Origin of the sequence: Streptomyces sp. NPDC053069 (assembly GCF_044546895.1) — a bacterium.
GTDB lineage: Bacteria > Actinomycetota > Actinomycetes > Streptomycetales > Streptomycetaceae > Streptomyces.
Map to the genome: position 1 here is coordinate 228,802 of NZ_JBITZN010000012.1, position 55,637 is coordinate 284,438.

At 71.6% G+C, this 55,637-nt stretch carries 53 protein-coding genes and 1 pseudogene (2 of these 54 only partly in view); 22 read left to right on the top strand and 32 right to left on the bottom strand.

Annotation, left to right across the window (positions count from 1 at the left end):
- On the top strand, positions 1-64 hold the final stretch of the coding sequence (locus tag ACIGXP_RS27075; RefSeq protein ID WP_399772463.1) for a TauD/TfdA family dioxygenase. It extends 977 nt beyond the left edge of the window; the window shows 64 of its 1,041 coding nt (coding positions 978-1,041); its start codon lies beyond the left edge, outside the window; its stop codon occupies positions 62-64.
- A 750-nt stretch (positions 65-814) separates the two neighbouring features.
- Here ACIGXP_RS27075 and ACIGXP_RS27080 read toward each other — a convergent pair.
- From ACIGXP_RS27080 to ACIGXP_RS27095, 4 genes are all read right to left on the bottom strand, one after another.
- Positions 815-1,837: an enolase C-terminal domain-like protein gene (locus tag ACIGXP_RS27080; protein WP_399772465.1), complete on the bottom strand. Its 1,023-nt coding sequence runs from the start codon at positions 1,835-1,837 to the stop codon at positions 815-817.
- Positions 1,838-2,006: 169 nt separating this feature from the next.
- Complete coding sequence (locus ACIGXP_RS27085; protein ID WP_363217026.1) at positions 2,007-3,002, bottom strand: LuxR C-terminal-related transcriptional regulator; 996 nt, start codon at positions 3,000-3,002, stop codon at positions 2,007-2,009.
- A 184-nt stretch (positions 3,003-3,186) separates the two neighbouring features.
- A complete protein-coding gene (locus ACIGXP_RS27090; RefSeq protein ID WP_399772469.1) occupies positions 3,187-4,437 on the bottom strand; it encodes an acyl-CoA dehydrogenase family protein in 1,251 nt (416 codons plus the stop codon).
- Positions 4,434-5,495 (bottom strand): ScbA/BarX family gamma-butyrolactone biosynthesis protein, encoded by a 1,062-nt coding sequence (locus ACIGXP_RS27095; protein ID WP_399772472.1) that lies wholly within the window; start codon positions 5,493-5,495, stop codon positions 4,434-4,436. The genes ACIGXP_RS27090 and ACIGXP_RS27095 overlap by 4 nt, the downstream gene beginning before the upstream one ends.
- A gap of 252 nt (positions 5,496-5,747) precedes the next feature.
- Here ACIGXP_RS27095 and ACIGXP_RS27100 point away from each other — a divergent pair, with 252 nt between their 5' ends.
- Positions 5,748-6,350: a TetR family transcriptional regulator gene (locus ACIGXP_RS27100; protein WP_399772474.1), complete on the top strand. Its 603-nt coding sequence runs from the start codon at positions 5,748-5,750 to the stop codon at positions 6,348-6,350.
- A gap of 156 nt (positions 6,351-6,506) precedes the next feature.
- Complete coding sequence (locus ACIGXP_RS27105) at positions 6,507-7,136, top strand: ScbR family autoregulator-binding transcription factor (protein WP_399772476.1); 630 nt, start codon at positions 6,507-6,509, stop codon at positions 7,134-7,136.
- A 24-nt stretch (positions 7,137-7,160) separates the two neighbouring features.
- Here the strand turns inward: ACIGXP_RS27105 and ACIGXP_RS27110 are convergent, their stop codons facing one another.
- The 3 genes from ACIGXP_RS27110 to ACIGXP_RS27120 all read right to left on the bottom strand — a co-directional run bounded on the left by ACIGXP_RS27110 (position 7,161) and on the right by ACIGXP_RS27120 (position 11,597).
- Positions 7,161-7,967 (bottom strand): GNAT family N-acetyltransferase, encoded by an 807-nt coding sequence (locus ACIGXP_RS27110; RefSeq protein WP_399772479.1) that lies wholly within the window; start codon positions 7,965-7,967, stop codon positions 7,161-7,163.
- A gap of 73 nt (positions 7,968-8,040) precedes the next feature.
- On the bottom strand, positions 8,041-9,996 hold the full coding sequence (locus ACIGXP_RS27115; RefSeq protein ID WP_399772482.1) for an IucA/IucC family protein: 1,956 nt from the start codon (positions 9,994-9,996) through the stop codon (positions 8,041-8,043).
- 209 nt (positions 9,997-10,205) lie between these two features.
- Positions 10,206-11,597 (bottom strand): diaminobutyrate--2-oxoglutarate transaminase family protein, encoded by a 1,392-nt coding sequence (locus ACIGXP_RS27120; RefSeq protein ID WP_399772484.1) that lies wholly within the window; start codon positions 11,595-11,597, stop codon positions 10,206-10,208.
- A 374-nt stretch (positions 11,598-11,971) separates the two neighbouring features.
- On the opposite strand from ACIGXP_RS27120, the gene ACIGXP_RS27125 reads away from it, so the two are divergent.
- Positions 11,972-13,198, top strand: coding sequence for a trypsin-like serine peptidase (locus ACIGXP_RS27125; protein WP_399772486.1), 1,227 nt, complete (start codon positions 11,972-11,974; stop codon positions 13,196-13,198).
- Between the two features lie 73 nt (positions 13,199-13,271).
- Here ACIGXP_RS27125 and hflX read toward each other — a convergent pair whose 3' ends face one another.
- The 6 genes from hflX to miaA all read right to left on the bottom strand — a co-directional run bounded on the left by hflX (position 13,272) and on the right by miaA (position 21,907).
- Positions 13,272-14,762 (bottom strand): GTPase HflX, encoded by a 1,491-nt coding sequence (gene hflX, locus ACIGXP_RS27130; RefSeq protein ID WP_399772489.1) that lies wholly within the window; start codon positions 14,760-14,762, stop codon positions 13,272-13,274.
- A gap of 155 nt (positions 14,763-14,917) precedes the next feature.
- Entirely contained in the window at positions 14,918-16,570 is a 1,653-nt protein-coding gene (locus ACIGXP_RS27135; RefSeq protein WP_399772492.1) for a M1 family metallopeptidase, read from the bottom strand.
- Positions 16,571-16,711: 141 nt separating this feature from the next.
- Positions 16,712-19,000, bottom strand: a complete 2,289-nt coding sequence (locus ACIGXP_RS27140; protein WP_399772494.1) for a RelA/SpoT family protein — start codon at positions 18,998-19,000, stop codon at positions 16,712-16,714.
- A 284-nt stretch (positions 19,001-19,284) separates the two neighbouring features.
- Positions 19,285-20,154 carry a diaminopimelate epimerase gene (gene dapF, locus ACIGXP_RS27145; protein ID WP_399772496.1) on the bottom strand — a complete coding sequence of 290 codons (870 nt, stop codon included), beginning with the start codon at positions 20,152-20,154 and terminating at the stop codon, positions 19,285-19,287.
- Between the two features lie 173 nt (positions 20,155-20,327).
- Positions 20,328-20,861, bottom strand: coding sequence for a hypothetical protein (locus tag ACIGXP_RS27150; RefSeq protein WP_399772583.1), 534 nt, complete (start codon positions 20,859-20,861; stop codon positions 20,328-20,330).
- 107 nt (positions 20,862-20,968) lie between these two features.
- Complete coding sequence (miaA, locus tag ACIGXP_RS27155; protein WP_399772499.1) at positions 20,969-21,907, bottom strand: tRNA (adenosine(37)-N6)-dimethylallyltransferase MiaA; 939 nt, start codon at positions 21,905-21,907, stop codon at positions 20,969-20,971.
- A gap of 182 nt (positions 21,908-22,089) precedes the next feature.
- On the opposite strand from miaA, the gene ACIGXP_RS27160 reads away from it, so the two are divergent.
- Together ACIGXP_RS27160 and ACIGXP_RS27165 are read left to right on the top strand one after the other, a co-directional pair.
- On the top strand, positions 22,090-22,383 hold the full coding sequence (locus ACIGXP_RS27160; protein ID WP_363218034.1) for a hypothetical protein: 294 nt from the start codon (positions 22,090-22,092) through the stop codon (positions 22,381-22,383).
- Between the two features lie 23 nt (positions 22,384-22,406).
- A complete protein-coding gene (locus ACIGXP_RS27165; RefSeq protein ID WP_363218033.1) occupies positions 22,407-22,691 on the top strand; it encodes an antitoxin in 285 nt (94 codons plus the stop codon).
- A gap of 174 nt (positions 22,692-22,865) precedes the next feature.
- On the opposite strand, the gene ACIGXP_RS27170 is transcribed toward ACIGXP_RS27165, so the two are convergent.
- The 6 genes from ACIGXP_RS27170 to ACIGXP_RS27195 form a co-directional block, all read right to left on the bottom strand.
- Positions 22,866-23,579 (bottom strand): class III extradiol dioxygenase subunit B-like domain-containing protein, encoded by a 714-nt coding sequence (locus ACIGXP_RS27170; RefSeq protein ID WP_399772504.1) that lies wholly within the window; start codon positions 23,577-23,579, stop codon positions 22,866-22,868.
- Between the two features lie 65 nt (positions 23,580-23,644).
- Positions 23,645-23,932 (bottom strand): hypothetical protein, encoded by a 288-nt coding sequence (locus ACIGXP_RS27175; protein ID WP_363218031.1) that lies wholly within the window; start codon positions 23,930-23,932, stop codon positions 23,645-23,647.
- 60 nt (positions 23,933-23,992) lie between these two features.
- On the bottom strand, positions 23,993-25,522 hold the full coding sequence (miaB, locus tag ACIGXP_RS27180) for a tRNA (N6-isopentenyl adenosine(37)-C2)-methylthiotransferase MiaB (protein WP_363218030.1): 1,530 nt from the start codon (positions 25,520-25,522) through the stop codon (positions 23,993-23,995).
- A gap of 514 nt (positions 25,523-26,036) precedes the next feature.
- Complete coding sequence (locus ACIGXP_RS27185) at positions 26,037-27,605, bottom strand: multicopper oxidase family protein (protein WP_399772509.1); 1,569 nt, start codon at positions 27,603-27,605, stop codon at positions 26,037-26,039.
- On the bottom strand, positions 27,602-28,063 hold the full coding sequence (locus tag ACIGXP_RS27190) for a hypothetical protein (protein ID WP_399772511.1): 462 nt from the start codon (positions 28,061-28,063) through the stop codon (positions 27,602-27,604). The genes ACIGXP_RS27185 and ACIGXP_RS27190 overlap by 4 nt, the downstream gene beginning before the upstream one ends.
- Entirely contained in the window at positions 28,056-28,412 is a 357-nt protein-coding gene (locus tag ACIGXP_RS27195; protein ID WP_363218027.1) for a darcynin family protein, read from the bottom strand. The genes ACIGXP_RS27190 and ACIGXP_RS27195 overlap by 8 nt, the downstream gene beginning before the upstream one ends.
- A gap of 138 nt (positions 28,413-28,550) precedes the next feature.
- Between ACIGXP_RS27195 and ACIGXP_RS27200 the strand changes: the two genes are divergently transcribed.
- The gene (locus ACIGXP_RS27200; protein ID WP_399772515.1) at positions 28,551-29,294 is read left to right on the top strand and encodes a TetR/AcrR family transcriptional regulator; all 744 of its coding nucleotides are present in this window, start codon (positions 28,551-28,553) and stop codon (positions 29,292-29,294) included.
- A gap of 21 nt (positions 29,295-29,315) precedes the next feature.
- On the opposite strand, the gene ACIGXP_RS27205 is transcribed toward ACIGXP_RS27200, so the two are convergent.
- Both ACIGXP_RS27205 and ACIGXP_RS27210 read right to left on the bottom strand, forming a co-directional pair.
- Positions 29,316-29,975: a hypothetical protein gene (locus tag ACIGXP_RS27205; RefSeq protein WP_399772517.1), complete on the bottom strand. Its 660-nt coding sequence runs from the start codon at positions 29,973-29,975 to the stop codon at positions 29,316-29,318.
- On the bottom strand, positions 29,972-30,859 hold the full coding sequence (locus tag ACIGXP_RS27210) for an ATP-binding cassette domain-containing protein (protein ID WP_399772520.1): 888 nt from the start codon (positions 30,857-30,859) through the stop codon (positions 29,972-29,974). The genes ACIGXP_RS27205 and ACIGXP_RS27210 overlap by 4 nt, the downstream gene beginning before the upstream one ends.
- Before the next feature lie 126 nt (positions 30,860-30,985).
- Here ACIGXP_RS27210 and ACIGXP_RS27215 point away from each other — a divergent pair, with 126 nt between their 5' ends.
- Positions 30,986-31,411: an SRPBCC family protein gene (locus ACIGXP_RS27215; RefSeq protein WP_363218022.1), complete on the top strand. Its 426-nt coding sequence runs from the start codon at positions 30,986-30,988 to the stop codon at positions 31,409-31,411.
- 48 nt (positions 31,412-31,459) lie between these two features.
- Here ACIGXP_RS27215 and ACIGXP_RS27220 read toward each other — a convergent pair whose 3' ends face one another.
- Together ACIGXP_RS27220 and ACIGXP_RS27225 are read right to left on the bottom strand one after the other, a co-directional pair.
- Entirely contained in the window at positions 31,460-31,738 is a 279-nt protein-coding gene (locus ACIGXP_RS27220; RefSeq protein ID WP_399772523.1) for a hypothetical protein, read from the bottom strand.
- Between the two features lie 64 nt (positions 31,739-31,802).
- Positions 31,803-32,552, bottom strand: a complete 750-nt coding sequence (locus ACIGXP_RS27225) for a PP2C family serine/threonine-protein phosphatase (protein ID WP_363218020.1) — start codon at positions 32,550-32,552, stop codon at positions 31,803-31,805.
- 126 nt (positions 32,553-32,678) lie between these two features.
- Between ACIGXP_RS27225 and ACIGXP_RS27230 the strand changes: the two genes are divergently transcribed.
- The 3 genes from ACIGXP_RS27230 (at position 32,679) to ACIGXP_RS27240 (ending at position 35,299) form a co-directional block, all read left to right on the top strand.
- On the top strand, positions 32,679-33,038 hold the full coding sequence (locus tag ACIGXP_RS27230; protein WP_399772526.1) for a DUF6204 family protein: 360 nt from the start codon (positions 32,679-32,681) through the stop codon (positions 33,036-33,038).
- 75 nt (positions 33,039-33,113) lie between these two features.
- Complete coding sequence (locus ACIGXP_RS27235) at positions 33,114-33,557, top strand: MarR family transcriptional regulator (RefSeq protein WP_363218018.1); 444 nt, start codon at positions 33,114-33,116, stop codon at positions 33,555-33,557.
- Between the two features lie 299 nt (positions 33,558-33,856).
- Positions 33,857-35,299 (top strand): hypothetical protein, encoded by a 1,443-nt coding sequence (locus ACIGXP_RS27240; RefSeq protein WP_399772528.1) that lies wholly within the window; start codon positions 33,857-33,859, stop codon positions 35,297-35,299.
- On the opposite strand, the gene ACIGXP_RS27245 is transcribed toward ACIGXP_RS27240, so the two are convergent.
- The gene (locus ACIGXP_RS27245; protein WP_399772531.1) at positions 35,296-35,769 is read right to left on the bottom strand and encodes a MazG nucleotide pyrophosphohydrolase domain-containing protein; all 474 of its coding nucleotides are present in this window, start codon (positions 35,767-35,769) and stop codon (positions 35,296-35,298) included. The genes ACIGXP_RS27240 and ACIGXP_RS27245 overlap by 4 nt on opposite strands.
- Positions 35,770-35,875: 106 nt before the next feature.
- On the opposite strand from ACIGXP_RS27245, the gene ACIGXP_RS27250 reads away from it, so the two are divergent.
- Positions 35,876-36,874 (top strand): TAXI family TRAP transporter solute-binding subunit, encoded by a 999-nt coding sequence (locus ACIGXP_RS27250; RefSeq protein WP_363218015.1) that lies wholly within the window; start codon positions 35,876-35,878, stop codon positions 36,872-36,874.
- A gap of 47 nt (positions 36,875-36,921) precedes the next feature.
- Here ACIGXP_RS27250 and ACIGXP_RS27255 read toward each other — a convergent pair whose 3' ends face one another.
- The gene (locus ACIGXP_RS27255) at positions 36,922-38,325 is read right to left on the bottom strand and encodes a sensor histidine kinase (RefSeq protein WP_399772535.1); all 1,404 of its coding nucleotides are present in this window, start codon (positions 38,323-38,325) and stop codon (positions 36,922-36,924) included.
- A 9-nt stretch (positions 38,326-38,334) separates the two neighbouring features.
- Positions 38,335-39,021 (bottom strand): response regulator transcription factor, encoded by a 687-nt coding sequence (locus ACIGXP_RS27260; RefSeq protein WP_363218013.1) that lies wholly within the window; start codon positions 39,019-39,021, stop codon positions 38,335-38,337.
- A gap of 290 nt (positions 39,022-39,311) precedes the next feature.
- Between ACIGXP_RS27260 and ACIGXP_RS27265 the strand changes: the two genes are divergently transcribed.
- The 8 genes from ACIGXP_RS27265 to ACIGXP_RS27300 all read left to right on the top strand — a co-directional run bounded on the left by ACIGXP_RS27265 (position 39,312) and on the right by ACIGXP_RS27300 (position 45,685).
- The gene (locus ACIGXP_RS27265) at positions 39,312-40,088 is read left to right on the top strand and encodes an amino acid ABC transporter ATP-binding protein (protein WP_399772537.1); all 777 of its coding nucleotides are present in this window, start codon (positions 39,312-39,314) and stop codon (positions 40,086-40,088) included.
- A gap of 75 nt (positions 40,089-40,163) precedes the next feature.
- A complete protein-coding gene (locus ACIGXP_RS27270) occupies positions 40,164-41,000 on the top strand; it encodes a glutamate ABC transporter substrate-binding protein (RefSeq protein ID WP_363217724.1) in 837 nt (278 codons plus the stop codon).
- 75 nt (positions 41,001-41,075) lie between these two features.
- The gene (locus ACIGXP_RS27275) at positions 41,076-41,741 is read left to right on the top strand and encodes an amino acid ABC transporter permease (RefSeq protein WP_363217723.1); all 666 of its coding nucleotides are present in this window, start codon (positions 41,076-41,078) and stop codon (positions 41,739-41,741) included.
- Complete coding sequence (locus ACIGXP_RS27280; protein WP_399772540.1) at positions 41,738-42,694, top strand: amino acid ABC transporter permease; 957 nt, start codon at positions 41,738-41,740, stop codon at positions 42,692-42,694. Before ACIGXP_RS27275 ends, ACIGXP_RS27280 begins: the two co-directional genes overlap by 4 nt.
- A 176-nt stretch (positions 42,695-42,870) precedes the next feature.
- A complete protein-coding gene (locus ACIGXP_RS27285) occupies positions 42,871-44,505 on the top strand; it encodes an FAD-dependent monooxygenase (RefSeq protein ID WP_399772543.1) in 1,635 nt (544 codons plus the stop codon).
- Between the two features lie 77 nt (positions 44,506-44,582).
- On the top strand, positions 44,583-44,669 hold the full coding sequence (locus tag ACIGXP_RS27290; protein WP_313960178.1) for a putative leader peptide: 87 nt from the start codon (positions 44,583-44,585) through the stop codon (positions 44,667-44,669).
- A gap of 72 nt (positions 44,670-44,741) precedes the next feature.
- Positions 44,742-45,275: a cysteine dioxygenase gene (locus ACIGXP_RS27295; RefSeq protein WP_399772546.1), complete on the top strand. Its 534-nt coding sequence runs from the start codon at positions 44,742-44,744 to the stop codon at positions 45,273-45,275.
- A complete protein-coding gene (locus tag ACIGXP_RS27300; RefSeq protein WP_363217720.1) occupies positions 45,272-45,685 on the top strand; it encodes a rhodanese-like domain-containing protein in 414 nt (137 codons plus the stop codon). The genes ACIGXP_RS27295 and ACIGXP_RS27300 overlap by 4 nt, the downstream gene beginning before the upstream one ends.
- Positions 45,686-45,753: 68 nt before the next feature.
- Here ACIGXP_RS27300 and ACIGXP_RS27305 read toward each other — a convergent pair whose 3' ends face one another.
- The 5 genes from ACIGXP_RS27305 to ACIGXP_RS27325 form a co-directional block, all read right to left on the bottom strand.
- Complete coding sequence (locus ACIGXP_RS27305) at positions 45,754-48,282, bottom strand: ABC transporter permease (protein WP_399772549.1); 2,529 nt, start codon at positions 48,280-48,282, stop codon at positions 45,754-45,756.
- 216 nt (positions 48,283-48,498) lie between these two features.
- On the bottom strand, positions 48,499-49,347 hold the full coding sequence (gene recX, locus ACIGXP_RS27310) for a recombination regulator RecX (protein WP_399772552.1): 849 nt from the start codon (positions 49,345-49,347) through the stop codon (positions 48,499-48,501).
- A 3-nt stretch (positions 49,348-49,350) separates the two neighbouring features.
- Positions 49,351-50,478 carry a recombinase RecA gene (gene recA / locus ACIGXP_RS27315; RefSeq protein WP_363217717.1) on the bottom strand — a complete coding sequence of 376 codons (1,128 nt, stop codon included), beginning with the start codon at positions 50,476-50,478 and terminating at the stop codon, positions 49,351-49,353.
- A gap of 230 nt (positions 50,479-50,708) precedes the next feature.
- Complete coding sequence (locus ACIGXP_RS27320) at positions 50,709-51,953, bottom strand: AI-2E family transporter (protein ID WP_399772555.1); 1,245 nt, start codon at positions 51,951-51,953, stop codon at positions 50,709-50,711.
- 114 nt (positions 51,954-52,067) lie between these two features.
- Positions 52,068-52,262 (bottom strand): DUF3046 domain-containing protein, encoded by a 195-nt coding sequence (locus ACIGXP_RS27325; RefSeq protein ID WP_399772557.1) that lies wholly within the window; start codon positions 52,260-52,262, stop codon positions 52,068-52,070.
- A gap of 80 nt (positions 52,263-52,342) precedes the next feature.
- Here ACIGXP_RS27325 and ACIGXP_RS27330 point away from each other — a divergent pair, with 80 nt between their 5' ends.
- Positions 52,343-53,287, top strand: coding sequence for a hypothetical protein (locus tag ACIGXP_RS27330; protein ID WP_399772560.1), 945 nt, complete (start codon positions 52,343-52,345; stop codon positions 53,285-53,287).
- 30 nt (positions 53,288-53,317) lie between these two features.
- On the opposite strand, the pseudogene ACIGXP_RS27335 reads toward ACIGXP_RS27330, so the two are convergent.
- Positions 53,318-53,605, bottom strand: a pseudogene (locus tag ACIGXP_RS27335) (AraC family transcriptional regulator); the annotation flags it as partial.
- Positions 53,606-53,941: 336 nt separating this feature from the next.
- Between ACIGXP_RS27335 and ACIGXP_RS27340 the strand changes: the two are divergent.
- Positions 53,942-55,637, top strand: the 5' portion of a protein-coding gene (locus ACIGXP_RS27340) for an ATP-dependent helicase (RefSeq protein ID WP_399772563.1). The gene runs 3,302 nt beyond the window's last position; only the first 1,696 of its 4,998 coding nucleotides appear in the window; it begins with the start codon at positions 53,942-53,944; its stop codon lies off the right edge, out of view.

The window sequence follows — 55,637 nt, forward strand, 5'->3', positions numbered from 1 at the left end:
GCGCCGGAGCCTGTGGAACGTGCGGTATCGCGTGACGGAGCAGAACCGCCGCGTGCACTACTGAGCCGTCGGCCGGCTCCGGACCGGGCGTGCCGCTCACCGCAGAGCGGCACCTGCCCGCCGCGCCCCGCAGGCCGCCCGGGCACCCCCGGCGACCGGCGGGGCTCGCCGCTTCCCCCAGCCCTCATCCCCGCGGCTTCCGTCCCCCGGGCGACCGGCGGAGCCTCGCCGCCTCCCGACCTGCAACTGCCCAAACCACGGCTTCCCGACCGGCGGCTTCCCAACTCGCAGCCTTCCGACTGACGGCCTTCCGCCGCAGGGCCTTCCGACCGGCGGCCTTCCGCCCCAGAGCCTTCCAACCGGCGGCCTCCGCCCCAGAGCCTTCCAACCAGCGGCCTTCCGCCCCGCGGCTTTACGGCCCGTCGTTTTCCGGCCCGGCGATCGGCGGGCTCGCCGCCCCCAGACCGCGGCATTCCGACCCGCGGCCTTCCAACTCGCGGCCCTGCAGCCGCCGTTCCCGGTCCGTGGTAGCTCCCGGCCGGTATGGCATCGAGCGGTCATTCCCGTCACGGCCAGGTGTGGGCGGCTGTATCCCGCTCGGGTACGTCGGATGATCGGTGTGTCGAGCCCCATCGCCTGCTGCCGGTCCGGCCAGCGCCCCGCACGGAGGAAGATCAAGATGAGCAACGCGCGAGAGTTCCGTCATGGCAACACCGGCTCCGCCGTACCGCCGGCCCCGACCTCGGCGGCAGAGGACGACCTGATCTGGGGCTGACGCCTCGCCGCCCGGCCTGAAGGGGGACTCGGGGTGCGGTCAGCCCCAGAGGTCCGTCGCGGAGGGGGCCTGGGGGCCGCTCGGCCGCTGTGGTTCGTGCGGCTCCCCCGGCACGCACAGCGTCTGCGGCACGTTCACCAGGTCCGCCGCGGTGGCCGCGTGCAGGGTCGCCGCCCAGGAGCGGGCGGTCGCCGGCGGTGAGCCGAGCAGCACGAGCAGACCCCGCTGCTCCGCCTGTTCCATCATGGCAAGGGCCATGGTGAGACCACCCACCGCGTCCAGTTTGAGGTTGATCCCGTCGTACCGGGCCACGAGCCGCCCCATGTCGCCGACCTCGCCCCGAGGCAGATCGGCGATGATCGGGAACGGCCGGCGCAGGGTGACGAGCGCCCCGGACTCCGCCTCGGGCAGCGGCTGTTCGAGCACCCGCACCCCATGGTCCGCGAGCTTGGGCAGCATCGCGTGCAGCCGGTCCACGTCCCACCCGCCCTCGGCGTCGGCCATCAGCCAGGCGTCGGGCCGGTGGCGGCGCACCGCGTCGAGCCGGGCGAGGTCGTCCTCGACGGCACCGGCCCCGAGTTTCAGCTTGAGCGAGGAGAAGCCGTCGCTGTGGCGCAGTTCGTTCTCCAGCCGGGTGTGCTCCAGCAGCGGGAGGGTGCGGACGACCGGTACCGGGCGCGGCCGGGGAACCCCGAGCAGTTCCCAGGCCCGTTGCCCGCTGCGCTTGGCCAGCAGGTCCCACAGCGCGGTGTCGAGCGCGCTGCGCAGGGGGCCCGGCGGCAGCAGGTCCAGCAGTTCGACCGGGCTGATCAGATGCGCCAGCTCGGCCTCGACCGAGGCCAGTTGCTCGCTGACGGCTTCACGGCTGTCCGCCTCCCGGTAGGGCAGGAGCGTGGCCTCGCCCCGCCCGGTGCTGCCCGCTCCCCGCAGCCGGACGCGCAGTACGGCCCACTCGCGCGGCACGTCGACGGTTCCGCCGTCGGGTGCGGGCACGGGCAGTACGGCGCACTGGACCCGCAGCGGTGTCCCCGTCAGGGATCTGAGGAGTACCGGGTCGAACACGAGGAGGGCTCCTGACTCAACTGGCACGTTGCCGGAGCACCATCCTGTCCACCGGCCACGGCAAGGGCCAGCACGAAAGCCCTGCCCATGGCGGCCTGGCCCCAACCGGACAGCCGAAGGCCGACAGGACACCCGGACCGGCCGGGAGCTGCCTCTCCCTAGTCCAGCCCTAGTCCAGCAGGCCCAGCTTCGCCGCCGTGATGCCTGCCTGGAACCGGCTGTCCACACCCAGCCGCGCCATCAGGTCCGCCATCATCCTGCGCAACGTCCGCACGGACACGCCGAGTTCGCGGGCGATCGCCTCGTCCTTGCGGCCGGTGGCCATCAGCCGCAGCATCCACAGCTGCTGGGAGGTGAACCCGGACTGCCGGCCGGACTCGGCCGCCTCCAGGGGCGCGGCGGACGCCCAGCACATCTCGAAGACCTTCACCAGCAGTGCCGTGACGGCCTCACCGCGCAGCACCATCATCGCGCCGCTCGACCGGACGTGCAGGGCGGGCACCAGCGCCTGCACCCGGTCGACCAGGATGAACCGGAACGGCACGATGCTGGCGATCCTCAGGTCCGCGCCCGCCGCCCGCAACTCCTGCAGATGGGTCATCGCATGGGTGATCCGGGTCATGGGCCGCAGATGGATGCTGCGCATCGACACGCCCCGCTCCAGCACCCGCCGGTCGCGCCGGAGGCCTTGGGCGAGCACGTCCGGCGGCATCACGGGGCCGGGGTGCATGCTCAGGATCTCCGACGTGGCCATGTCGGCGGCATCACCGAGGACGCGTGCGATCTTCTCCGGGCAGGTGACCACCTCCAGGCCACTCGACCGTGCCGTGTGCAGGGGCAGAAACGCCTCGCGCATCGCGCCGACACGCTCCCGGGTCCGCCGGATCTGCTCGGTCAGTTCCATGACCGCCTGCTCCTCGGCCGTGAGCAGCCTGAGCAGTGCGGCCTCCGGGGCGGTCGCCCTGACGGTCCGCTCCCCCGTCGCCGAGGCGCCCTCGGGCACCTCGATGAGCAGGCCGAGTCCGAGGAGTTCCTGGCGGGCCTGCTCGATCTCGTCGACGCTGCTGTCGAGTTGCTCGCATGCGGTGCGCACGGTCCAGTCGCTGCGGGCCGATGCGTACTCGAACAGTCTCAGGGCCTGGGGCCCGATGGTCGGTGCGCTCATACCGTGCACTGCCTCCGTCCCCCTGATCCTGCGCGTACCGAATAACATACCCTCTCGAAGGTATTTTTTCCAGAGAGGAGCCGGCCGTGCCCGCGAGCGGCAGTCGGCCGCCGCCGCGGGCGCGCTGTGCGCGCCGCGCGGCGGCGGCCACAAGTGGATCGGGCGACTCCTCGGAGTCGGGCGGTCAGGCTCCGAAGACGGCCTGCGCGTACGACTGCGCCGAAGCGTCGAAGCGGAGCATCGCATGCGTCGACGCGGACTGGATGTCGCGCCAGCGGCGCAGGACCGGGTCCTGCTGGGACTGTCCCCGGCTGCCGGTCGTACGGAACAGCCGGTCCACGGCGGCCGCACACATCTCGACCGCGGCCACCACGTCCCGTGCCGTCTCCGCCACCGCCAAAGGCTCGATCCGTGCCGCGTCGGCGCGCCGGGCGGCACTGTCCAGCAGCAGCTCGGCGGCCCGCAGCCCGGCAGAGGAGCGGGCAAGTGCCGTGGACAGCGCGGGCGTCGAGCCGGCCCGGCCGCCGTCCGGGCCCGTGCGGTCCACGGCGGCGCGGGTCCACTCCGTCAGCGCGCCACGGGCGGCGCCGAGCACCGGTGCCGCGAACATCAGCGCCGCCACGAGCGGGTAGGGAACGCTGTGGCAGCGCGCCGCGCCCTGCTCGCGCGGGACGAGCAGCCGGGCTCGGGGAACCGCTCGGTGGCCGGGCACGAAGACACCGTCGAGCCGCACCGTGTTGCTGCCGGTGCCACGCATGCCCAGCGGGTTCCAGGTGTCGAGGACCTGGCAGTCCTCGATCGGGACGAGGAAGAGCGTGGGCACCTCGCCACCGGACCCCGCACCATCGGCTCCCGCGGCACCGGACCCCACCCCATCGGACCCCTCGCCGGCGAATCCCGCACCCCCGGACCCCACGCCCCCGGCACCCTCGGCGAGTGCCGCGAGCAGCACCCAGTCGGCGAAGTCCACGCCGCTGACGCTCGGCCACTCGCCGCTGAGCAGCCAGCCGCCGGGCACGGTGACGGCGTGCGGCCCCGGCGGTGCGACGCCCGCCGCGATGCGGGTGTCGGGGGACGTGCCCCACAGGTCCCGCCGGGCGCGCTCGGGCAGGTAGGAGGCGATCCGGCCATGGGCGGCGAAGAGCGTCGCCACCCAGGCCGCCGAGGTGCAGCCCTCACCGACGTGCGCGGCGGCCTGCACCAGGTCGGTGAACGAGCCCTCCGTGCCCCCGTGCTCAGCGGGAACGAAGTGCCGGTTGAAGCCGGCCCGGGCCAATTCCACGACCACGTCGAGATCGAGCCGGCACCGTACGTCGGCCTCGTCGGCGTGCCATGCCGCGACCCGGGCCGCACGGCGCACCGACAGTCCGGCGGCCGGCGAGACCTCCTGTTCCCGCTCGGAGTCGCCGGGGGTGGAAGCGGAGGGCCGTATCACGCGAAGACCTCCTCCACGCCGGCGCGGACCGCGGCCGGGGCGGCAGCCGGAGCCGCCTGCCAGCGCGCACTGCCGGACGCCACGGTCCTGCCGTTCTGCACGGCTTCCACGGCCAGGGTGACCTCGTCCGGCGTCCGGGGCGTGCCGGACTGCCGTACGACGAGCCGGGTGGGTGCGGTCAGTTCGCAGTAGGCGGCGAACTGCACCCCGCCACCGGACATCGTCCATTCGTACAGCGGAGCCGGAGCCGGTCCCAGGGCCGCCCGCGAGGCCTGCCGGACGGCTTCCAGCAGCAGCATCCCCGGCACATGGTCGCTGGGGTGGTCGAAGAACACCGGGTGGGACTGATCGACGTGCAGCAGCCACGTACCACCCGGCTCCTCAGCCGCCGCCCGCTCGTCCGGCAGGCCGGACTCGGCGACGACCACGTCCATGGACCGCTCGCGGCCCACGAGTTCGGGCGCCATCACGCGTGCGCCGGGATGCACCGCGGTGACCGCGGTGCCGGGGGCGGGCGGCAGGGCCCCGGCGGCGCCGCGACGGCGCACCGCCGCGTAGCTCGCGCGGTCGACCGCCTGCCAGGAGACGCTGCCCGTGGCGCGCACCCCGCCCGAGGAGACGAGCTGCGCCTCCAGGCTCATCACCGCGCGCTTCGCAGTGCGCTCCCTGGTCTCCCGGCAGCGGACCTCCAGGACCACGGACTCGTCCTCGGCGTCGTCCGCGCCGGGCACCGGGAGGTCGAAGTCGAGTCCGCAGAAGACGAAGGGATGCTCCAGCGGCACCCCGTAGAAGCGGTGCGAGAGGTAGATCGCCGTCTGCCGCAGCATCTCGACGAAGAGCGTCGGATCGGTCCCCCCGGCGGCGTCCGGGCGGTACAGCCCGTGTCCGGCCGGCTGCCGCACGGCCAGATAGAAGAGTCCGGGACGCACGCGTACGGCGTCGGTCAGCAGCACCTCGTGTGCCGCCTCCTTGTGGACCAGTCGCTGCGGAACGGTCCGCTGGAAGTCCTCCCCCCACGCGTCCTGCGGCATGTCGGTCGCCAACACGTCGCCACTCATCACTGACCCCCATACAGATAGACGAATCAGACGCAGAGCACACACAGACGGCCGGGGTGACCTCCCCCGGCAACCGGCGAGAAATATACCTCCGGGAAGGTATATTGCAATGGACTTCTCTGAGATCGTTGGATCCATGACCGCTTCCAGAACCCCCTTCCCGCCGGTCCGGCGAACCGGCGGGCGGAAACATACCTTGGGGATGGTATTTTCTTTCGGAGGTCGCAGTGCCGGGTGAAGGGGGGTCCCAGGATGGTCAAGCAGGAACGCGCGCGGCGCACGTACGAGGCGATACTGGACGCCGCCGCGGAAGAGTTCGTCTCCCTCGGCTACACGCGCACGACGCTCGGCGGAGTGGTCGCCCGCACCGATCTCACCAAGGGCGCGCTCTACGGCCACTTCTCCTCCAAGGAGGACCTGGCCAGGACACTGGTGCGCCATGGCGCCGCGGTGTGGGCCGGGCTCCTGGCGGACATCGAGTCCGCGCGGCTCGCGCCGCTGAAGGCGCTGCGCTCCCTCACCGTGTCGCTGGCCGGCCGGCTCTGGTCCGACGTGCGGGTACGGGCAGCCTTCCGCCTCGCCTCGGAGATGCCGGGGGACGCACTGGAGAGCGGCCCCCTGCTCACCGAGGTCTGGGACTTCCTGGTGGGCCACGCGAAACAGGCACAGGCCGACGGCGAGATCCGGATGCGCTGCTCACCCGAGTCCGTGGCGCAGCTCCTGCTCTCCCTGGTCCTCGGCTTCCAGCACCTGCCCGTCCCACGGGGCGACCTGCCCGCCAAGGACCGCATCGAGGAGCTGTGGGTCATCGTCGCGACCGCACTCCGCTCGCCCGGACCCGCCCTCGACGCCTGACCCGCGCCGACCGCTCATATACCTTCGTGACGGTATATTCAGCCCGGAGCGGTGAGGCACGGGAGCCCGGCCTCAGGGCGCCCGAGCCTTTGGCGGAAGAAACCTGAAACACTGCGTCCGCTTCATGCGCCACGCCCGCCGGAAAGCCGGAGATCCATGACCAGCACATCGTCCGCCCGCACCACGACCGGCCGGGAGCCCAAGCAGGAACGCGCCGTACGCACCCGCGCCCAGGTCCTCGACACCGCCGCCGCACTCTTCGCCGAACGCGGCTACGAAGCCACCTCGATCGTCGACATCGCCGAGCGCGTCGGCATGACGAAGGGTGCCGTGTACTTCCACTTCAAGAACAAGGAAGCCATGGCCATCGCGATCGTCGAGAAGAACTACGAGCGATGGCCCGCACTGCTGGAGGAGGTCCGCACCCTGGACCTCGACCCCCGCAGCACCATCCTCACCCTCCTGGACCGAACCGCCGAGGCCTTCCACACCGACCGCACCATCCAGGCCGCCACCCGCCTGCAGTCCGAACGCTCACTCATCCACACCCCGCTGCCCGAGCCCTACGTCGGCTGGATCAAGCTCCTCACGGGCCTCTTCGAAGAGGCCGAACGGGCCGGACAGCTCAAGGCAGGACTCCCCCCGCGCGCCGCCGCCCAGGTCGTCGTCGCCTCCTTCTACGGCATGCAGCACATCTCCGACGTCCTGCACCAGCGCACCGACCTGCTCGACCGCTGGCAGGAACTGCGCACCGTCACACTGCAGGCCCTCCTCCCCCAGGGCTGACCGGCCGGGCCGAAACGCCCGGCGCTACAGCACCTCGCGCAGGACCCGGTCCCGGATCATGAGGGCGGCCCGCTTGGCGGGCAGCTCGACCTCGTCCGCGAACCGGAAGCCGGCGTTGAGGAACGCTGCGACGGAGGGGATGTTGTGAAGATCGGGTTCCGCCACGACGCGTGCGCAAGCGGGGCGCCGGTCGAGGATCAGGTCGGCCACGGCTCGCAGCAGGGCGGATCCCAGCCCCCGCCCTCGATCCGCGGCCCCACCGACGAGCACGTGGACCCCGGTGTCATGGGGGCGGGCCGGGTAGTGGCGGGCCAGGGGATCCAGGTCCGCCCGGTAGATCTCCCAGTAGCTCATCGGTGTGCCGTCCAGCACGCCGAGACACGGCACGCTGCGGCCGTCGCCGTCGAGTTGGGAGCGCAGGTGGTCCTCCGTCCGGTTCCGGGGGCCGGCCAGGTCCCAGAACTCCGAGACGGCGGGGTCGTTCATCCAGCGGTGGATGAGCGGCAGGTCTGCGTCGATGCGCACGGGCGCGAGCCGGAAGGAACCGACCCGCGTGACCACTGTGCCCCAGGTGGGGAGGTGGTCCAGGAGATGGGCCGTCCCGCCGGCGAAGAGGGCGAGGAAGTCCGCGGGCAGATGCAGGTCGAGCGTGTCCTCGCAGTCGGCGTCGTCGTCCTCGACGGCGAATCCGGCGTAGGGGGTGCGCCGGGTGACCGCGCCGTCGGCTCGTGGGCCGGCGGAGCCCCGTCGGGCAGCGGCCCCCGGGGCGACGGGAGCACCCGGCCGGGCGGGACCGGGGCCGGAGTCGGCGTTCGCGTCGGTGGGAGGCATGGTGCGCTCCTCTCAGGAGACGAGGTGGGTCATGTTCCTCGGGACGTGCGGGGCGAGGCGGGGTGGGGTTCGCTCAGGAGTGCAGGGGGTTGGCGACGGTGACGTAGACGGACTGGGTGTCGACCGGGCCGACGAGTTCGTCTAGGCCGTGCAGCCGGGTCAGCAGGTTGGCCTTGCAGCGCAGGACGGGTGAGTCGAGCAGATGGCAGGGCAGGGAGGTGCGCAGTGCGGCGGGCCCTGCCGCGACGTCGGTGAGGAAACGGCGGAAGGCCGCGAGGAGCAGCCGTTCGTCGGCGAGGCGCTGGGAACCGAACGCGCCGATCAGGCCCAGCACATTGTTCACGGCGAGGTAGTAGGCGAAGCGTTCGTCGGTCACTTCGTCGGAGACGAAGGTGTCACTGCGCTCGCCGATACCGGGCAGCCGGGCTTCCAGTTCGGCTCGCCGGGACTCGCGGAAGTAGTAGCCCTGGTTGTCGCGGTAGCGGCCGCCGGCGGGCCAGCCGGCGCCGTCGAGCAGCAGCAGGGTGTTCTGCTGGTGGGCCTCCAGGGCGATGCCGGCCTCGCCGTCCAGCCAGAGCACGGGACGGACGACGTGTTCCAGGTACCGGAGGAACCACTCCGCGGCCACGGCTGCGACGGGCCGTCCGGTGCGTACGGCGAGCCGTTCGACGAGCTGGGCCAGCCGGGAGCGCATGGGCCAGGTGGTCCGGTGGAGCGAGGAGTCGCCGTCCGGGTCGGGCACGGGCCGCAGCGCGAGGAGTCCCGCCACGCAGCCGACGTCGTCGGTCGGAGCGAACGGGTTGTGCCTGATCACCACGTCGAGTCCGGGTACGGGAAGCCCGTCCGGGGCGTCCACGCCGAGCCAGGCCGGGTCGCGGACGATGTCGAAGGACGGGTGTGCGGCCTGCCATCGCTGGGACAGGCCGGTGCGCAGCAGCCGGTGCACCTCGACTCCACGGTGGAGTTCCTTGCGCAGGTTCTCGCGGCGGGAGTTGGTGATGCGCAGGCCGAGAGACAACTTCAGCATCGCGGGGGCGCCCGACCGGTGGACCGTGCGGACGGAGGAGGTGGGGTGCCAGCCGGTGCCGAGAGGGCCGAGGTCGTGCAGGAGTCCGGAGTCGAGCAGTTCGGCGACGGGTTCACGGTGGCACAGCTCACGGGCCTGCCACGGGTGCAGCGGCAGGGCGGCGTGACCGGGGGGCACCGGGAGGTCCGTCTCCGCCAGGCGCCGGATGAGGTGCACGGCCGGGACGGGACGGCCGCGCTCGGTCCAGGCCGAGTCGGTGGCGAGAAGGGCGGGGGCGACAGCCATCCAGTGCAGGGGGAAGGAGCCGCGCAGCTCTGGTGAGTACCGGCGGGTTTCGCCCTCGGTCAGGCCTTCGCGGCTCTTGGGGGTCGGGTGCAGTGGGTGTCCGAGGAGAAGGGCCTGCTCGGCGGAGAGAAAGAGGTCGGGGACGTCGGCGGGGTGCTCCCGCCGGTCGCGGATGAAGGTCGCGGTGCGGCGCTGGGAGTCCGCCACCCTGGCCACGAGATCACCGTCGTCCACGTGCCCTGCGGTTTTGAGGTCCGGGGCGGAATCTGCGCTGTCCGTGTCGCCGGCCGTCTCCCGGGCGAGCAGAGCCGCCAGGGTCACGGCGTCGACCGCAGGGGCGGCCACGGGGGCGCCGACCAGGCGTGGCGGACCGAAGCGGTGCAAGCCCGTCGGTGACCAGTAGCGGACCGGCACGAGCAGGGAGGTGCCGCTGGCCGGAAGCGGAAGGCAGAGCGTGCCGCTGTGGGGGGCTGCGAGGTTGCTCTCCCGTACCCGGCACCGCAGCAGGTTGTCCACGGCGGCGGCCTGGGCCACGGTGCGCGGGTCGGGATCCTCCAGCAGGTCGGCGCCGGGCTCGGTCACTCGGGTGAGGTCCACGGTGCGCCTCTTCTGCTGGGGAACCGACTCGGCGAGCGGCACATGAGAGGCCGGGATGCCGGGGTCTCCCGGTTCGTCGGGAGCACCGGAGCTGCCGTCGGGGGTGGGGGTGGCGTTCATGACGGCTCCTCGTGGGCTGACCGGGCGGTGCGGGGCTTGAGTTGGCGGTGTCGGCACTGAGAGCGGGGTGACCGAGGGGGCTGTGGATGTGTCAGGGAAGGCCGCTTTCGACCTGAACCTCTTTGGCTGCGGAGGGAGTCGGAGGGAGGAAGGGAACGGTTTCCGAGGCTGCGGCCGGCTCGGCGACGGAGGCGGTGCCGGTGCGGCTCTCAGCCTGCGCGGTGAGTGCGGGCCACCGCTGCCACCGCGTCCGTGAGGCGGTCCAGTACGGCTGCCGCCTGTTCGTCGCTGATCGTGAGCGGCGGAAGCAGCCGGACCACGGCCGAGTGACGGCCGCCCAGTTCGACGATCAGTCCTCGCTGGAGGCACTCCCGCTGGACGGCCGCGGCGAGTTCGGGCGCGGCCCGAGGCGGGGTGCGGGTGGGCTCCGGACCGGTGGGCAGGGGACGGTGGTCGTCGGGCTCGGCGCCGATGCCTTCCGGGTCGACCATTTCGACCCCGATCATCAGTCCACGCCCCCGCACCTCCCCCACGCACGCGAACGTGCCGGCGAGTTCTGCGAGTTGCGCCAGCATGCGGGAGCCGAGGGTGGCGGCTCGTTCGGCGAGGCCGTTCTCCCGGACATGGGTGAGCGTCGCGGTGCCCGCGGCCATGGCGAGTTGGTTGCCCCGGAAGGTTCCCGCGTGGGCGCCGGGCGGCCAGACGTCCAGATCGTCGCGGTAGACGATCACGGCCAGCGGGAGGCTGCCGCCGATGGCCTTGGACAGGACCATGACGTCGGGGCTGATGCCGCTGTGGTCGACGGCCCAGAAGGCGCCGGTCCTGCCGACGCCGGTCTGGATCTCGTCGGCGATCAGCGGGATGGACCGGTCGGCCGTGAGCTGCCGCATGCGGCGCAGCCAGTCGTCCGGCCCGGGAATCACCCCGCCTTCGCCCTGGACGGGTTCGAGGATCATCCCGGCCGGCAGGGGCACGCCTGACTTGGGGTCGTCGAGGAGGGACTCGGTCCAGCGGGCGGCGAGTTCGGCGCCGCGCGGTCCGCCGACACCGAAGGGGCAGCGGTAGTCCTGCGGATAGGGCAGACGGGCGACCTGGATGTCACGGGCCCCGCCGGAGGCGGCCAGGGCACCGGCGGTCATGCCGTGGTAGGCGCCGGTGAAGGCGAGGATGCCGGCGCGGCCGGTCGCGGCCCGGACCAGTTTGAGGGCGGCCTCCACGGCATCGGTACCGGCCGGTCCGCAGAACTGGACACGGGCACGGTCGGCGAGGCCGGACGGGAGGGTGCGGAACAGTTCGGTGATGAAGGCGTCCTTGACGGGGGTCGCCAGATCGAGGACGGAGAGCGGGGCGCCGGAGTCGAGGACCCTGCGGATGGCTTCCAGCACGACCGGATGGTTGTGGCCGAGGGCGAGCGTGCCGGCGCCGGAGAGGCAGTCCAGATAGCGGCGGCCGTCGGCGCCCTCGATGGTGAGCCCGCGCGCCCGGACCGGCACGATGGGCAGGGCCCGGGCGTAGGTGCGGGCCGAGGACTCGCGCGCCGACTGGCGTCTGAGGATCCCCTCGTGCACGGCACGCGCTTCCCCGTGCAAGCCTCCAGCCATCGACTCCGTTACGGCCACGGCGCGCTGTCCTCCCCGCTGTTCACAGGCGTGTTGATCCGCGGGGACCGGGTGCAGGCAGCTGGCCCCCCACCGCTACAACCCCGGACCGTTCGACGGGTTACGGGTTCTCTCAAGATCGTCCATGGGGCGTTGCGGGCGAGTGGACGTCAAATCGGTAGATCTCCGGATGATTGGCCAGGTCAGACGGCTTGTAGCCGAACCGTTGCCGTTCCGTCGGAACTCCCCCACAGCGAGCGCATAGTGTGTGATGCCGTTCCCAGACGGTCGTGAGACCGGCGTGAACTCCCCACGAGTTCGCGGCGGGTGTCGCGTCCGCAGCGCCATATACCTTCATCACAGGGGGAGTCACAAGCATGCGATCCATACGGCCGTCGTTCACCGTTCGGCGAGGGAGGGGCCCCCGCCGTACCTCCCCCGCAGTGGCGGCGGTCGCCCTCGCCTCGGCGCTGGCCCTGACCGCCACCGCCTGCAACGGCGACGACGACAACGCCGGCGGCAGTCCGACCCCCTCCGTGACCGCGGCCGGCACCGGCGACGGAAAGATCAGGATCCCGGACGACCTCAGGAAGAGGCTCAAGGAGCACGGGATCGACATCGACAAGTGGAAGAACGGCGACTGGAAGAACTGGAACAAGCAGGACTGGCTGCGCGAGGCCAACGATTTCATCAACCCGATCATCAAGGGCCTGTGGGACCCGGACCGGATGCGCCACGCCAACGACCCCAACAAGGGGGTCGACGACAACGACATCTCCGGTGACCAGGGCGTGACGGACCCGACCCCGCAGCCCGTGAAGGCCAAGGCGGTGGCGCCGCCGTACCACACCAACGCGGCCACCTCCGGCAAGGTGTTCTTCGACTCCCCCGAGGGTCACATGGTGTGCTCGGGAACGGTCGTGGAGGACCCCGCACACCCGGGCAAGTCGAATCTCGTCTGGACGGCGGGTCACTGTGTGCACGCCGGCAAGAGCGGCGGCTGGTACCGCAACATGGCCTTCGTGCCGTCGTACAACAACTCCGGCAAGTCGGCCGCTCAGCTGCAGCACGCCAGCAGGTCGGAGGTCGCCCCGTACGGCGTCTGGTGGGCCGACGCGGCGAAGACCTCGCAGCAGTGGATCGACCAGGGCGGCGCGACCGGCGGCAACGGTGCCTCCTACGACTACGCGGTGATCCACGTGACGCCGGAGCAGGGCAACAGCGGCAGGTCGCTGGAGGAGACGGTCGGCGGGGCTCTGCCGGTCAACTTCAACGCTCCGGCGGTGCCGAAGGTGAAGAGCATCACCGCGTCGGGCTACCCGGAGGCGGCTCCGTTCGACGGTCAGCTGCTCTACCAGTGCACGGACAAGCCGGGCCGGCTGTCCCTCGCCCAGGCGGACCCGACGATGTACCGGATCGGCTGCACGATGACCGCGGGCTCCTCCGGAGGCGGCTGGGTGGAGACCGGCTCCGACGGCAAGCCGGCGCTGGTGTCCAACACCTCGATCGGCCCGGTGACTTCGGGCTGGCTGGCCGGGCCGCGGCTGGGGCCCGTGGCCAAGGGTGTGTATGAGTCGGTGAGCAAGAAGTTCGCCGGGCAGTAAGGACCCGCGCCCCTTCCGGCACGCACGAAGGCCCGCCCCCTCGAAAGGGGGCGGGCCTTCCGCATGAGCGTGGTCAGGCCGCCGAGACCGCAGCGTACGGCGCCAGGTCCGCCGCCAGCTCCTCGTGGACCCGGACCTTGAGCAGGGTGCCCTCCGCGGTGTGCTCCTCGGAGATCACCTCGCCCTCGGTGTGGGCGCGGGCGACGAGCTTGCCGTGCGTGTAGGGCACGAGCGCCTCGATCTCGACCGACGGGCGGGGCAGGTCGTTGTCGATCAGGGCGAGCAGCTCGTCGAGGCCCTGGCCGGTGCGGGCCGAGACGGCGATCGAGCGCTTCTCGACCCGGAGCAGCCGCTGCAGGACCAGCGGGTCGGCCGCGTCCGCCTTGTTGATCACGACGATCTCGGGCACGTCGGTGGCGCCGACGTCCCGGATGACCTCGCGCACGGCGGCGAGCTGCTCCTCCGGGGCCGGGTGCGAGCCGTCCACCACGTGCAGGATCAGGTCGGAGTCACCGACCTCCTCCATGGTGGAGCGGAACGCCTCGACCAGGTGGTGCGGCAGGTGCCGGACGAAGCCGACGGTGTCCGCCAGCGTGTACAGCCGGCCGCTCGGGGTCTCGGCCCGGCGGACGGTCGGGTCCAGGGTCGCGAACAGGGCGTTCTCGACCAGGACGCCGGCGCCCGTGAGGCGGTTGAGCAGGGAGGACTTGCCGGCGTTGGTGTAGCCCGCGATGGCGACCGACGGCACCTTGTTGCGCCGGCGCTCCTGGCGCTTGATCTCACGGCCGGTCTTCATCTCCGCGATCTCCCGGCGCATCTTCGCCATCTTCTCGCGGATCCGTCGCCGGTCCGTCTCGATCTTGGTCTCACCGGGACCACGCGTGGCCAGGCCGCCGCGACCGCCACCCATCTGCCGGGACAGCGACTGACCCCAGCCTCGCAGCCTCGGCAGCATGTACTGCATCTGCGCGAGCGCGACCTGCGCCTTGCCCTCTCGGGACTTGGCGTGCTGGGCGAAGATGTCCAGGATCAGGGCCGTACGGTCGATGACCTTGACCTTGACGACGTCCTCCAGCTGGATCAGCTGGCCCGGGCTCAGCTCACCGTCGCAGATGACAGTGTCCGCGCCCGTTTCGAGGACGATGTCCCGCAGCTCCTGAGCCTTGCCGGAGCCGATGTACGTGGCCGCGTCGGGCTTGTCACGGCGCTGGATGACGCCGTCGAGCACGAGCGCGCCCGCGGTCTCCGCGAGGGCCGCCAGCTCCGCGAGGGAGTTGTCGGCGTCCTGCGCGGTGCCCGTGGTCCACACCCCGACGAGCACGACCCGCTCCAGGCGGAGCTGTCGGTACTCGACCTCGGTGACGTCCTCCAGCTCGGTGGACAGGCCCGCCACACGGCGCAGCGCCGCGCGCTCCGAGCGGTCGAACTGTTCTCCGTCCCGCTCGCCGTCGATCTCGTAGCTCCAGGCGACGTCCTCTTCCATCAGGGCATCGGCCCGAAGCCCCTCGGGATAGGCGTGCGCGAGGCGCTTGGTCTCCTGGGAAGGGGAAGAAGAGGAGGTCATTGGATCCTTACGTCGATGGGATGCCGTTACGGCGTCGGTACACGGTCCTGCCGGGCCGCTGATGGGTCAACGCTCGAGTACCCCGGGAGATTCCCGTGTCCCGTCTCGCGCCGACCCGAAGATGGTCGCACGCGGCGGCACGTCCCGTCACCGTGTTATCGCCCGGCCATCGGCTTGGCCGGCCTCTGCGTCCCGACCGGCCCCGACGGCTTCCGGTGCGACTGCGGCGCCCTGGCCTGCCCCGATGCCTTCCCGTGCGCCTTCGGCGCCTTGCCCGCGCCCGACGCCTTCCGGTCCGGCTTGCCCGACTTGGCGGGGTCCGAGGCCTTCCAGTCCGCGTGGCCGGGCATCGGCGGTGTCTTCTCGCCGTACAGCCAGGCCTGGAAGAAACCGCCCAGGTCACGGCCGGAGACCGTCGACGCGAGCCGGACGAAGTCGGCGCTGGTGGCCGTGGAGTCCCGGTGCGTGCGGGCCCATTCCCGCTCCAGTCGCTCGAAGGCCGGCCGGCCGATCTCCTGCCGCAGGGCGTAGAGGACGAGCGCTGCGCCGTCGTAGATGTTGGGCCGGAAGATGCCGATCTTCTGGCCGGGGGAGGGCGGCTTGGGCAGGCCGGGCGGCCCGCCGGCCTCGCGCCAGCTGTCGGAGGCGGCGTACGCGGCCTTCATGCGGTTCGCCAGCGACCGGTGGGCGGTCTCCTCGGCGTACAACGCCTCGTACCAGGTGGCGTGCCCCTCGTTCAGCCAGACGTCGGACCAGGTGCGCGGACTGACGCTGTCCCCGAACCACTGGTGGGACAGCTCGTGCACCATGATCGACTCCTTGTACCACCGGGGCAGGGAGGACTCGGTGAAGAGGTTCTTCTCGAAGAGCGACAGGGTCTGTGTCTCCAGTTCGAAGCCGGTGGACGCCTGCGCCAGGAGCACGCCGTAGGTCTCGAACGGGTACGGGCCGACCTTGCTCTCCATCCAGGCGATCTGGCCGGGCGTCCTGGCGAGCCACGGTTCGAGGGCCTTGGCGTCGGCGCTGGGCACGACGTCACGGACCGGCAGCCCGTGCGGTCCCTCGCGGTGCAGTACGGCGGACCGGCCGATGGACACCTGGGCGAGTTCGGTGGCCATGGGATGACGGGTGCGGTAGATCCAGGTGGTGGTGCGCCCGGCCCGGTGCCCCCCGGCGGGCAGACCGTTGGCGACGGCGGTGTAGCCGTTCGGGGCGGTGATGCGGAAGGTGAACATCGCCTTGTCGGACGGGTGGTCGTTGCACGGGAAGACCAGGTGGGCGGCGTCGGCCTGGTTGGCCATGGCGAGGCCGTCGGAGGTACGCACCCACCCTCCGTCCTGCTCCTTGACCGCGGCCGGATCGCTGGTGTGCTTCACCGTGATCCGGGTCCAGCTGCCCTCCGCGAGCGGGTGGTCCGGGGTGACGACCAGGTCCTCGCCCGCGCTCGTGAAACTCGCCGGATGCCCGTCGACCTCGACGGACCGCACGGTGCCGTGCGCGAAGTCCAGGTTGATCCGGTCCAGGTCGGCGGTGGTCCAGGCGTCGATGGTGGTGACGGCCTGGAGCGGCTTGTCGTTGGTGCCGGGATAGGTGAACGACAGGTCGTACGACGTCACGTCGTAGCCCGGGTTGCCCAGGTACGGGTAGAGCCGGTCGCCGACGCCGAGGGGCTTGGCCGGGGCCCCGGCGGCGAGGAGACAGACGGAAACGGCGGAGGCGAGCAGGGCCGCCTTGCGGTACCGCGAGACACGCGGCTGGGTCCGGGACTGCGAGCGGGCACGGCGGCTGAAGCGGGCGGTGAGCGGCATGCACCACCGCTACCAGGGCGCTTGGGCGCTACGACGGCGACGCGCGCCCGACCCACCCGAACGGGTCCCGACCGGCGGCCTTCTGCGCACAGCACGGCGGCGCTCCGACGCGCGGTGAGCCCAGCGTCTCCGGGTGGGTCCTCAGGGTGCCGGGGCCTGGTGCTGGGCGCGGGTCACGTCGTAGACGCCAGGGACGTCCCGCATGGCGCGCATCAGGGACGGCAGGTGGGCCGCGTCGGGGAGCTGGAGGGTGTAGGTGTGCCGTACCCGCTGCTGGCTGGGCGGTTCGACGGTGGCGGAGACGATGTCGACGCCCGCCGAAGCGATCGCCTCGGTGAGGTCGGCGAGCAGATGGGGGCGGCCGAACGATTCAGCGACCAGCGTGACCCGGCACTCGGTGGTGTCTCCCCAGCGCACGCCGATCTCCGTGCGCCCCCGGCCCTTCATGTCCGTGACCGCCGCGCACTCCGTCCGGTGCACGGTCACCACTCCCCCGCGTACCGCGAAGCCGGTGATCTCGTCCGGCGGCACGGGCGTACAGCACCCGGCGAGCCGCACGGCGGCCCCCGGGCGGTCCGCGAGCACGTCGGCGCGCCGGGGGCGGGACGGAGCTCCCGTGACGGGGCCGGCGGCGGGGCGGTGCGGGGCGGCGCCGGCGGGGGCAGGGCGCGGCGGGGCGGTGACGCCGGCGGGGGCCGCCGTATGCGCGGGGCGGGGTGCGGCGGTGTCCTCGGCGGGTTCGGCGCGTTCGCCGGTCGTCCCGTCCTCTCCGGTGCCGCCCCCGGGATGCGTGGCCAGCCAGCGCTGGATGGCGATGCGGGCGGCCGGGGTGTGGGCGTGCTCCAGCCATTCGCGGGAGGGCTCGGAGGCCGGGTCCTGGCCCATGAGGAGCTGGACCGTGTCGCCGTCCCGCAGAACCGTGCTGAGGGTGGCCAGGCGACCGTTGACTCGGGCGCCGATGCAGGCGTGCGCGTCCTCGCCGTACTGGGCGTAGGCGGCATCCACGCAGGTGGCGCCCTCGGGCAGGCCGAGCGTGCCGCCGTCGGGGCGGAAGACGGTGATCTCGCGGTCCTGGGCGAGGTCCTCGCGCAGGGTGGACCAGAAGGTGTCGGGGTCGGGCGCGGCCCGCTGCCATTCGAGCAGCCGGGAGAGCCAGCCGGGGCGGGTGGGGTCGACGCGCTCGCCGTCGGCGGGGCCCTCGGATGCGGAGGCGTCGGCTGTGGGGGCGTCGGCTGCCGGGGCGTAGGGGTTGCCGAGGGCGACGACGCCGGCCTCGGCGACCTTGTGCATCTGGTGGGTGCGGATGAGGACTTCGACGACCTGGCCGTCCTGACGGGCGACGGCGGTGTGCAGCGACTGGTACAGGTTGAACTTCGGTACGGCGATGAAGTCCTTGAACTCCGAGACGACCGGCGTCATACAGGTGTGCAGTTCGCCGAGCACGCCGTAGCAGTCCGCGTCCTCTCCCACCAGCACCAGCAGACGGCCGAAGTCGCTGCCGCGCAGCTGTCCGCGCTTGCGGGCCACGCGGTGCACGGAGACGAAGTGCCGGGGGCGGATGAGGACTTCGGCCTGGAGGCCGGCCTCACGCAGCACGCCTCGCATCTCGTCGGCGACCTCGGCGAGCGGGTCGTCCGGGCGGGCGGCGTTCTCGGCGATCAGTTCCCGTGTGTGCTCGTACTCCTCGGGGTGCAGGATGGCGAAGACCAGGTCCTCCATCTCCGTCTTCAGGGCCTGCACGCCGAGGCGTTCGGCGAGCGGGATGAGGACGTCGCGGGTGACCTTGGCGATCCGCGCCTGCTTCTCGGGGCGCATCACGCCGAGGGTGCGCATGTTGTGCAGACGGTCGGCGAGTTTGATCGACATCACGCGCACGTCGCTGCCGGTGGCGACGAGCATCTTGCGGAAGGTCTCGGGCTCGGCGGCGGCCCCGTAGTCGACCTTCTCCAGTTTCGTGACGCCGTCGACGAGATAACGGACCTCCTCGCCGAACTGTTCCCGCACCTGGTCCAGCGTCACATCGGTGTCCTCGACGGTGTCGTGGAGCAGAGAGGCCGTCAAGGTCGTGGTCTCGGCGCCGAGTTCCGCAAGGATCAGGGTCACGGCGAGCGGGTGGGTGATGTACGGTTCACCGCTCTTGCGCATCTGGCCGCGGTGCGAGGACTCCGCGAGGACGTAGGCGCGGCGCAGCGGGTCGAGGTCCGCGTCGGGGTGATGGGCGCGGTGCGCCTCCACCACGTGGCCGATCGCGTCGGGCAGCTTGCCGCGGACGGCGGGGCCGAGCAGGGCGGCCCGGCCCAGTCTGCGCAGATCGAGCCGTGGCCGGGACTTCCTGCGGTCCGCCCGGGGCACCACGGGCGCGGTGGCCGCCGCGGATGCTGTGGGCGCTACCGGGCCAGGGGTCGCAGGGTTCGTGGCCTCCGCACTCATGGGCACCTCCGGCTCGTGGACCGGCGGACGGGGCCCCAGGGCGTACGCGGCTCAGGGATGGCGACGTTCCCCCGTCCGTGCCGGTGCTTGATGCTACCGAGCCCACCACGTGCGACCGACCGCCTCTCGGCGAGCGTGAAACGGATCACCCATTCGAGCGACGGAAAGGAGGTTTAGTAATTGCGCCAACCGCCCTTGGGCCGCCAGCGGTTGGGAACGTCCTCGCTCGCGGGAAACCGCTGATCCGGGAGCCGGAGGGCGTCCTGCTCGTCAATTCCGCCGGGTCAGCGAAGCGCGTTTTCCAGCCATTCGCCGTCGATCTCGCCCTCCGCGACGATCACGGCGGGTCCGGTCATCTCGACCTGGCCGTCGGGCCGCTCGGTGATGACCAGGCGGCCGCCGGGCAGATCGACGGTGTACGTGGCCGGGGTGCCGGTGACGGCCGGGTCGGCTCCGTCGCGCCGGGCGGCGGCCACGGCGACGGCGCACGCGCCCGTGCCGCACGAGCGGGTCTCGCCGGAACCGCGCTCGTGCACCCGCATGGCGACGTGGCGGGGGCCACGATCGACGACGAACTCGACGTTCACCCCGTCCGGGTAGGCGCCCGCGGGGCCGACCGGCGGCGCGTCGTACAGGGTGCCGGCGTGTGCGAGGTCCTCGACGAAGGCGACCGCGTGCGGATTGCCCATGTTCACGTTGCGCGCGGGCCAGCTGCGTTCGCCGACGCTCACGGTGACGTCACCCTCCGGCAGGCGGGCGCTGCCCATGCCGACGGTGATGTCACCGTCCTTGGCGATGTGGACGGTCTTGACGCCCGCGCGCGTGGCGATCGCGAGGTCACCCTCGCCCACATGTCCTGCGTGCTGGAGGTAGCGCGCGAATACACGGACTCCATTGCCGCACATCTCGGCGACCGAACCGTCGCCGTTGCGGTAGTCCATGAACCACTCGGCCTCGGCCGCCATCGACGTGGCCTCCGGGTGCGCGGCCGAGCGCACCACGTGCAGCACACCGTCGCCGCCGATTCCGGCCCGGCGGTCGCACAGGGCGGCGACGGCGGCCGGGCTCAGGTCGAGGGCGTTCTCCGGGTCCGGGACGATCACGAAGTCGTTCTCGGTGCCGTGACCCTTGAGGAAGGCGATCCGCGTGCTCATTCCTCGATCCTACGGGAGCGCTCCGCTCGGGTCGGCCGACGGAGGCAGGGGGCGGTGCCGGGTCGGCCGACGGAGACGAGGGGTGGTGCGGGACTGCGCACGACTGCGGGCCGCCGGGGGTTGCTCGCGCAGTTCCCCCACGCCCCTACGGGGCGTGTCGGCTCGCGGTGTGTTCAGCGCAACCGTGCCACGCGCCACATGGCGAGGATCACGACTACGGCCACCAGCAGGACATATCCGAGTACGACCCGCCAGTCGGGGCGGCGGCCCGAGCCGCGTGCCGGCAGCCCCGGCCAGGTGTAGCCCACGCGGCGGGCGGCCATCATGCCCCAGCCGGCGGCGCAGGAGCAGATCAGCAGGCCGAGCATGGCGATGACGGCGCCGCTGTCGCCGAAGTCGAAGGCGAGCGGGAAGGCGAACATCAGGGAGCCGACCGCGGACAGACCCACGATGGGGGCGAGCTGCCAGAGGCGCAGCCGGCGCTGCGGGCGCAGCTCGACCTCGACCTCCGGACCGCCCGGGTACATCTCCTCGGGCTCCGGCCCGTCGTCGGTCACCCCGTCCGGCGTCTCGTCGGGGCCGTCGTCCGTCAGCCGGGCTTCGGCAAGGGCGTCCTCGGCGAGCCGGCCCTCGGCCGGGCCCGGTTCGTCACCCTTGGTGGTGACGTGCTCGGTACTTTGTGCGGTGTCGCGAGGGCCGGCCTCCATCGCCACGCGCCCTCCCAACTAGGCTCCACTTGGTCGATCGAAGCTCGATGATGGCACGGCCTCGAAGGCCGCGATGACCGGCGACGCATCCCGATGCCATGACGTGATCAGGCTGTAACCGGTCGTTCGACCAACGCCAGGGCCTGCTGCGGAAGTTCCCCGCGATCCGCCACGGCCCCACTCAACCAGTGCACCCGCGGATCGCGCCTGAACCACGAATCCTGACGGCGCGCGAAGCGCTTGGTCGCACGGACGGTCTCGGCCCGCGCTTCCGCTTCGGTGCACTCCCCCGCGAGCGCCGCGAGCACCTGCTGGTAACCCAGCGCGCGCGACGCCGTGCGCCCCTCGCGCAGCCCCTGCGCCTCCAGTGCACGCACCTCGTCCACGAGGCCCGCCTCCCACATCCGGTCGACGCGGCGCGCAATGCGCTCGTCCAGTTCCGGACGAGTCACGTCGACCCCGATCTGGACGGTGTCGTAGACGGAGTCATGACCCGGCAGGTTCGCGGTGAAGGGCCGGCCGGTGATCTCGATCACCTCCAGCGCCCGGACGATACGACGGCCGTTGCTCGGCAGGATCGCGCGCGCGGCCTCCGGATCGGCGGCGGCCAGGCGGGCGTGCAGCGCGCCCGAGCCGCGCAGGGCCAGCTCCTCCTCCAGGCGCGCCCTGACTTCGGGGTCGGTGCCGGGGAACTCCAGATTGTCCACGGCCCCACGGACGTACAGGCCGGAGCCGCCGACCAGGATCGGCCAGCGGCCGTCGGCGAGCAGTGCGTCGATCCGGGCGCGGGCCAGCTTCTGGTACTCGGCGACGGAGGCGGTGACCGTCACGTCCCAGATGTCCAGCAGGTGGTGCGGGATGCCGCCGCGCTCCTGCGGCGTCAGCTTGGCGGTGCCGATGTCCATCCCTCGGTACAGCTGCATGGAGTCGGCGTTGACGACCTCCCCACCGAGCTGTTGTGCCAGGAAGACGCCGAGATCGGACTTTCCGGCCGCGGTGGGTCCGACGACGGCGATGACGCGGGGGCTGGGGGGTGCACTGCTCACCGCACCAGTCTCGCAAACCTCCTGGCGGTGCCTCGAACGAGTTACGTGACGGGTGGGGTCGCTGGTCGTTGCCCGTGGCGAGATACCGCCCTCGGTCCGCCGGAGGCGGTGACCCGGGCGGCGCAACCGTACGCACCGGGTAACGCGGGAATTCGCCCGCACGAGTACCGTATGGAGTGGATATGGGCGTTTTTGCACGACTCCTCGGCAGGTCGAAGGCGACTCCGGAGGCGTCGGTCGCCGAGGCGGAGGCCGGCGCGGAGTCGGCAGGGGCCGAGGCGACGGAAGCGGAGTCGGCGGAGGCGAAGGCGGCCGGTTCGGCAGAGGCGAAGGGTTCGTCCGGGGACGGGAGCGAGGACGTGGCGGCCGGATCGGACGCCGGTGCGGACGACACGTCCGACGGCTCGGGCATCCCCAAGCAGCAGTCCGCCGAGGAAGCCGCCGACAACGAGGCCGGCGAGAACGCCCGCAGGTAACCGCCCGTGAGGGAAGGTGGACCATGGGTCTGATGGACAACATGAAGGCCAAGCTCGGCCCGGCCAGGGACAAGGTGTCGGACCTCGCCCGGCAGCACGGGGACAAGGTTCAGCACGGCATCGACAAGGCCGCCAAGGTCGTGGACGAGCGGACCAAGCACAAGTACAGCGACAGGATCCAGGCGGGCACCGGCAAGGCCAAGGAGGCGATGGACCGCCTCGCGCACAAGGAGGGTCCTGGCCCGCAGACGGTCACCGGCGATCCGACCACCCCCACCCGGCCGGAGGGCCCGCCACCGGCTTCCTGAGTCTCCTGAAGGGCATGTGGGATCGGCGGACGGTCGTGGAGCACAACACCGCTCCCGGCCGTCCGCCGTTTCGCGCATGCGGCGAGGTCCCCCGCCATGTGCCGCCGCCGCGGAACCGGTGGCCACCAGGCCGGTCGGATGCCTACGACCAGCCCGCCAAGTCAGCTACCAGCGCTAGGACCAGGTCGCCACCACATAGCCCACGCCGTAGGGCGCGTCCTCGTACAGCAGGGCGCCGGTGAGGTCGGCGGCCTCGGCGGCGCCGGCCAGGATCTGCCAGGGGGCCCGGCCGGCGGCCTTCAGTTCGTGCGCCAGCTCGGCATCCAGCGCCTGGACCGCCGCCACGTCCGCCGCACCCAGCGCCCGCGCGACCTCCGCGTCGAAGGGTGCCGCCCGCTCGTCCAGGTAACCCGGCGCCTTGAGCGTGCGGCACGCGCTGGCGTCTCCCATCACCAGCAGCGCCACCCGCCCGGCCCGGGCGCCGATCTCCCTACCGGCTTCGACACACCGCTCAGGCGCGAGCGTTTCCCCCACACCGAGTCCCTCGATCGGGGCATCCGCCCACCCGGTCCGCTGCAGCAGCCACGCGGCGACGGCCAGTGACGGCGGCAGCTCGCGCTCGCCGACGGTGTCCGTCACGGGCCCGAGGCGTACGTCCAGGTCCACCCCGAATCCGCGGAAGGATCCGCGGGTGCCCTGCGGATACGATCCGCGCCCGCTCTGCTCGGCGGTCCCGACCACCACCAGGAGGTCCGGCCGGGCGGCCGCGAGCACACCGAGCGCGTCGGCGCAGGCCGAACGCGCGGCGTCCATCTCGGGTGCGGCACCCGCGGCGACCTCGGGCACGAGCAGCGGAGGGCAGGGACAGACTGCGGCGGCGACAAGCATGATCGGCAGGGTACGCGGTCACGTACCCCGACACCTTGACAGCCCGACGGCCCGACGGCCGGCGGTCAGTAGGTGATCGGGCCCGAGTCCCACTCCAGCTCGGTGAACAGGAAGTGGTAGGTGAACACACCGCCGGACGAGCCGTCCCCGGCCAGCATCCAGCCGTCACCGGTGCGATACCGGCGCATCCGCACCGGATACCGCGGATGCCTGGGCTGATACAGGCGTACCAGCTCCCCGAACCGCGCCTCGGCCTCCTCGCGCGTGCCGTCGATGGTGGCCATCAGCTCGTACTGCCTGCGGTACGGCCCCTCGCCAGGCGGTTTGTCCAGCAGCAGCGCCCATCGAGGCATCAGCTCGTCCCCGTCCCCCGTGTGCAAATTGTCGACAAGTATCCAGGCCGGCCGGGCCGGTCAGTCGCAGCCGCAGCCGGAGCCCGTGGCGACCGGCAGCGGCTCCGGTACGCCGATCTTCGGCAGGCCCAGCATGACCCCCGCCGGCTTGGCGGCCTCGGCGGCGTTGCGCTTCTCCCAGGCGTCTCCCGCGCGCGTACGGCGCACGTCGAGGACGGCGCCCTCGGCGAGGAGGTGGTGGGGGGCGGCGTACGTCACCTCGACGGTGACCACGTCACCGGGGCGGACCTCCTGCTCCGGCTTGGTGAAGTGGACGAGCCGGTTGTCGGGAGCACGGCCGGACAGCCGGTGCGTGGCGCCGTCCTTGCGGCCCTCGCCCTCGGCGACCATCAGCTCCAGTGTGCGGCCGACCTGCTTCTTGTTCTCCTCCCAGGAGATCTCCTCCTGGAGGGCGACCAGCCGCTCGTACCGCGCCTGGACGACCTCCTTGGGGATCTGGTTCTCCATGGTCGCGGCAGGGGTGCCGGGCCGCTTGGAGTACTGGAAGGTGAAGGCCTGCGCGAACCTCGCCTCGCGGACCACGTGCAGCGTCTGCTCGAAGTCCTCCTCGGTCTCGCCGGGGAAGCCCACGATGATGTCGGTGGTGATCGCGGCGTGCGGGATTGCGGCGCGCACCTTCTCGATGATCCCGAGATAACGCTCCTGCCGGTACGAGCGGCGCATCGCCTTCAGGACCGTGTCCGAACCGGACTGCAGCGGCATGTGCAGCTGCGGCATGACGTTCGGCGTCTCGGCCATCGCGGCGATGACGTCGTCGGTGAAGTCGCGGGGATGCGGGGACGTGAACCGCACCCGCTCCAGCCCCTCGATGCTCCCGCAGGCCCGCAGCAGCTTGCTGAAGGCCTCGCGGTCGCCGATGTCGGAGCCGTAGGCGTTGACGTTCTGGCCGAGCAGCGTGATCTCGGAGACACCCTCGGCGACCAGCGCCTCGACCTCGGCGAGGATGTCGCCGGGGCGGCGGTCCTTCTCCTTGCCGCGCAGGGCCGGGACGATACAGAAGGTGCAGGTGTTGTTGCAGCCGACGGAGATCGACACCCAGGCCGCGTACGCGCTCTCGCGCCGGGTCGGCAGGGTGGACGGGAAGGCCTCCAGCGACTCGGCGATCTCGACCTGCGCCTCCTCCTGTACGCGGGCGCGCTCCAGCAGGACGGGCAGCTTGCCGATGTTGTGCGTGCCGAAGACGACGTCCACCCAGGGCGCCTTCTTCACGATGGTGTCGCGGTCCTTCTGCGCGAGGCAGCCGCCGACCGCGATCTGCATGCCGGGCCGCGAGGCCTTCTTCGGCGCGAGCCGGCCGAGATTGCCGTACAGCCGGTTGTCGGCGTTCTCACGGACGGCGCATGTGTTGAACACGACCACATCCGCGTCCCCGTCCGAGCCCTCGGCGGCCCGCACGTACCCGGCCTCTTCGAGCAGCCCGGCCAACCGCTCGGAGTCGTGGACGTTCATCTGGCACCCGTAGGTTCGGATTTCATAACTCTTAGATCCTTGAACGTCCACTGTCAGGCTCCGGTCGGTGCTGCTCGTCATGGGTCAAGGGTAGGCGCTGCCCGGAGATCCCTGCCCCGTGCTCCCCGGGGGCCCATGGTGACCGCGTCGACGATCCGCTTGAGGAAGTCGTGCACCACGATCCACTGGTAGTGCCACCGCACGAGCCGCCGGGCACGGTCGAAGACCTCCTCGTCGACCCCTGGCAGTGGCTTGAGTAGGCTTGATCGCGAACCATCGGGCAGCGCGCGACGCCCAGCCCCGGTGGGTGCTGGGGGGAACAGGCGAGGTCACCCTCACCCTCCAGAAGCTGCACTTCGCGATCACCGCGTTTCCCGCACACCCGCGCCTGCTCAGCCGTGGCTGGCTGCCGCCGGACTTCGAGCAACGCTGTGCCCGAGCAGGCCGCCCATGTCGTCCAGCCGCACAGCTCGCCCTGCGGGGAGGCAGCTCATGAGGGAGCAGCTCACAAGGAGCGGACCTTGACGGCGATCACCGCCCGGTGCGAGCTGTTTCCTGAGGACCGGTGCCCCGAGCCCGGCGCTCGGCGTACGGCCTACACCACCTCGTAGTTGGCCATCATCGCCATGTCCTCGTGCTCCAGGTTGTGGCAGTGCAGCATGTACCGGCCGCGGTAGCCGCGGAAGCGGACCAGCACGTCCACGACCTCGTACGGCCGTACGTCCACCGTGTCCTTCCAGCCGGCATCGGTGGGCCCGGGCGCCCGGCCGCCCCGTGCAAGGACCTGGAAGTGGGCCAGGTGCAGATGCACGGGGTGGTGGAAGTCGCTGGTGAACCGCCAGCGTTCGACGGTGCCGAGGCGCGGGCGGGCCAGGATCTCAGAAGTGCTGAAGGGGCGGCCGTTGATGGTCCACGCGTCGTCGGAGCGGCGGAAGTCGAAGTGCCGGACGGCGACGGCCGACGCCGGGTGCAGGGCCGCGTACCGGGACAGGCGCGCGGGGACGTGGCTCGCGTCCTTCTCCTTGCGGGCGACGCGGAAGCGCATGATCTGGCGCATGCGGCCGTCCGCCAGGGCGTTGACCAGGGTGACGTGGCTGCCCACCGGGCAGTCGGTGAAGTCCACGACCGTGTCGAAGCGTTCGCCGGGCGCCATGGCGATGCCGTTGAGCCGCTGGGGGGCGGCCAGCAGGCCGCCGTCGCCGCCGATGTGCGTGAAGGGCAGCGTGCCGCCGTCCTCCCGGCGCAGGAGCAGGTGGTAGCGACGGGCGTTGGAGGCGTTCAGCAGACGCAGGCGGTGCCGGGTCGCGGAGATCTCCGCCTCGGGCCAGGGCGCGCCGTTGACCAGCTGTACGTCGCCGAGGACGCCGTCCATGTACGCGTCCTGGACGCCGGGCGCGCCGGTACAGGTGAGCGAGTGGCCGGGGTAGCGGAAGGAGCCGTCCTCCTCGAAGGAGCGGTCGCAGATCATGAGCGGGATGTCCCGCTCGCCGCCGGGCAGCGGCAGGGCGTCCTCCTCCTGGTCATGGACGAGGAACATGCCGGCCAGACCGCGCCAGACCTGCGGTGCGCTGAAGTCCATCCGGTGGTCGTGGTACCAGAGCGTCGCGGCCCGCTGGTCCATCGGGTACGTGTACGTCTTGTAGCCCTCCGAGACCGTCCAGTCGGACGCGGGGGCGTGCATGCCTCCCGTTCCGTGGCCCTCGGTTTTGAACTCGGCGCCGCACCGGGCGGGTACGACCACATCGGTCGGATAGCCGTCGGAGTGCGGCGGGGTGACGCCCCCGTGCAGGTGCAGGGAGGTCGGCACGGACAGCTTGTTGAGGACCCGCACCTCCATCCGGCGCCCCGAGCGGGCGGTGAAGGTGGGGCCGGGGAAGACGCCGTCGTAGCCCCAGACGGTCGTCCTCAGACCGGGGATGATCTCCACGGCCGACGCGCGCTGCGTGATGTCGTAGTACTCCGCGCCGCTCTCGGTGCGGGACGGACGGGCGCGCGGCGGCACGGGCAGCGGCACCGCGAACTGCCGGGGCAGCCGGATCCTGCTGGTCAGGACGGCTCCTGTGCGCTCGCCCGACCACTTCTCGTACGCCGCTGCTCCGGCCGGTACGGCCAGGCCGGCCATGGCACCGGCGCTCAGGCCCAGGATTCTCCGACGGGACGTCATCCGGCCTCCCGGCCCTGGTACGTACACGCCCAGCAGGCCAGCGCCACGCCGGTGCCGAACACGCCGAGCGCCAGCGGGACATGGCCGCCCAGCAGCCGGGCCGCGCCCAGCCACATCTGCGCCCCGACCAGCACGACCAGGCCGGCCGCGAGCGCGAAGGGCCAGGCCGGTCCCCGCGTCGCGCGCCACACCAGCAGAGCGGCCACGGCCTCGACGAGCGCGATGACGGCGACCAGCTGGGCGTTGGCCGCGTGCAGGTCGAGGAAGCGCACATCACCGGTGATGAACAAGCCGGCCAGGGCCGCCTGGAACAGGGTGTCGAAGAGAAACAGCAGCGAGGTGACCCGCAGCAGGGTGAGTGGCCAGGTGCGGGACCGCTCCGCGGCTCTGCCGGATTGCGGCTCCTCCTCCGTCGGGCGCGGACGGGGAACTGCAGCCTCTGTGGACGTGTCAGTCACGCGCCACCTCGCCGCCCCCGACGCGGGCCTGGGCCTCGAACGCCCGGAACCCGGCCTCGATGCCCATGAAGATGTCGTTCATGACGAGGTAGCCCTGCGCGATCAGCGGCGAGTCGCGCAGCTCCTCGATGAGGAAGTAGTACGCCTTGAGGTCTTCCGTCTCCAGCACGGCGAAGTCGGAGAAGGCGGTGGTGAACGCCTCCGCGTCGAAGAAGCGGGCCGAGACGCGGTCGGCGTACCTGGCGAACACCGGTTGGATGTGGGCCGCCGCCATCGCGTTCCGCTCATCGCGGGAGAGCGCCAGCCAGGCCGGGGTGAAGGTGTAGGTCAGGATGATCGTCGTCTTCACGACAGAGGTCCCCCGTTTTCACAAAGCAGCGTAAGCAGTGTAAACGCCGTTAGCTTACCCCGTTTACTGCGGTGACAGGCGTTAACCTGACCAGGCGCGGGCCGGTCGGCGGAGCCGCGTCGGGTCAGGAGGCACAGCGTGGGCAGCGAGACCGCTTCGGCGTCGGCGCGACGGGCTCGGCAACGCGAAGAAGTGCGCGAGCGCCGGCGCGCCGAGACGAAGTCCGAGATCCTGCGGCATGCCCGCCGGCTGCTGGTGGACGAGGGCCCGGCCGCCGTCTCCCTGCGTGCCATCGCGCGCGAGATGGGGATGACCGCTCCGGGGCTGTACCGCTACTTCGCCGACCACCGTGAGCTGGTCCAAGCCCTCACGGCCGCCCTGTACGACGAGCTGGCCACCGCCCTGGAACACGCCCGCGACCAGGCACCCGAGCAGTCCCCGCGGGGCCGCTTCACCGCCGCCGCCCGGACACTCCGGGCCTGGGCACTGGGCCACCGGCCGGAGTTCACCCTCGTCTTCAGCAAGCCGATGCCCGACGCCGACTGCGCACCGGGCGACCCGTGCCATACCGCCGGCTGGCGCTTCGGCGGCGTCTTCCTCGACCTGATGCTGGAGTTCTGGCGGGCCGGCACGCTCCCGCTTCCGCAGGCCGGCACCCTCGACCCGGACTGGCTCCGCCAGCTGGCGGAGATGAGGGAGCACATCGAGCCCGAGCAGCCGCCCCTGGAAGCGCTGTACGTCTTCGTCCTCGCCTGGTCCCGCCTGTACGGCATGGTGTCCATGGAAGTGTTCGGACACCTGGACTTCGCCCTGACCGACCCCGAGCCCCTGTTCGAGCACAGTCTCCGCGACATCGTGGAGCTGCTCGAAGCCAGGCACTGACAACCGCCTCAGGCTCCGCTTTCACTCTCTTCGCGCGGCGACGAACTGGGTGACGGCCGTGCACGCGACCAGGATCACGGTCGCGATCGCCAGCATGCCGCCCGCGGGAGCCAGGAGCTTCGCCGCGTGGGGGGTCGTCGACATCAGGGTGAAGAGTCGATTGACCGGTGGCATTCCCTTGGGGAAGAGGGCTCCCATCATCAGGGCGACGGCGGACACCACCGCGTATCCCTGTCGCCCGAAGACCGGCCGCGAGCACAACACGCCGATGCCGATGCCCACGAACGCACACGTCAGCTGGGCCTCGACGCCCAGCAGAAGATCACCCGCGGTGACGTCGTAGCGCCCCATCCACAGCGGGAGGAGCAGGCCGAAGACCATCAGCACCAGACAGCTCAGCAGAGCCGTGCCGATCGCCGCGAGCAGGACCTTGAGCGACCGGCCGCCGGACGCCACGACGACGATCGCCCGCTGTGCCGGTTCGTCCAGGCTCATCAGGGCAACGGTCAACCATGTCGAGCAGACGAACAGCGCACCGGCGGACGACGCGTAGGCGGGAGGCAAGGGGCCGCTGCCGTTCACCGTCAGCACGCCCATCAGGCCCATGAACAGGAGCAACGGGGCGACGTAGCGCTGTGTGTGCAGCACGGTGGCGAACGTGTAGCGGATGAGGGCGATCACTGCACGCCTCCGTTCGCGGCAGCGTCCCGCGCCAACCGGTCCACCGCCGTCCCTTCCACCCGTTCCACGGACCAGCCGTGCTGAAGGGCGGTGAGCAGCAGGGCGTCGGTGGTCTCGCGGGCCACTGTCAACCGGACGCCCGAGGCCGTGCGGCTCACCGTCAGCACGCCGTCCAGCTCCGCCCAGGCGAGGTCCTCAGGCGCGCGGCCGCCCGGGTCCCCGGTCAGGACGACGTCGGACGAAGGCCGGTGTCCGTTCGGCCGGGAGTCCGGTCCGCGCAACGAGATCCGGCCCTTGCTGACGCTGTAGATCCGTGTGGCACGGGCCCGCGTCACCGACTCGCGGTGGTCGGTGAAGACCACCGTCCCCCCGGCGTCGGCGACCTCGGTCATGATCCCGGCCAGGACACCGTGGGCATCGGCGTCCAGCCCCGACCACGGCTCGTCGAGAACGAGCAACCCGGGCTCCACCAACAGTGCCTGCGCCACCGCCACCTTCTGGGCGTTGCCCTTGGAGAGGTTCCGCAGCGGGGCCTGCTTGCCGCCCACCAGCGCCAGCCTGTCCAGCAAACCGTGCGCCCGCGACGAGGCGACCGAGGTGGGCAGCCCGCGCACCCGCCCCACATGGGTCAAGTAGGCCACCGCCGACATGCGTTCGTTGGGGGAAAAGCGGTCGGGCACGTAGCCCACGACCGGTGGCCGCGTGGTCACCCGGCCGCGGGTCGGCCGGGACAGGCCCACCGCTATCCGCAACAGCGTCGACTTCCCCGAGCCGTTCCCGCCTGTGAATGCCACGATCTCTCCCGGCGGCGCCTCCACATCGACGTCTCGCAGGATCCAGTCGCCACGGCCATAGCGCTTGCTCACTGCTTGAAGTCGTAACAAGTAACCCCCTCCGGTACGCCGGCCTCAGCCGCCTGGCAGGTTACGGTGCCCGCCTCACGCCTGTCCCATCGGGCGCACACTGTAAGCAGAAGGGCATGCGCCATGAGCCGCACATGGAGGTGAGCCATGAGCACTCTCGAACTGCATGTCGACGTCGGGGTTCCGGTCGACAAGGCCTGGGAGACACTTCACCGGGTGGAGAACTACCCGCGCTTCGTGGACGGCGTGCGGGGCGCGCGCACGGATGCGGGGGGCCGCGCGCATCTGGACGTCGAGGCGGGCGGCCGGGCCCGGGAGATCGAGGCCGAGGTCACCGACCGCGGTGAGCGCGTGATGGAGTGGCTCACCACGGGTGCCCCCGAGCTGACGGGCTCCTTCTCGGTTCAGCCCATCGACCAGAACCACACCCGGATCCAGGCACGGCTGGAGTACGACCCCGGCACGCTCCGGGACACCTTCGGCGGGCCCAAGGGGTTCGCCCAGACCAACGCGATCCAACGGCTCGTCCGCAGCGATCTGGAGCACTTCAAGGAGTACGTGGAACGAGGGTGACCGGCCGGAGCACGGCGGGCCCGGCGATGCCGGCAGCCGGTACGCCGGTCAGACTTCGATCACGGCAGCGCACTCCGGGCAGACCACGGATGCGTATTCCACGGGGTACCAGGGCGCTCCGGGCTCCTGTGAGGGCGTCCAGCGGGCCGTCTCCATGGCGAAGGTGTCCTTGCCGCAGAGGGTCCGCGGTCCCGCGGTAGTGCGTGAACCCGGGGCCGCGGGGGCCACGTGCACCTTACGGACGCGCCGTTCCGCACCGGTGGTCGATCCGGTCGAGGAGCGCGTAGTCACCGGTTTGTCGACTTCGTAGACGACGATCTCGGTCATGTCTCCACCGTAGGCGGTCCGGAGACCGAACCGGCGGACCGAACCGGCGGCGCGTGAGCGCCCCCTATGCGTCCGCGATGCGGACGACCGCCAGCGTGATGTTGTCGGGGCCGCCCGCCCCGATCGCGGCCTTCCACAGCTCGAAGGCGGCCCGGCCGTCGTCCTGCTCCCGCATCACCCCGTCGAGTACATCTTGCGGCACTGGGTCGGTCAGACCGTCGGTGCAGATCAGATAGCGGTCGCCGGGAGACAGGGGCGCGGCTGTCACATGGGGGCGTATGGCGCGGTACGAGCGGCTGCCGCCCAGGCACTGGGTGACGATGGACGTGGTACGCCGCCCGGGTGGGAGTGGGGGGCTGTCATCGACGCTCACCTGGCGCAACCCGTCACGGGAGGCCGCGAAGACCCGGCTGTCGCCCACGTTGAACACCAGCAGGGAGGCGGGCAGTACGACGGTGCCGGCGATCGTCGTCCCCATGGCCGCGAGCTCGCCTCCCGCGTCGCCGCCGGCGGCCTCGTACACGACGCGATTGCAGCCGCTCAAGGCGTCGCGGACGGCGTCCTCGCTGCTCAAGGCGGCTCCGAGGGACGCGATCCGGCGGGCCACCAGGGCGCTGGCCACATCGCCGCCGGGATGCCCGCCGAGCCCGTCGGCGACCGCCACGACAAGGGGCGTGCCGAGCGGGAAGACCAGGGTCTGCGGACTCTCCGTCACCGTGGCGCACAGGGTCCACGGCCCGATCACGAGACTGTCCTCGTTCCGTTCGCGAAGCAGCCCGGGATGGCTCAGCGCACTCACTGCCACGTACTGCATGGAACAGCCACCGCCTTCACGGCTCCAGCGTAGGCGCTCCCCGGGCGCGGGCACGACGCGGTGCCGCAAGCATGCGGGGCGGAAACCCGGTGGAGGCGGCGGGCCTGCTGTGCCTAGGGTCGCGGGATGAGTACTCGCACTTTCCGGATCACCGTCCGCGGCGTCTTCGACGGGCTCACCGACGCCCAGCGGGCAGCGCTGCTGGCCGACGCCGCGGAGCACGACGTGCTGCGCGCCGCGTTCACCCCCGAGGGCAGCCTCACCTACGACATCGCCGCCCGCCCGGCCTTCGTCTTCCGTTTCTCCGACACCGGGGAGGAAGAGGAGGACGTCCTGGAGGCGACCGAACGGGCCGAGGAGGCGGCGAAGGCCTGGCTGACCGAGCGCGGCTACGGCTTCAAGAACCTCCGTTCCACCGCCGAGGACCTCTCCCAGGCGCCGATGGGCAAGCGGCAGCGGCGCGCGGCCCGTTCCCACCGGGCATAAAGTTGAGTACTCAAGGACATTGCAATGAGAAGCCGCGGAAACGAGGCAGGAGCGGAGAAGACGTGAGCTGCGGCGATGAGTGACACCCTGGACGCGGCACTGCGACTGGTACGGGCCCAGGCGGCGCTCGTACGGCGCTTCGATTCCCGGCTGAGCGGGTTGCACGGCGTCAGCCTCGCCGACTTCACCTTGCTGCTACGGCTGGGACAGGCGCCCGGGGGCCGCATGCGCCGGGTCGACCTGGCCGAGGCACTGGGCCTGACGGCCTCGGGGGTCACCCGCGGGCTGGCCCCGCTGGAGCGGATCGGGCTGGTGACCCGCGAAGCGGACGCCCGGGACGCGCGCGTGGCCTACGCGTCGCTGACCACGACGGGCCGACGGAGGCTGCGGGAGATGCGCGCCACGGCCGAGGAGACCGCCGCCGAGGTCTTCACCGCCCCGGCCTGGAGCGCCGAGGACATCACCCAGCTGGCTTCCCTGCTGACCCGCCTCGGCGGCACGGGCCTGACCGGCCGCTGACCCTGACTCCCGGCCCGAGCGCGGCCGCCCCCGTACCGCGACGGCCTCCACCGGCACGCGGGTGGCGGCCGCTTCGCAACGCGCCCCGCCAACCCGCCCGCCGGCTCGGCGGTTTCGGACACGGCCGACGTGAACTCACCGTGGTACAGGTCACGTTGAGTTGTAGCTGGTTTGTGAGGGAACCCTGCACACGGGCATGGCATGCTCAGGGCTCGTCACGAGTTACCGGCCGGTTCTACCTCTGAGTAGGCCGCTTGCCGGTACCTCTCTGCCACCCCCCATTCCACACAGGACCATCCATGCGCAGACGCATGCGGCACAGACGTGCCCTGCTGCCCGCCTTCGCCGTGACCAGCCTCTTCCTCGCCGCGGCCTGCTCCTCGCCCACACCGCAGGCCGAACCGCCGGGTACCGCCGGGAACGGCCGCCCGCAGGTCGAGGTCGCCGACAGACCCGCCGACGGCCCGGACCACTCGCTCGCCGTCGCCGCCGCTCCCACCACCGGCGCCACCGCCACCGCGACTGCGGGACCGGCCGGTTCCGGACGGCGGGCGCACAAGACGGCGCTCGCCATCAGCTCGTACGACCGCCACACCCGGCGGGCCGTGCTCTCCGACAAGCCCGCGCACAGGGGGAGTTCACCAGGCTCCCCCTCCTCCACTCCTTCCCCCGCCCCCTCCGGTGCCCCGCACAAGGCCGCCGTCGGCGACGTGATCGCCAGTGCGCCCGCGCCCGGGGCACCGCACGGTCTGCTCGCCAAGGTCACCAAGGTGGTCGGCGAGAAGGACGGCGGCACCGAGGTGCAGACGGAACCGGCCACCCTCAACGCGCTGCTCGGCGACGAGACGGCGAAGGGCGAGGTGCCGGTCGACCCGTCGTCGTTCACCGTCGACAAGCTGCTCCCCGATGTGAAGGTCTCCTGGGCGAAGGCCGGTGACGTGCACGTCGGCCCCAAGGGTGCGACGGTGCCGCTCGGCAGCCTCCGCCTCGACGTGAGCGCCGGCATACCGGCGGCCCAGGGCGCCCCGGTCTCGGCCACCGCCTCGGTGAACGGATTCGTGCAGGTCGCCCCGCAGGTCGACTTCACCTACGGCGGAGCCGGTACCGACGCGCCGCCCGGCTCCGCCTACCTCGGCGTGTCCGGCGACTGGACCTCCGGCTGGGCGGTCAAGGGGCGGGCCGCCATGACCACCGGCACCCCGCTGCGGATCCCGTTCGCCAAGCTGCACGCCGACCCGGTCCTCCAGGTGGGCCCCGTCCCCGTCGTAGTCAACCTGGATCTGACCTGCTACTTCCAGATCAGCGGCGACGGAAAGGTCACCGTCGACGTCGAGCAGAAGCTCAAGGGCGACTTCAAGGCGGGCGGCACCTTCGGCCTGGCCAAGGGCTGGACGCCGGTCAGCTCCTCGAACATGACGAGCACGCCCGTGCGCGCCTCGGTCACCACCGCCGGGACCGTGAAGACGGCGCTCGGCGCGGAGGCCTCGGTCGGCCTCTACGGCGCCGTCGGTGTCACCGCCGACCTGGCCCCGTATCTGCGCGGCGAGGCCTCCGGCACGGTCACCGCCTCCTCCGACGGCGGCGGGGCGAAGGCCGAGGGCGCCTGGGCCGTGTACGGCGGGGTCGATCTGTCCGGGACCCTGCGGTTCCAGCTGTCCGTCTTCGGCACACCGGTCATCCAGCGGAGCATCCCGCTGGGCGCCCTGAACCGCGAGTGGAAGCTGGCGGGCGGCACCTTCTAGGAGCCCGCCTGCGCAGCACTGTCCTGAACAGCACTGTTCTGAGCAGGACTGTCCTGAGGAGCACTGTCCTGAGCCGCCGGTATCCAGCCCTGGCGGCGCAGCACGGTCGACACGTCCGGCGCCCGGTAGTGCTCCCCCTTGAGGACCTTGCCGTCGGCCCGGCGGGCGACCTGCCCGTCCGGGCCGAGCTTGCTCATGTTGGCCCGGTGGATCTCGGTGATCACCTGGTCGAGGTCGATGCCGTGGACCAGAGCCGTGCCGTACGCCACGTAGACCACGTCCGCCAGTTCGTGCGCGAGCCTGTCCAGCGGGCCGCCGACCGCCACCTCGGCGACCTCCGCGGCCTCCTCGGCGAGCAGCTCCCCACGGTGCGCGGCCAGTTCGGGGTCCACCTCCGTCGGCGTACTGCGGGCGTCGAGGCCGAAGGCGCGGTGGAACTCACGGACGAGGTCGGCGGGCGAAGTGCTCATGCGACGACTGTAACGGCCGCCACTGACACAGCCCCGCGGTCCGCTCCGGGGGCAGGAGTGACCTCGCCCCTGGTCAGCGGCGCTCCCGGCCTGGCAGGATCACCGCATGTCCAAGGTGTTCCCCCGAATCGGCCGGCGCCGGGCGCTGCCGGCCGCGGTCGCCGGTGCCGTGGTGCTCGGGCTGCTGTTGTGGTGGCTGCTGCCCCTGGGCGAGAAGCCGCCGAGCGGGACGATCGTCTTCAGCACGGGCACTCCCCGGGGGGTCTACCAGGAGTACGGCGAGCGGCTGCGCGCCGAGTTCGCCAAGGACATGCCCGACCTGAAGGTGAAGCTGCTCAACAGCGCCGGCTCGCAGGAGAACGTGCAGCGGGTGGCGACCGGCGAGGCCGACTTCACCATCGCGGCGGCCGACGCGGTGGAGGCGTACCAACTGGGGCGCGGACGCGGTGCCGGGCGGCTGCGCGGGGTGGCCCGGCTCTACGACGACTATGTGCACCTCGTCGTGCGCAGCGACTCGGACATCAGGGGCATCGCGGATCTGCGGCACAAGCGGGTGTCGATCGGCCTGCCCGACTCGGGGGTGCGGCTGATCGCCGAGCGGGTGCTGAAGGCCGCCGGCATCGATCCGCGCAAGGACGTCGTCCCGGCCGCGGACGGCATCGACACCGGGCCCGACCGGCTGGCGCACCAGAAGATCGACGCGTTCTTCTGGTCGGGGGGGCTGCCCACCAAGGGACTGGTCACGCTGGCGAAGGAGTCCGCCTTCAAATTCGTGCCGATCGAGGGCGACCTCGTCACCAAGCTGCACGACGAGGGCCAGGCGGCGCGCTACTACCGGGCCACCAACATCCCCGAGTCGGCCTACCCGACCGCGCAGCAGGGCAGTGAGGTCCCGACGATCGCCGTCTCCAACCTCCTGATGACCCGCACGGACGTCGACCCCCGGTTGACCGAGTGGGTGACCCGCACCGTCATCAAGAGCCGCGACGGCATCGGCGCCCACGTCCACTCCGCCCAACTGGTCGACCTGCGCACCGCCATCTACACCGACCCCCTCCCCCTGCAGGAGGGCGCCCGGCGCTATTACCGCTCGATGAAGCCCTAGCCACTGGGGCCCCGCCCACCCCGGGCCGTCCTCGACCGGTCCCTTCGTCAGGGCTCCCCGTGTCGCGGTACGGACACCGTCACCCGCAACCCCCGCGGCTCGTGGTGGGCGTACTCGATCGAGCCACCGCCCGCTGCCAGAAGCGCCCGAGTGATCGACAGCCCCAGGCCCGAGCCCTTGACGTTCTGATGGCGGCCGCTGCGCCAGAACCGGTCGCCCACGCGCGCGAGTTCCTCGTCGGTGAGGCCGGGTCCCGTGTCGGTGACGACGACCGTGGAGGTGTCGCCGTCGGCGGCGACGGTGACCTCCACCGTGCCGCCCTCGGGGCTGAACTTCACGGCGTTGTCGATCACCGCGTCCAGGGCGCTGGACAGGGTGATCGGGTCCGCCCAGGCGGTCGTGGGCGGGCAGTTCCCGGTCAGCCGGACCCCCTTGGTGCCGGCGACCGGAGACCAGGCGGCGACCCGCTCCTCGGCGAGCGCGCCGACATCGGTCAGCGTCAGATCCGCGTCGGCGTGCTCGGCCAGCGCCAGGTCGAGCAGGTCGTCCAGGACCTGCGCGAGACGCTTGCCCTCGGTGCGGACCGAGGCGATCTCCTCGTTGTCCTCGGGGAGTTCGAGGGCGAGCAGTTCGATGCGCAGCAGCAGCGCCGAGAGCGGGTTGCGCAACTGGTGCGAGGCGTCCGCGACGAAGGCGCGCTGCTGCTCCAGCACGTCCTCGACGTTGTCCGCCATCTCGTTGAACGAACGGGCCAGCCGTCTGAGTTCCGGCGGACCGCCGGCGACCGCGACCCGGGACTTCAGCCGCCCGGTGGCGATGTCGTGGGTGGTGGCGTCCAGTACCCGTACCGGTCTGAGCACCCAGCCGGTCAGCCGCAGCGCGGCGCCGACGGCGAGCAGCATCGCCGCGCCCTCGCCCGCCCCGATGAGCAGCCAGCCGCGCAGGGTCCGCGAACGCATCTGCCCGGTGGGCGAGTCGGTGACCACGACCGCCACGACGTCCCCGTCCCGGATCACCGGCGAGGCGACGACCAGCCGGCTGCGCTGCCAGGGCCACACCTGCTTGGGGTCGTGGCTGCGCCGGCTGAGCAGCGCCTCGTCGAAGGCCTCCCGCATCTCCCCCCTGCGGGGTACGAACCAGTCGCCGGGGGCGTTGGCCATCGCCGAGCCGTTGCGGTAGAAGACGCCCGCACGGATGCCGTAGACGCCGTAGTAGCTGTCCAGTTCGCTGCGCAGGGCCTCCAGGCGCTCGTCGGTGCCGGTGCGGCGCGATCCGCCGGGTCCGGCGGTGACGAACTGGGCGAGCGCCGCGAAGCGTGCCGTGTCGTCGATGCGGTCGACGACGACCTTCTGCTGCTGGGCGGCGGCCAGGCTGAGGGCGAGCGGAAGCCCGAGGGCGAGGAGGACGGCCGCCATCAGGACGATGAGCAGCGGCAGCAGACGTGCGCGCACCCGTCCCCGCTAGGCGGTCGGGGCGACGAGCCGGTAGCCGACGCCGCGCACGGTCTCGATCAGTGCGGGCATGCGCAGTTTGGCCCGCAGGGAGGCGACGTGCACCTCCAGGGTGCGGCCGGTGCCCTCCCAACTAGTGCGCCAGACCTCGCTGATGATCTGTTCCCGCCGGAAGACCACGCCGGGGCGCTGAGCGAGCAGGGCGAGCAGGTCGAACTCCTTGCGGGTCAGTTGGATTACCGAACCGCCCACGGTGACCTGCCGGGTGGGCAGTTCGATGCGTACGGAACCGAGGTGCAGGGCGCTGTCGCCACCGATCGCCGGGTCCTCGTGGACGGTGCGCCTGCTGACGGCGTGGATACGGGCGAGCAGTTCCCCGGTGTCGTACGGCTTCACCACGTAGTCGTCGGCGCCCAGGTTGAGCCCGTGGATGCGGGAGCGGACGTCGGAGCGCGCGGTGACCATGATCACCGGGGTGCTGGTGCGTTTGCGGATCTTGCCGCAGACCTCGTAGCCGTCCTGGTCGGGCAGGCCCAGGTCGAGCAGGACCACGCCGAAGCCGGCGCCCTCGGGAACGAGCGCCTGGAGGGCCTCCTCGCCGCTGCGCGCGTGGGTGACGTCGAAGCCGTGTCGCGCCAGCACGGCCGACAGGGCCGCGGCGACATGGTTGTCGTCCTCGACGAGCAGCAGTCTCACTCCGGCCCCCTCCGGTTCAGCGGTCGTACGGTCTGGGTTCGCGCGCAGGTGGCATTTCACGCGCGCGTGCACCATGGCAGTGACGCCGATGGACTAGGACGGCGTCAAGAGCGTTCCGGTTGCCCGTCGGTTCCGTTACCCGGCCGATACGCACACGGGGGGCAAGTGCTACGACACGTGTCCGTTTGCTATCGGATCGTGATGCTCAGATCTCCCTCAGATGTGATGACGCAGGTCACAGCCCCTCACTACTGTCCTCGGAAACCCGAGGAGGACGGAGCCCGAGAGCGATGACCAAAGTATCGGTGGCCAAGGAGGACGTGGCCACGTCCGGCGAACTGGTCGTCCTGAAGAGCGTCAACAAGCACTTCGGCGCGTTGCACGTGCTCCAGGACATCGACCTGACGATCGCCCGCGGCGAGGTCGTCGTGGTCATCGGGCCCTCCGGGTCCGGAAAGTCGACGCTGTGCCGCACCATCAACCGCCTGGAGACGATCGACTCGGGCACCATCACGATCGACGGCAAACCCCTGCCCCGGGAGGGCAAGGAGCTGGCCCGGCTGCGGGCGGACGTCGGGATGGTCTTCCAGTCCTTCAACCTCTTCGCGCACAAGACCGTGCTCGAGAACGTGATGCTGGGGCAGCTCAAGGTCCGCAAGACGGACAAGAAGCAGGCCGAGGAGAAGGCCCGGGCCCTGCTCGACCGGGTCGGTGTGGGCACCCAGGCCGACAAGTACCCCGCCCAGCTGTCCGGCGGCCAGCAGCAGCGCGTGGCGATCGCCCGTGCGCTGGCGATGGGCCCCAAGGTGATGCTCTTCGACGAGCCGACCTCCGCCCTCGACCCCGAGATGATCAACGAGGTCCTCGAGGTCATGCAGCAGCTCGCCCGTGAGGGTATGACGATGGTCGTCGTCACCCACGAGATGGGCTTCGCACGGTCGGCTGCAAACCGGGTCGTCTTCATGGCCGACGGCCGGATCGTCGAAGAGGCTGCGCCCGACCAGTTCTTCAGCAACCCGCGCAGCGACCGGGCCAAGGACTTCCTGTCCAAGATCCTGCAGCACTGACGGCGTGCCACCCGGACGCCCTGGGTCGCCTTTTTCCAACGGACCTCGTTCCTCACCATTCGAAGGATGTTCAGCATGAAGCTCCGCAAGGTCACCGCCGCCTCGGCCGCCGTACTCGCCCTCGCCGTGGGCGCCACCGCCTGCGGCGGCGGCAAGAAGGACGACAACGGCTCCTCCGGCGGCGGCAAGAAGATCGCCATCGGCATCAAGTTCGACCAGCCGGGCCTCGGCCAGCAGACCCCGCAGGGCTACACGGGCTTCGACGTCGACGTGGCCACCTATGTCGCCAAGAAGCTCGGTTACAGCGCCGACCAGATCGAGTGGAAGCAGTCGAAGAGCGCCGACCGCGAGACCATGCTGCAGCGCGGTGACGTCCAGTTCATCACCGCCACCTACTCGATCACCCCGGAGCGCCAGAAGAAGGTCGACTTCGCCGGCCCGTACCTGCTGGCCCACCAGGACGTGCTGCTGCGTGCGGACGACAACAAGATCAAGTCCCCCAAGGACCTGAACGGCAAGAACCTGTGTTCGGTGGCCGGCTCGACCTCGGCCCAGAACCTCAAGACCAAGCTGGGTCTCAAGCCCAACCTCCAGACGTACCCGACGTACTCGGCCTGCCTCTCGGGCCTGCAGAGCGGCGCCATCGAAGCCCTCACCACGGACGACTCGATCCTGGCCGGTTACGCCGCGCAGGCCCAGTTCAAGGGCAAGTTCAAGCTCGGCGGCTTCAAGATGACCAACGAGAACTACGGCATCGGCGTCAAGAAGGGCAGCCCCCTCAAGGACAAGATCAACAAGGCCCTTGAGGAGATGGTCTCCGACGGTTCCTGGAAGGCGGCCGTGCAGAAGAACTTCGGCCCGGCGAACTACAAGAACGAGCCCGCCCCGAAGATCGGCGACATCAAGAGCTGAGGCAACCCCTGCCCGGTGCGCCGCTCCTGACGGCGGCGCACCGGGGCATCCTTACACGCGGAAGCGCGGGAGACAGTGTTCGACTTTCTTGACAAGTACGACGTGCTGGGAGCCTTCTGGACGACGGTGCAGCTGACGCTGCTGTCGGCCGCGGGCTCCCTGGTCTGGGGCACTCTGCTGGCCGCCATGCGGGTGGGCCCGGTACCGCTGATGCGCGGTTTCGCCACCGCCTACGTGAACATCGTGCGGAACATCCCGCTCACGGTGATCATCTTGTTCTCCTCGCTGGGCCTCAGCCAGACGCTGGGGGTCACCCTCGGCGCGCACGACTTCCAGGTCCAGGGCTTCCGGCTGGCCGTGCTCGGTCTGATCGTCTACACCGCGACCTTCGTGTGCGAGGCGATCCGGGCCGGCATCAACACGGTGCCGGTCGGCCAGGCGGAGGCCGCCCGCGCCATCGGTCTGAGCTTCACCCAGGTGCTGTTCCTGGTCGTGCTGCCGCAGGCCTTCCGCGCGGCCGTCGGCCCGCTGGCCAACGTGCTGATCGCGTTGACCAAGAACACGACGGTGGCCGCCGCGATCGGCGTGGCGGAGGCGGCCTTCCTGATGAAGCAGATGATCGAGAACGAGGCCGAGCTGCTGGCGATCTCCGCGGTCATCGCCTTCGGGTTCGTCTGCCTGACCCTGCCGACCGGTCTGATCCTCGGCTGGGTCGGCAAGAAGGTGGCGGTGAAGCGATGACTTCGGTCCTGTACGACGCCCAGGGCCCGCGTGCCAAGCGGCGCAACATCCTCTACACGGCACTCTTCCTGGTCGCCGTCGCGGCCGTCGTGTGGTGGGCGTACAAGGTCCTCGACGACAAGGGGCAGCTGGACTGGGCCCTGTGGAAGCCCTTCTTCAGCGGCACCGAGGCGTACTCGACGTACATCTGGCCCGGTCTGGAGAACACGCTGGAGGCGGCGGCGCTGGCGATGGTCATCGCGCTTCCGCTGGGTGCCGTCCTCGGTATCGCCCGGCTCTCGGACCACGTGTGGGTGCGCGTCCCCGCCGCCGTCGTGGTCGAGTTCTTCCGCGCGATCCCCGTCCTGGTCCTGATGATCTTCGGGAACGCGCTCTACGCCCAGTACACCGACGTCAGTTCGGACGACCGTCCGTTCTACGCGGTCGTGACCGGTCTGGTGCTGTACAACGCGTCGGTGCTCGCGGAGATCGTCCGCGCGGGCATCCTCACCCTGCCGAAGGGCCAGTCCGAGGCGGCCATGGCGATCGGCCTGCGCAAGGGGCAGGTCATGCGGCTCATCCTGCTGCCGCAGTCGGTCACCGCGATGCTCCCGGCCATCGTCAGCCAGCTGGTGGTCATCGTGAAGGACACCGCCCTCGGCGGCGCGGTCCTCACCTTCCCCGAACTGCTGTCCTCGGCCAACACGATGGCCGGCTACTACGGCAACATCATCGCCTCCCTCACCGTCGTGGCGGTGATCTACATCCTCATCAACTTCTCCCTGACCTCGTTCGCCGGCTGGCTGGAGGGCTGGCTGCGGAGGCGCAAGAAGTCGACCGGCGCGGTGCTGGGGTTCCAGGACGTGGCGCACATCGGGGGTACGGCGGCGACCGGAGCCGGAGGTGCCGTCGGCGGCGTGGACCTCAGTGGCCCCTTCGTCGGCGGTCACCACGGCGGCGGCCAGGGGAACTGACGCTCATTCAGGTGACATGAGCCATCCGGGGGCAGTGGTGTGATCGCCACTGCCCCCGGTCGCTTGACGCAAACTCTGCCAATGGGTTGCATACGTTGTGTGATCGTGCACCCCGCTCCACCTTCCTGTTCACTTGTCTCCGTCAGGGCATCGTCACGGGCAGGGGGCGCCGCGTCATGGACCCGGTGATCATCGTCGGAGCGGGGCCCGTCGGGCTCACGCTCGCCCTGGCGCTGGCCCGCCAGGCGGTGCCGTCCGTCGTCCTGGACGAGGGCCCCGGCAAGGACGAACCCCGCCCGGCGCGCACGGTCGTCCTGCGCGAGGACACGGCCGCCCTGCTGGAACGGTTGACCGGGGTGGCGCTCGGTGCGCACGGCGTGCGCTGGGCCGGATGGCGGTCCCTGCGGCGCAAGCAGGTGATGAGCGAGATCGCCTTCGGTGAGGCGGACCCCGCCGCTCCGCTGCACATCGCCCAGCATGTGATCACGGGCGTCCTGCGCACGGCCGTCGCCGACGAGCCGCTGGTGAAGACCGCCGTGGACAGCCGCCTGGACGCGATCGAGCAGGACCGTTCCGGCGTCACCGCGCACACCCGCGGCCCCCGGGGCACCTGGTGGCGCGGCAGTTACCTGGTCGGCTGCGACGGACCCCGTTCCACCGTGCGCAAACTCCAGGACATCCGCTTTCCGGGCCGTACGGCGGTGGAGCGGCACGCGGTCGCCGCACTGCGGGTGGAACTTCCGTGGGAGGGCCGGGCGTTCCTCCATCGGATGCCGCCGTGGCGGCAGTCCGGGCCCTCGGCCGGGGAGGTGACCGCCCGCCCCCTCCCGGACGGCGTGTGGCGCCTGGACTGGCTGCTGCCGCCGGGCAAGGACCTGGTCACGCCCGAGATCCTGGTGGCCCGGATCCGCGAGACCCTCGCGGGCTGGACGGACGGCTCCGCACCGGCGTACGAGCTGCTCGACACCGGTGTCCACACGGTGCACCACCGGCTGGCCCGCCGCTGGCGCGCCGGCCGGGTCCTGCTCGCCGGGGACGCGGCCCATCTGCTGGGCGCGCTCGGCACCCAGGGGCTCGACGAGGGCCTCCGGGACGTCGACAACCTCGCCTGGAAGCTGGGCGTGGTCTGGCACCGCGGCCCGCACGAGGCGCTGCTGGACACCTACCAGGCCGAGCGGCGCGCGCTGGTCGCCGCCCGGCTGCGCGCCGCCGACCAGCTGCTGCCGGTGTTGCGCGGCGGCGGCGGACTGCGTCAGATCGTTCCCGGCACCGCCCGGAACCACGACGTACTGCTCACCGACGGCCACCTGGGGCGCGGGCCGCTCGGTGCGCCGGGGGCGTACGCCGACTCACCGCTGGCGCCCCGGCATCTGGAGGCGGAGATCCCGGTCGACACCCCGCCCGGCGCGCAGGTCACCGACGTACGGGTCACCGCGGAGGACGGTTCCTTCGTACAGCTGCGCGACCGGCTCGGTCGCGGCTCCCTGCTGGTCGTCCTGATCGCGCCGGGTACAGGCGTGTGGGACCGCAAGCACTGGGTCTCCGCCGGGGTGATGCCCCGGCTCGCCGCCGCCGTGACCGCGCTGCCGCACCCCGCCGAGCTGCTGGTAGCCGAGAGTTACCCGGGCGCGCCGGCGCACAGCGTGCTGCTCGTGCGCCCCGACGGCCACCTGGTCACCGCGCTGAGCGGGGTCCGCCCGGCCGACCTGTACGCGGCGGCGGAGGCGACGCTGGGCGGCGCGGTGAAGGAGAGCGAGAAGCAGAACGAGAAGGAGGAGGCGACGGCGGAGGCCGGCTCCGGCGTGCGCTGACCGTGTGCCCCGTCACCCTCCGTCCACCTGGTGACAGTGAGTTGACCGAAGTGCACCGACATGCTGTACTCCGGACCATGACCGACACCTGCGTGCGCCTGTGGCGGAGGGTCCATATGGACCTCGTCCGCTATGCGGGCTGCGTGTGTCGCCCGTCCTGCTGAATTCGCCTCCCCTTCTTTCCGGGCGCCGTCGTGCGCCCGTTCCGCGAACGCTCTTCAGGACGGTGTGTGTACGTGTCTGTGCCCTCTCCTTCCGTCTCGCCTGCCGTCGGCTCGGCGCCCACGCAGGCGGACCTCCTCGACTTCGTGCGGCGTACGGCCGCCGACACCGAGCTGATCGCCTCCCTTCCGCTCGACCCGGAGGGCCGCACCTGGGTGCGGCTGGAGGGGCCGGGCGGCAGCGAGGCCTGGCTGATCGGCTGGCCGCCCGGCACCGGCACCGGCTGGCACGACCACGCCGACTCGGTCGGCGCGTTCCTCACGGCCTCCGGCGAGCTCAGGGAGAACTCGCTCGCCGCCCGGCTGCCGACCGACGGCTGGAAGACCCTGGAACTCGCCGAGGACGTGGACCGCGGACGCCGGCTGCCGGCCGGTCAGGGCCGCGCCTTCGGCCGTCACCATGTCCACGAGGTCCTCAACGAGTCCCGCGACCGACACGCGATCTCCGTCCACGCCTACTACCCGCCGCTGCCACGCATCCGCCGCTACAGTCGCACCGGCCAGGTTCTGCGCCTGGAGCAGGTCGAACGCCCGGAGGACTGGCAGTGAGCGGGAGCATCGGCCAAGCGCCGGTCGGCATCGACGAGTTGCTGGAGCGGGTGCGCGCGGGCTACCGGCGCATCGAGGCACATGAGGCGCACGAGGCGGCGCGGACGGGCGAGGCGCTCCTCGTCGACATCCGGTACGCGGCCCTGCGCGAGCGGGACGGGCTGATTCCCGAAGCGCTCGTCATCGAACGCAACGAGCTGGAGTGGCGCCTCGATCCGCAGGGCAGCCACCGCGTCCCCGAGGCCACCGGCCACGATCTGCGCGTCGTGGTGATCTGCAACGAGGGCTACGCCTCCAGCCTCGCCGCCGCCTCCCTCCACCAGCTGGGCCTGCACCGGGCAACGGACCTGGTGGGCGGCTTCCAGGCATGGCGGGCGGAGGGACTCCCGGTGGAGCCGGCGAGCCCCTGACGCGAGCGGAGGGACTCCCGGTGGACCCGGTGAGTCCCTGACGCGGGCGGCTCCGGGTGGCCCGGCGCCTACTCCTTGGCCGTGGCCACCGTCACCGCGCGCACCCGCAGCGCCGCCCGCCCCGGAAGCGCACTGGCCACGAGCGCGAGGAGGCCGGCGATCCCGACGACGGCGACGTAGAACAGGGGCGTGACCGTCGGCGCCGCCCGGCCTGTCATCCCGACGCTGAATGCGGTGAGCACGGCGAGGGCGATCCCGCTGCCGAGCGCGGTGGCGAGGAACAGAACGGACAGCACCTCGGTGCGCAGCATCCGGAGCACCTGACGGCGGGTCGCACCGGCGAGGCGGAGCAGGGCGAACTCCCGGACACGCTCCGCCACGGACATGGCGAGGGTGTTGACGACGGCGATGGCGGTGAAGGCCAGCACCAGCCCCATGGCGAGATAGTTGACCTCGGCGTTCGTCCGCTGTCGATCGGCCTGCAGGGCGTCGGCCTCGACCGGCGAAAGAATTCGCAGCCCCGGGAACTCACGGAGAGTAGTCGCGAGTTGTGTCTGTGTACGGGTCGTGCCGACAAGGACGGAGGAGGCGAGCGGGTTGTCGACGTGGCGGGCGACGAGGTCGTGGGAGAAGGTGAAGTCCCCGAAGCCGAGACCGCGGGCATAGACGGCGGCGACGGTGAGCGTGGCGGGAGTGCCGTCGCCGAGGGTGAGTTTCAGGGTGCTGCCGGGCTTCACATGGTGCTGGTCCGCGGCCAGTCGGCTGACGGCGACCGTGCCGGGGCCGAGCCGGGCGAGGGAGCCGGCGGTGACCTGAGGGTCCCAGGTGCGGTCCAGGCCTGCCGGGGTGACGCCTTGCGCGGGGTACTTGTCGAGGCCGACGCGGACGGTTGTACGGACGATCTCGGTGACGGTGTCGTGCCCTGCGCGCAGCCGCTGTGCGGCTTCAGCGGGGACGCCCGGTCCCTGCGCGGCGACGACCCAATCGGCTCGGATGCCGTCCCGGGCCTGGCTGCGGGCGGCTTCGCCCAGCGTCGACTGGACGAACAGCACGGTGCAGGTCATTCCGATGAGCAGGGTGAGAGGGGTGACGACGGAGGCCATACGGGCGGCGTTGCCGCGCAGGTTGGCGGTGGCGAGGCGGCCGCCGTGGCCGGTGAGCCGGAGCGGGCCGGTGAGCAGCAGCGCGGCAGCCCTGACCAGCAGCGGACCGAGCAGGGCGACGGAGGTGGACAGGACGACGACGGCGAGGAAGGTCACGGGCGTCGAGGCGGGCTCGGTGCGCAGGGAGGTGAGGACGACGACGAGGACGACTCCACCGGTGAGAAGCAGCAGTCCGGCGGTGATCCGACCCCAGGCGGGACGGGTCCGCTCGGTCCTGGCCTCGGCCAGAGCCTCGGTCGGGCGGATCCGGGCGATCCTGCGGGAGGCGATCCTGGCCGCTGCCCAGGCGCCGAGCAGGGTGGCGGCGAGGGCGGCGAGCGGCGGGAAGACACTGACGGTGTGTTCGAGCGTGTCGGGTACGGCGCCCAGGGCGACGAACCTGGAGTGCAGCCAGCCCCCCAGCGGCAGCCCGAGCAGCGCGCCCACGGTGCCCGCCGCCGCGCCGACGATCAGCGCCTCCCGGCCGAGCAGCCGGCGGATCTGTCCGGATGTGGCGGCGATGGCACGGAGCAGGGCGAGTTCGCGGTGGCGCTGCTGCACGGTGAGCGCGAAGGTGCCGACGACCACGAGCACCGCCACCAGCAGCGAGGTTCCGCCCATGGCACCGCCCATGCTGACCAGCCGGGTGCGGGCGGCAGCCGCGTCCAGGAACTCGACGGGCCCGCGGGCGGTGCCGGTGCTGACCTGGGCGGTGGTGCCGTGCAGAGCCTGCCCGACGGCGTTCCGTACCCGCTCGGGGTCCGTCCCCTTGTCCGGCAGCACGCCGAACGCGCTGACCTGCCCGGGGTGCGCGGCCAGCCGGCGGGCCTCGGCAGCGGAGAAGAACAGGGACGTCTGGTGGCGTACGACGGTGGCCGGGGCGGCGATACCGGTGATGCGGTAACCACGCGGGGCCCGCGTGGACTGCACGGTGAGCCGGTCCCCCGGCCGCAGCCCGGAGCGTGCCGCGAGGTCGCTGTCGATGACCAGGTCGTCGTCGGATCCGGGCGCGCTGCCGGCGGTCAGCCGGTACGGCGTCAACGCGGCGGATTCCCAGGCGTGCCCGTAGGCGGTACGACCGCCGGTGCCTGCCGGGGTCAACGGCTGGGCGAGAAAGGTGAGTTCAGGCACCACCCGGGCCACGCCGGGAACATGGGGGAGTCTGGTGCGCAGTCCCTCCGGAAGCCAGGCGCGCTCGGCGATGGGCTTCGCCTTGTGCTTGACCTTCGTCTTGCCCTTTTTGTGCTTGACGGTGGTCTGGTGGACGTACTGGTCGCCGGAGACCACGACAGGAGCGGCGGCGTAGCGCTCGGTGCGGATGGTGCCGCGCAGGCCGGTGTCGAGGAGGGTGCCGCAGGCGGTGATCAGAGCGGCCGCGCACATCAGCGCGAGGAAAGCGCCGAGAAATCCCGCCTTTCGGGCGCGGACTGTCCGGAGGGCGTATCGCAGCATCATCGGGCGGACTCTCTTCTGTTGTACGCGTCGGCCGGGGTCATACGCGGCCGGCCTCGGCAAAGGTGCCTGCCGTGGTCCGGAGCGTGCGTACAGGTTCGTCCGTGCGTGCCCGGGAGAGCACTGCGGTGGCCCGGCGTCTTCGACGGGGGTTACCCCCACCGCGGGCCTTGAGGGCCCGGAGAGACCCGCGTTCCGGAGCCCGCCCGCCCCGAGGACTCAGTAGTCCCCTTCTCCGAGGTACTCCGTGTCCTCGCCCTCTTCCTCCAGGGCCTGGCGGACGAGGCGGAGGGCCATGCCCTCGGGATACCCCTTGCGGGCGAGCATGCCGGCGAGGCGGCGGATCCGCTTGTCCCGGTCGAGGCCCCGGGTCGCGCGCAGTTTGCGGGCCACCAGCTCGCGGGCCGTCGCCTCCTCCTGCTCGGAGTCGAGCTGGGAGACGGCCTCGTCGATCAGTGCCGAGTCGACTCCCTTGGTGCGCAGTTCCTGGGCGAGCGCCCGGCGCGCGAGTCCCCGGCCATGGTGCCGGGACTCCACCCAGGCGTCCGCGAACGCGCTGTCGTCGATCAGACCGACCTCCTCGAACCGCGACAGCACCTCCTCGGCCACGTCCTCGGGGATCTCCCGCTTGCGCAGGGCGTCCGCGAGCTGCTTGCGGGTGCGCGGGGTCCCGGTGAGCAGGCGCAGGCAGATCGCCCGTGCCCGCTCAGCCGGGTCCCCAGAAGACTCCCCCCGCTCGGCCCTCGACGAGGAAGGGGCGCCTTCGTCCTCACCGGGTGCGTCCCCGAAGCCGCGCCGCCGCCGGCCACGCCCCCGGCCGCCGCGCGGGCCGCCGCCACTGCCGGGCGAGCCGTCCCCGTACGGCCCGCCGCCCGGGTCGCCCAGGCGGGCGCGGCCGTCATCGCCGTGTCCCGCCGCTCCGCGGTACTCGTGGTGCCCGTCGTCACCGTCGTCCCGGTATCCGTCGTCACCGCCCGGTGTGGAGTCCGGGTGGCCCCCGGTGCCCCTCCCCCGTGGGGCGCCGGGGGTGAGGTGCTCGTACTCGGCCCAGTCGGTTCGTCGTGTCACGGGTCAGCTCTTGGCTGCGGCGGCCTTGGGCTTGGTGGCCTTGGCGGCTGCCGGGGCGGGCGCGGCCTTGGCGTCGTCGCCGGCCGTGGTGGTGACCGCCGCGTCCGCGCCCGGTTCGGCTGCGGGCTCCTCCGGCCGGACACCGACGCCCAGCTTCTCCTTGATCTTCTTCTCGATCTCGTTGGCCAGGTCGGGGTTGTCCTTGAGGAAGTTGCGGGCGTTCTCCTTGCCCTGGCCGAGCTGGTCGCCCTCGTAGGTGTACCAGGCGCCGGCCTTGCGGACGAAGCCGTGCTCCACGCCCATGTCGATCAGACCGCCCTCGCGGCTGATGCCCTGGCCGTAGAGGATGTCGAACTCGGCCTGCTTGAAGGGCGGGGCGACCTTGTTCTTGACGACCTTGCAGCGGGTGCGGTTGCCGACCGCCTCCGTGCCGTCCTTCAGCGTCTCGATGCGGCGGATGTCGATGCGCACCGAGGCGTAGAACTTCAGCGCGCGGCCACCCGTCGTGGTCTCCGGGGAGCCGAACATCACGCCGATCTTCTCGCGGAGCTGGTTGATGAAGATCGCGGTGGTCTTGGACTGGTTGAGCGCGCTGGTGATCTTCCGCAGGGCCTGGCTCATCAGACGGGCCTGCAGACCGACGTGGCTGTCGCCCATCTCGCCCTCGATCTCCGCGCGTGGGACGAGCGCGGCGACGGAGTCGATGACGATGAGGTCGAGCGCGCCGGAGCGGACGAGCATGTCCACGATCTCCAGCGCCTGCTCGCCGTTGTCCGGCTGGGAGAGGATCAGGTTGTCGATGTCGACGCCGAGCTTGCGCGCGTACTCGGGGTCGAGGGCGTGTTCGGCGTCCACGAAGGCGACCTGGCCGCCGGCCTTCTGCGCGTTCGCCACCGCGTGCAGGGTCAGGGTCGTCTTACCGGAGGACTCCGGTCCGTAGATCTCCACGACACGGCCGCGCGGCAGGCCGCCGACGCCGAGGGCGACGTCCAGTGCGGTCGACCCGGTCGGGATGACCTCGATGGGCTCCTTCGACCGCTCGCCCATGCGCATGACCGCGCCCTTGCCGAATTGCCGTTCAATCTGTGCGAGCGCGGCGTCGAGCGCCTTCTCGCGGTCGGTTCCTGCCATGGGTTCCACCCGGTTTGCTTGAGTCGATCGCTTCACGTCAAAGACGCTAACGCCTGCCACTGACAATGCGCCCCGACGCAGGCCCAGCCTGTGGATAACCGAGGGACTTCCCCCCGCAAAACGGGACGAAGTCCACTGCCGAAAGCCTTGCCTGAGCCTCCATAGGAATGGATGTTCGATTTTTCTGTCAAGCGAACCAGGCGGCGCCGGCGCTCCGAGGCTCGCCGGCCCTACGACTCCTCCGCCTCCGGCCGCCGGGCCCGCAGCCGGCGCATGCGTGCCGGGATTCCGGGACCACCCGGCCCCCGGCCGCGGTGCCCGTGCACCCTGGGATCGTCCGTGACGGCGTACCGCTTCACATACGCTCCGAGGAAGGCCTGGAGGGTGGCGACCGCCGGGATGGCGATCAGCGCACCGACGGCACCCAGCAGCGCGGTGCCCGCGATGACGGAACCGAAGGCGACCGCCGGGTGGATGTCGACCGTCCTGGCCGTCAGCTTGGGCTGGAGCATGTAGTTCTCCAGTTGTTGGTAGACCACTACGAACGCCAGCACCCACACCGCGTACCAGGGCTCGACGGTGAACGCGATCAGCATCGGCAGCGCCCCCGCGAGGTAGGTGCCGATGGTGGGGATGAACTGCGAGACCAGACCCACCCAGACACCGAGCACGGGCGCGTAGGGCACGCCCAGGGCCTGGAGCAGGATGTAGTGGGCGATGCCGGAGATGAGCGCCATCAGACCGCGCGAGTAGAGATAGCCGCCCGTCTTGTCGACGGCGATCTCCCAGGCGCGCAGCACTTCGGTCTGGCGGGCGGGCGGCAGGACGGAGCACAGCGCGCGGCGCAGCCGGGGACCGTCGGCGGCGAAGTAGAACGAGAACAGCCCCACCGTCAGCAGCTGGAACAGTCCGCCGAGCACCTGCGCGGAAACGTCCAGGACACCGGCGGCACTGGTCTGCGCGTACTTGCGCAGCCAGTCGGAGTGGAGCAGGCCCTCCTGGACGTCCACACGCCGCAGCTCCATGTGGAAGGTCTCATTGATCCAGTTGATGAGCGAGTCGAGGTAGTCGGGGAAGCCCTCGACCATCTTGATGATCTGGCCGGCCAGCATGGAACCGAGCAATGTGACGAACCCGGCGGCGGCGATCGCCAACCCGAGGAAGACCAGGAAGGTGGCGAGCCCCCGGCGCATGCCGCGGGCGGCCATCCGGCTCACCGCCGGCTCTATCGCGAGCGCCAGGAAGAACGCGATCAATATATTGATCAACAGACTGGTCAACTGGTGGAAGGCCCAGCTGCCGAGCTGGAACGCGGCGATCAACGCGAGCGCGAGCACCATGGCACGCGGCAGCCAGCGCGGCATGCGGCCGCCCGGAGCGACGGCGCCGGGAGCCGGGGGCGGGTCGGGCGGTGTCGTACCGGTCGGTGCCGCTTGCCGGGGAAGCGGCTCGTGGGTCTCGTCAGTGGGTGCCACGCGCCAAGTCTCGCCCACACCGCCGACAACCGGCGCCCACCTGCGATCTTTGTGACCGATCGGTGCCGTGGGGCCGACCGTGCTCAGGGACGACCGAGGCGTTTTGGGCAGCGGTCAGCGCCGCTCGCCGGGCACGTCCATGACCGTGCAGACCACGCGCCACACGTCCTTCGCGTCCCAGCCGGCGTCCAGTGCCTCGTTCACTGTGCGTTGACCCAGCTCCGACATGACGTGATCGCGCGCGAAGGTTTCGGCGTACCCCGAACCGAAGTGTTCCGCCATCCGCTGCCAGAAGACCGTCAACCGCATGACTCCAGTATCCCGCCCCTGGGTGTGGGCCCCGGCCCGGAGCGCTTGCCGAGACCGCTTTCCGTCCTACGGTCTGACGCATGGCCGAAACCGGAGCTTCCCCGCTCCCCTCCCCGACCCCGGCGCGCTCCCCGCTCTTCCGCGCCGAGCAGTTCGTGTGGCTCACCGCGCGCGTGCTGGAACAGCGCCTCTTCGCGTACCACTTCCTGCACGGCACCCCGGACGCGGTGGAGGCGGCGCTGGACGCCTACCGCAACGAGGACGGCGGATACGGGCACGCGCTGGAGCCCGATCTGCGCGGTCCCGTGAGCCAGCCCCTGCACACCGCGCACGCGCTGCGCGTCCTGGACGCCGTCGGGCGCTGCGGCGGGCAGCGGATCGAGCGCGTGTGCCGCTATCTGACCTCGGTCTCCACAGCGGACGGCGCCCTGCCGGCGATCCGTCCCAGCCAGCGCGGGTATCCGACGGCACCGTTCGTCCCGGTCGTCGACGATCCTCCCAGCGAGCTGCTCGCCACCGGGCCGGTGGTCGGGCTGCTGCACCGCAATGAGGTGTGGCACGCCTGGTTGTTCCGGGCCACGGACTTCTGCTGGCAGGCAGTGGAGTCCCTGGACAAGTCCCACCCGTACGAGGTGGAGGCCGCCGTGGCGTTCCTGGACTCCGCTCCGGACCGCTCGCGCGCGGAGGCCGCCGCGGACCGGCTCGGCCGCATGGTGCGGGAGCAACGGCTTGCGGCACTCGACCCGGACCGGCTCGACGCGTATCCGGTCGCGTCCGGCTACGCCCCCGGCGAGCACCACTTCCCGCACGACTTCGCCAGGAGTCCGGAGTCGCTTGCGCGCGCGTGGTTCACGGACGAGGAGATGGCACGGTCCCTTGATCACCTGGCCGCCGAGCAGCAGGACGACGGCGGCTGGCCGATCCGGTGGCGCCAGTGGGCGCCGGCCCCCGCGCTGGAGGCACGCGCCATGGTCACCATCGGGGCGCTGTGCACGCTGCGGGCATACGGCCGTTTCGTGGGCTGAGCCGGCGCCCTGGGGCGCGACTCATGCGGGCGGCAGCATGCCATGGGCGTCAGGGAACGCCCGCAGTGGCGGGAACGGCTGGTGCCGAGGTCGGGTGGCCGGCCGTTCCGGGCCGGCGGCTCGGCCGTCCGCTCGTTCAGCACGGCACGCGCGTGCCGCGATACCGGCCGCGGCCGTGCGCACCAGCCGCTGGGGCGACGGGCCGCCGTTCGGTCGCAGCAGCCGGGTCACGACGCCCCGCAGCAGGGTGTCGGGGGCCGCCGCGCTGCCCTCGTCGGCGGCGCGGAGCACCTGGTGGACCGCGCGGGCGTATGGCGGAGGAACGGCCTTGTGGACCTACCGGGCCCCAGCGGGTCCCCACCCGGCGGGCCCGTCGCACCGCCGGTGCCGCGCACCACGCTCCCTGGCCGGTCCCGCTCCTTCCCCGGTGGTCCCTGCCGCCGGTCCCGCTCCTCCCCTCGGCCGATCCCCGCTCCTCCTCCCCCGGCCGGTCTCCGCTCCTCCCCCCGCCGTTCCGTTCGTCGGCCCGCCCCCTTCGACCCGCCATACGCCCGCTCTCGGCCCCACCACCCGCGACCGGCCCCCGCGCACTCCGGCCGCACGGCGTTTGCCCAGGTCAGCTCGATTGTCAGTGGCCGGGTGCAGGATGGACGCATGGTCAGCTCCGCACACCGAGCCCTCGACGGCTTCTCCCCCGCGACCCGCGGCTGGTTCACGGGGGCGTTCTCCGCGCCCACCGCGGCCCAGGCCGGGGCGTGGCAGGCCATCGGTGCGGGTGCGGACGTGCTGGTGGTGGCCCCGACCGGATCGGGCAAGACGCTGGCCGCGTTCCTCGCCGCCCTTGATCAGCTGGCCTCGACCCCGCCTCCGGCCGACCCGAAGAAGCGCTGCCGGGTTCTCTATGTCTCTCCGCTGAAGGCCCTCGCGGTCGACGTCGAGCGGAATCTGCGCAGCCCGCTCACCGGCATCCGGCAGGAGTCCGTGCGCCTGGGCCTGCCCGAGCCCGAGGTCAGGGTCGGCATCCGCTCCGGTGACACACCGGCGGCCGAGCGGCGGGCCCTGTCCACCCGCCCGCCGGACATCCTGATCACCACCCCCGAGTCGCTGTTCCTGATGCTGACCTCGGCCACGCGCGACGCGCTGACGGGCGTGGAGACGGTGATCCTCGACGAGGTGCACGCGGTCGCGGGCACCAAGCGCGGTGCCCATCTCGCGCTCTCCCTGGAGCGGCTGGACGAACTGCTGCCGAAGCCGGCCCGGCGGATCGGCCTGTCGGCGACCGTCCGCCCGGTGGACGAGGTGGCCCGGTATCTCTCGCCCCGCCGCAAGGTGGAGATCGTCCAGCCGGAGTCCGGCAAGGAGTTCGACCTGTCCGTGGTCGTCCCGGTCGAGGACATGGGCGAGCTGGGCGGTTCCCCGGCGGCCGACGCGGGCGAGGGCGCCGAGCGGCCGTCGATCTGGCCGCATGTGGAGGAGCGGATCGCCGACCTGGTCCAGTCCCATCGCTCCACGATCGTGTTCGCCAACTCCCGTCGCCTCGCCGAGCGGCTGTGCAACCGGCTGAACGAGATCGCCTACGAGCGGGCGACCGGCGAGACGTTGGACGAGCACCACTCCCCGGCCCAGCTGATGGGCGGTTCGGGCGCGGCCCAGGGCGCGCCGCCGGTGATCGCCCGCGCGCACCACGGTTCGGTCTCCAAGGAGCAGCGCGCCCTGGTCGAGGAGGATCTGAAGGCGGGCCGGCTGCCCGCCGTGGTCGCCACGTCCAGTCTGGAGCTGGGCATCGACATGGGCGCCGTCGACCTGGTCGTGCAGGTCGAGTCCCCGCCCTCGGTAGCCTCCGGGCTCCAGCGGGTCGGCCGCGCGGGACACCAGGTCGGCGCCGTCTCCACCGGTGTCGTCTTCCCCAAGTACCGCGGTGATCTGGTCCAGGCGGCCGTGGTCACCGAGCGGATGCGCTCGGGCTCGATCGAGTCCCTGAAGGTGCCCGCGAACCCGCTGGACGTGCTCGCACAGCAACTGGTCGCCATGACGGCACTGGACACCTGGCAGTTCGACGACCTGCTCGCCGTGGTCCGCCGTGCGGCCCCCTTCGCGTCGCTGCCCGAGTCGGCGTTCACGGCGGTCCTCGACATGCTCGCCGGCCGCTACCCGTCCGACGCCTTCGCGGAACTGCGCCCGCGCGTGGTGTGGGACCGTGTGACCGGCGAGATCACCGGCCGCCCCGGCGCCCAGCGGCTCGCCGTCACCTCGGGCGGCACCATCCCCGACCGCGGCCTGTTCGGGGTCTTCCTCGCCGGTTCGGACCCCAAGAAGGGCGGCGGCCGGGTCGGCGAGCTCGACGAGGAGA

Excerpts from the sequence above, each read along its gene's own strand:
- ACIGXP_RS27125 (WP_399772486.1), top strand. The coding sequence starts at position 11,972 with ATGCGATCCATACGGCCGTCGTTCACCGTTCGGCGAGGGAGGGGCCCC.
- ACIGXP_RS27235 (WP_363218018.1), top strand. The coding sequence starts at position 33,114 with ATGAGTGACACCCTGGACGCGGCACTGCGACTGGTACGGGCCCAGGCG.
- hflX (WP_399772489.1), bottom strand. The coding sequence starts at position 14,762 with ATGACCTCCTCTTCTTCCCCTTCCCAGGAGACCAAGCGCCTCGCGCAC.
- ACIGXP_RS27150 (WP_399772583.1), bottom strand. The coding sequence starts at position 20,861 with ATGGAGGCCGGCCCTCGCGACACCGCACAAAGTACCGAGCACGTCACC.
- ACIGXP_RS27110 (WP_399772479.1), bottom strand. The coding sequence starts at position 7,967 with ATGCCTCCCACCGACGCGAACGCCGACTCCGGCCCCGGTCCCGCCCGG.
- ACIGXP_RS27225 (WP_363218020.1), bottom strand. The coding sequence starts at position 32,552 with ATGCAGTACGTGGCAGTGAGTGCGCTGAGCCATCCCGGGCTGCTTCGC.
- ACIGXP_RS27265 (WP_399772537.1), top strand. The coding sequence starts at position 39,312 with ATGACCAAAGTATCGGTGGCCAAGGAGGACGTGGCCACGTCCGGCGAA.
- ACIGXP_RS27330 (WP_399772560.1), top strand. The coding sequence starts at position 52,343 with ATGGCCGAAACCGGAGCTTCCCCGCTCCCCTCCCCGACCCCGGCGCGC.
- ACIGXP_RS27165 (WP_363218033.1), top strand. The coding sequence starts at position 22,407 with ATGGGTCTGATGGACAACATGAAGGCCAAGCTCGGCCCGGCCAGGGAC.
- ACIGXP_RS27100 (WP_399772474.1), top strand. The coding sequence starts at position 5,748 with ATGGTCAAGCAGGAACGCGCGCGGCGCACGTACGAGGCGATACTGGAC.
- ACIGXP_RS27160 (WP_363218034.1), top strand. The coding sequence starts at position 22,090 with ATGGGCGTTTTTGCACGACTCCTCGGCAGGTCGAAGGCGACTCCGGAG.
- miaB (WP_363218030.1), bottom strand. The coding sequence starts at position 25,522 with ATGACGAGCAGCACCGACCGGAGCCTGACAGTGGACGTTCAAGGATCT.
- ACIGXP_RS27230 (WP_399772526.1), top strand. The coding sequence starts at position 32,679 with ATGAGTACTCGCACTTTCCGGATCACCGTCCGCGGCGTCTTCGACGGG.
- ACIGXP_RS27290 (WP_313960178.1), top strand. The coding sequence starts at position 44,583 with ATGACCGACACCTGCGTGCGCCTGTGGCGGAGGGTCCATATGGACCTC.
- ACIGXP_RS27280 (WP_399772540.1), top strand. The coding sequence starts at position 41,738 with ATGACTTCGGTCCTGTACGACGCCCAGGGCCCGCGTGCCAAGCGGCGC.
- ACIGXP_RS27240 (WP_399772528.1), top strand. The coding sequence starts at position 33,857 with ATGCGCAGACGCATGCGGCACAGACGTGCCCTGCTGCCCGCCTTCGCC.
- ACIGXP_RS27215 (WP_363218022.1), top strand. The coding sequence starts at position 30,986 with ATGAGCACTCTCGAACTGCATGTCGACGTCGGGGTTCCGGTCGACAAG.
- ACIGXP_RS27135 (WP_399772492.1), bottom strand. The coding sequence starts at position 16,570 with ATGCCGCTCACCGCCCGCTTCAGCCGCCGTGCCCGCTCGCAGTCCCGG.
- ACIGXP_RS27095 (WP_399772472.1), bottom strand. The coding sequence starts at position 5,495 with ATGAGTGGCGACGTGTTGGCGACCGACATGCCGCAGGACGCGTGGGGG.
- ACIGXP_RS27085 (WP_363217026.1), bottom strand. The coding sequence starts at position 3,002 with ATGAGCGCACCGACCATCGGGCCCCAGGCCCTGAGACTGTTCGAGTAC.
- ACIGXP_RS27245 (WP_399772531.1), bottom strand. The coding sequence starts at position 35,769 with ATGAGCACTTCGCCCGCCGACCTCGTCCGTGAGTTCCACCGCGCCTTC.
- ACIGXP_RS27220 (WP_399772523.1), bottom strand. The coding sequence starts at position 31,738 with ATGACCGAGATCGTCGTCTACGAAGTCGACAAACCGGTGACTACGCGC.
- ACIGXP_RS27175 (WP_363218031.1), bottom strand. The coding sequence starts at position 23,932 with ATGCCTCGATGGGCGCTGCTGCTGGACAAACCGCCTGGCGAGGGGCCG.
- ACIGXP_RS27325 (WP_399772557.1), bottom strand. The coding sequence starts at position 52,262 with ATGCGGTTGACGGTCTTCTGGCAGCGGATGGCGGAACACTTCGGTTCG.
- dapF (WP_399772496.1), bottom strand. The coding sequence starts at position 20,154 with ATGAGCACGCGGATCGCCTTCCTCAAGGGTCACGGCACCGAGAACGAC.
- ACIGXP_RS27115 (WP_399772482.1), bottom strand. The coding sequence starts at position 9,996 with ATGAACGCCACCCCCACCCCCGACGGCAGCTCCGGTGCTCCCGACGAA.
- ACIGXP_RS27185 (WP_399772509.1), bottom strand. The coding sequence starts at position 27,605 with ATGACGTCCCGTCGGAGAATCCTGGGCCTGAGCGCCGGTGCCATGGCC.
- ACIGXP_RS27270 (WP_363217724.1), top strand. The coding sequence starts at position 40,164 with ATGAAGCTCCGCAAGGTCACCGCCGCCTCGGCCGCCGTACTCGCCCTC.
- ACIGXP_RS27105 (WP_399772476.1), top strand. The coding sequence starts at position 6,507 with ATGACCAGCACATCGTCCGCCCGCACCACGACCGGCCGGGAGCCCAAG.
- ACIGXP_RS27285 (WP_399772543.1), top strand. The coding sequence starts at position 42,871 with ATGGACCCGGTGATCATCGTCGGAGCGGGGCCCGTCGGGCTCACGCTC.
- ACIGXP_RS27170 (WP_399772504.1), bottom strand. The coding sequence starts at position 23,579 with ATGCTTGTCGCCGCCGCAGTCTGTCCCTGCCCTCCGCTGCTCGTGCCC.
- ACIGXP_RS27305 (WP_399772549.1), bottom strand. The coding sequence starts at position 48,282 with ATGATGCTGCGATACGCCCTCCGGACAGTCCGCGCCCGAAAGGCGGGA.
- recA (WP_363217717.1), bottom strand. The coding sequence starts at position 50,478 with ATGGCAGGAACCGACCGCGAGAAGGCGCTCGACGCCGCGCTCGCACAG.
- ACIGXP_RS27120 (WP_399772484.1), bottom strand. The coding sequence starts at position 11,597 with ATGGCTGGAGGCTTGCACGGGGAAGCGCGTGCCGTGCACGAGGGGATC.
- ACIGXP_RS27250 (WP_363218015.1), top strand. The coding sequence starts at position 35,876 with ATGTCCAAGGTGTTCCCCCGAATCGGCCGGCGCCGGGCGCTGCCGGCC.
- ACIGXP_RS27140 (WP_399772494.1), bottom strand. The coding sequence starts at position 19,000 with ATGAGTGCGGAGGCCACGAACCCTGCGACCCCTGGCCCGGTAGCGCCC.